This window comes from Blautia sp. AM42-2, from assembly GCF_003480245.1.
GTDB lineage: Bacteria > Bacillota > Clostridia > Lachnospirales > Lachnospiraceae > Fusicatenibacter > Fusicatenibacter saccharivorans.
Genome location: NZ_QUIM01000003.1, coordinates 1 through 57,671, shown reverse-complemented (window position 1 = coordinate 57,671; position 57,671 = coordinate 1). Strand labels below are relative to the sequence as shown.

At 46.9% G+C, this 57,671-nt stretch carries 47 protein-coding genes and 1 riboswitch (1 of these 48 running past the window's edge); of the genes, 10 read left to right on the top strand and 37 right to left on the bottom strand.

What is annotated here, in order from left to right; translation table 11 throughout:
- From DW915_RS05550 to DW915_RS05520, 7 genes are all read right to left on the bottom strand, one after another.
- On the bottom strand, positions 1–77 hold the beginning of the coding sequence (locus DW915_RS05550; RefSeq protein WP_022462808.1) for a hypothetical protein. It extends 340 nt beyond the left edge of the window; the window shows 77 of its 417 coding nt (coding positions 1–77); its start codon is at positions 75–77; the stop codon falls past the left edge of the window.
- A 13-nt stretch (positions 78–90) separates the two neighbouring features.
- The gene (locus tag DW915_RS05545; RefSeq protein WP_022462807.1) at positions 91–312 is read right to left on the bottom strand and encodes a hypothetical protein; all 222 of its coding nucleotides are present in this window, start codon (positions 310–312) and stop codon (positions 91–93) included.
- A gap of 37 nt (positions 313–349) precedes the next feature.
- A complete protein-coding gene (locus DW915_RS05540) occupies positions 350–748 on the bottom strand; it encodes a hypothetical protein (RefSeq protein WP_118741743.1) in 399 nt (132 codons plus the stop codon).
- Positions 749–871: 123 nt separating this feature from the next.
- The gene (locus DW915_RS05535) at positions 872–3,838 is read right to left on the bottom strand and encodes a YfhO family protein (RefSeq protein ID WP_118741742.1); all 2,967 of its coding nucleotides are present in this window, start codon (positions 3,836–3,838) and stop codon (positions 872–874) included.
- Positions 3,835–4,926 carry a glycosyltransferase family 2 protein gene (locus DW915_RS05530; RefSeq protein ID WP_118741741.1) on the bottom strand — a complete coding sequence of 364 codons (1,092 nt, stop codon included), beginning with the start codon at positions 4,924–4,926 and terminating at the stop codon, positions 3,835–3,837. The genes DW915_RS05535 and DW915_RS05530 overlap by 4 nt, the downstream gene beginning before the upstream one ends.
- A 90-nt stretch (positions 4,927–5,016) precedes the next feature.
- Positions 5,017–6,777 carry a sensor histidine kinase gene (locus DW915_RS05525; RefSeq protein ID WP_118741740.1) on the bottom strand — a complete coding sequence of 587 codons (1,761 nt, stop codon included), beginning with the start codon at positions 6,775–6,777 and terminating at the stop codon, positions 5,017–5,019.
- Positions 6,743–7,456, bottom strand: a complete 714-nt coding sequence (locus DW915_RS05520) for a response regulator transcription factor (protein WP_118741739.1) — start codon at positions 7,454–7,456, stop codon at positions 6,743–6,745. Before DW915_RS05520 ends, DW915_RS05525 begins: the two co-directional genes overlap by 35 nt.
- A gap of 362 nt (positions 7,457–7,818) precedes the next feature.
- On the opposite strand from DW915_RS05520, the gene DW915_RS05515 reads away from it, so the two are divergent.
- The 5 genes from DW915_RS05515 (at position 7,819) to DW915_RS05495 (ending at position 15,671) form a co-directional block, all read left to right on the top strand.
- Positions 7,819–8,754, top strand: a complete 936-nt coding sequence (locus tag DW915_RS05515) for an ABC transporter permease (protein WP_055221943.1) — start codon at positions 7,819–7,821, stop codon at positions 8,752–8,754.
- A gap of 12 nt (positions 8,755–8,766) precedes the next feature.
- Complete coding sequence (locus tag DW915_RS05510; RefSeq protein ID WP_055221945.1) at positions 8,767–9,630, top strand: carbohydrate ABC transporter permease; 864 nt, start codon at positions 8,767–8,769, stop codon at positions 9,628–9,630.
- A 102-nt stretch (positions 9,631–9,732) separates the two neighbouring features.
- Positions 9,733–11,451, top strand: coding sequence for an extracellular solute-binding protein (locus DW915_RS05505; protein WP_055227815.1), 1,719 nt, complete (start codon positions 9,733–9,735; stop codon positions 11,449–11,451).
- 195 nt (positions 11,452–11,646) lie between these two features.
- Positions 11,647–14,610 (top strand): beta-glucosidase, encoded by a 2,964-nt coding sequence (locus DW915_RS05500; RefSeq protein ID WP_118741738.1) that lies wholly within the window; start codon positions 11,647–11,649, stop codon positions 14,608–14,610.
- Positions 14,611–14,688: 78 nt separating this feature from the next.
- Positions 14,689–14,817, top strand: a riboswitch (FMN riboswitch).
- 212 nt (positions 14,818–15,029) lie between these two features.
- Positions 15,030–15,671: an ECF transporter S component gene (locus DW915_RS05495; protein ID WP_022461231.1), complete on the top strand. Its 642-nt coding sequence runs from the start codon at positions 15,030–15,032 to the stop codon at positions 15,669–15,671.
- Positions 15,672–15,959: 288 nt separating this feature from the next.
- On the opposite strand, the gene DW915_RS05485 is transcribed toward DW915_RS05495, so the two are convergent.
- From DW915_RS05485 to DW915_RS05420, 14 genes are all read right to left on the bottom strand, one after another.
- Positions 15,960–17,681: a putative ABC transporter permease subunit gene (locus tag DW915_RS05485; protein WP_055227821.1), complete on the bottom strand. Its 1,722-nt coding sequence runs from the start codon at positions 17,679–17,681 to the stop codon at positions 15,960–15,962.
- Positions 17,674–18,399 (bottom strand): ABC transporter ATP-binding protein, encoded by a 726-nt coding sequence (locus DW915_RS05480; RefSeq protein WP_055221955.1) that lies wholly within the window; start codon positions 18,397–18,399, stop codon positions 17,674–17,676. Before DW915_RS05480 ends, DW915_RS05485 begins: the two co-directional genes overlap by 8 nt.
- A gap of 380 nt (positions 18,400–18,779) precedes the next feature.
- Positions 18,780–20,087 carry an alpha-L-fucosidase gene (locus DW915_RS05475; protein WP_117801282.1) on the bottom strand — a complete coding sequence of 436 codons (1,308 nt, stop codon included), beginning with the start codon at positions 20,085–20,087 and terminating at the stop codon, positions 18,780–18,782.
- Between the two features lie 117 nt (positions 20,088–20,204).
- Positions 20,205–21,575: an MATE family efflux transporter gene (locus tag DW915_RS05470; RefSeq protein WP_117804651.1), complete on the bottom strand. Its 1,371-nt coding sequence runs from the start codon at positions 21,573–21,575 to the stop codon at positions 20,205–20,207.
- A gap of 200 nt (positions 21,576–21,775) precedes the next feature.
- Positions 21,776–23,995: a beta-glucosidase BglX gene (bglX, locus tag DW915_RS05465; protein WP_117804652.1), complete on the bottom strand. Its 2,220-nt coding sequence runs from the start codon at positions 23,993–23,995 to the stop codon at positions 21,776–21,778.
- Between the two features lie 247 nt (positions 23,996–24,242).
- Positions 24,243–25,838, bottom strand: coding sequence for a response regulator transcription factor (locus DW915_RS05460; RefSeq protein WP_117804653.1), 1,596 nt, complete (start codon positions 25,836–25,838; stop codon positions 24,243–24,245).
- Positions 25,816–27,558: a cache domain-containing sensor histidine kinase gene (locus DW915_RS05455; RefSeq protein ID WP_117804673.1), complete on the bottom strand. Its 1,743-nt coding sequence runs from the start codon at positions 27,556–27,558 to the stop codon at positions 25,816–25,818. Before DW915_RS05455 ends, DW915_RS05460 begins: the two co-directional genes overlap by 23 nt.
- Positions 27,559–27,749: 191 nt before the next feature.
- Entirely contained in the window at positions 27,750–28,652 is a 903-nt protein-coding gene (locus DW915_RS05450; RefSeq protein ID WP_117804654.1) for a carbohydrate ABC transporter permease, read from the bottom strand.
- A gap of 12 nt (positions 28,653–28,664) precedes the next feature.
- Positions 28,665–29,603: an ABC transporter permease gene (locus tag DW915_RS05445; protein ID WP_117804655.1), complete on the bottom strand. Its 939-nt coding sequence runs from the start codon at positions 29,601–29,603 to the stop codon at positions 28,665–28,667.
- Between the two features lie 151 nt (positions 29,604–29,754).
- Complete coding sequence (locus tag DW915_RS05440) at positions 29,755–31,278, bottom strand: ABC transporter substrate-binding protein (protein WP_117804656.1); 1,524 nt, start codon at positions 31,276–31,278, stop codon at positions 29,755–29,757.
- Positions 31,279–31,487: 209 nt separating this feature from the next.
- The gene (locus tag DW915_RS05435; protein ID WP_118741737.1) at positions 31,488–33,278 is read right to left on the bottom strand and encodes an ABC transporter ATP-binding protein; all 1,791 of its coding nucleotides are present in this window, start codon (positions 33,276–33,278) and stop codon (positions 31,488–31,490) included.
- Complete coding sequence (locus DW915_RS05430) at positions 33,250–34,566, bottom strand: nucleotidyltransferase domain-containing protein (protein WP_118741736.1); 1,317 nt, start codon at positions 34,564–34,566, stop codon at positions 33,250–33,252. The genes DW915_RS05435 and DW915_RS05430 overlap by 29 nt, the downstream gene beginning before the upstream one ends.
- Complete coding sequence (locus DW915_RS05425) at positions 34,563–35,054, bottom strand: S24/S26 family peptidase (protein WP_055266871.1); 492 nt, start codon at positions 35,052–35,054, stop codon at positions 34,563–34,565. Before DW915_RS05425 ends, DW915_RS05430 begins: the two co-directional genes overlap by 4 nt.
- On the bottom strand, positions 35,051–35,974 hold the full coding sequence (locus tag DW915_RS05420; RefSeq protein ID WP_055266869.1) for a hypothetical protein: 924 nt from the start codon (positions 35,972–35,974) through the stop codon (positions 35,051–35,053). The genes DW915_RS05425 and DW915_RS05420 overlap by 4 nt, the downstream gene beginning before the upstream one ends.
- Positions 35,975–36,376: 402 nt before the next feature.
- Here DW915_RS05420 and DW915_RS05410 point away from each other — a divergent pair, with 402 nt between their 5' ends.
- The 3 genes from DW915_RS05410 to DW915_RS05400 all read left to right on the top strand — a co-directional run bounded on the left by DW915_RS05410 (position 36,377) and on the right by DW915_RS05400 (position 38,355).
- Positions 36,377–36,691 (top strand): PqqD family protein, encoded by a 315-nt coding sequence (locus DW915_RS05410; protein WP_158581023.1) that lies wholly within the window; start codon positions 36,377–36,379, stop codon positions 36,689–36,691.
- A gap of 2 nt (positions 36,692–36,693) precedes the next feature.
- Complete coding sequence (locus tag DW915_RS05405; protein ID WP_118741733.1) at positions 36,694–37,137, top strand: hypothetical protein; 444 nt, start codon at positions 36,694–36,696, stop codon at positions 37,135–37,137.
- 111 nt (positions 37,138–37,248) lie between these two features.
- A complete protein-coding gene (locus tag DW915_RS05400) occupies positions 37,249–38,355 on the top strand; it encodes a radical SAM protein (RefSeq protein WP_118741732.1) in 1,107 nt (368 codons plus the stop codon).
- A 209-nt stretch (positions 38,356–38,564) separates the two neighbouring features.
- Here the strand turns inward: DW915_RS05400 and DW915_RS05395 are convergent, their stop codons facing one another.
- The 16 genes from DW915_RS05395 to DW915_RS05320 form a co-directional block, all read right to left on the bottom strand.
- Positions 38,565–40,709: a glycoside hydrolase family 3 C-terminal domain-containing protein gene (locus DW915_RS05395; protein ID WP_055268352.1), complete on the bottom strand. Its 2,145-nt coding sequence runs from the start codon at positions 40,707–40,709 to the stop codon at positions 38,565–38,567.
- Between the two features lie 232 nt (positions 40,710–40,941).
- Entirely contained in the window at positions 40,942–41,547 is a 606-nt protein-coding gene (locus DW915_RS05390; RefSeq protein WP_022462444.1) for a type IV toxin-antitoxin system AbiEi family antitoxin domain-containing protein, read from the bottom strand.
- 315 nt (positions 41,548–41,862) lie between these two features.
- Positions 41,863–43,542: an aminotransferase class I/II-fold pyridoxal phosphate-dependent enzyme gene (locus tag DW915_RS16330; RefSeq protein ID WP_158581022.1), complete on the bottom strand. Its 1,680-nt coding sequence runs from the start codon at positions 43,540–43,542 to the stop codon at positions 41,863–41,865.
- Positions 43,543–43,547: 5 nt separating this feature from the next.
- Positions 43,548–43,928 carry an ABC transporter permease gene (locus tag DW915_RS05380; RefSeq protein WP_082424743.1) on the bottom strand — a complete coding sequence of 127 codons (381 nt, stop codon included), beginning with the start codon at positions 43,926–43,928 and terminating at the stop codon, positions 43,548–43,550.
- Positions 43,913–44,266 (bottom strand): ABC transporter permease, encoded by a 354-nt coding sequence (locus DW915_RS05375; protein ID WP_117804665.1) that lies wholly within the window; start codon positions 44,264–44,266, stop codon positions 43,913–43,915. The genes DW915_RS05380 and DW915_RS05375 overlap by 16 nt, the downstream gene beginning before the upstream one ends.
- A gap of 96 nt (positions 44,267–44,362) precedes the next feature.
- On the bottom strand, positions 44,363–44,701 hold the full coding sequence (locus DW915_RS05370; protein ID WP_022462439.1) for a P-II family nitrogen regulator: 339 nt from the start codon (positions 44,699–44,701) through the stop codon (positions 44,363–44,365).
- Between the two features lie 30 nt (positions 44,702–44,731).
- Positions 44,732–45,946 (bottom strand): ammonium transporter, encoded by a 1,215-nt coding sequence (locus tag DW915_RS05365; RefSeq protein ID WP_117804666.1) that lies wholly within the window; start codon positions 45,944–45,946, stop codon positions 44,732–44,734.
- Positions 45,947–46,019: 73 nt separating this feature from the next.
- Positions 46,020–46,358, bottom strand: a complete 339-nt coding sequence (locus tag DW915_RS05360) for a P-II family nitrogen regulator (protein WP_055221847.1) — start codon at positions 46,356–46,358, stop codon at positions 46,020–46,022.
- A gap of 249 nt (positions 46,359–46,607) precedes the next feature.
- Complete coding sequence (locus DW915_RS05355) at positions 46,608–47,963, bottom strand: NAD(P)-dependent oxidoreductase (protein WP_117804667.1); 1,356 nt, start codon at positions 47,961–47,963, stop codon at positions 46,608–46,610.
- A gap of 612 nt (positions 47,964–48,575) precedes the next feature.
- Positions 48,576–48,845, bottom strand: coding sequence for a hypothetical protein (locus tag DW915_RS05350; protein ID WP_055221876.1), 270 nt, complete (start codon positions 48,843–48,845; stop codon positions 48,576–48,578).
- A gap of 16 nt (positions 48,846–48,861) precedes the next feature.
- Entirely contained in the window at positions 48,862–49,110 is a 249-nt protein-coding gene (locus DW915_RS05345) for a hypothetical protein (protein WP_147341985.1), read from the bottom strand.
- 25 nt (positions 49,111–49,135) lie between these two features.
- Complete coding sequence (locus DW915_RS05340) at positions 49,136–49,852, bottom strand: metallophosphoesterase (protein ID WP_118741731.1); 717 nt, start codon at positions 49,850–49,852, stop codon at positions 49,136–49,138.
- A gap of 206 nt (positions 49,853–50,058) precedes the next feature.
- Positions 50,059–50,145, bottom strand: a complete 87-nt coding sequence (locus DW915_RS16540) for a helix-turn-helix domain-containing protein (protein ID WP_117762139.1) — start codon at positions 50,143–50,145, stop codon at positions 50,059–50,061.
- 171 nt (positions 50,146–50,316) lie between these two features.
- Complete coding sequence (locus DW915_RS05330) at positions 50,317–51,117, bottom strand: helix-turn-helix transcriptional regulator (RefSeq protein WP_019163021.1); 801 nt, start codon at positions 51,115–51,117, stop codon at positions 50,317–50,319.
- Positions 51,118–51,468: 351 nt separating this feature from the next.
- Positions 51,469–52,866, bottom strand: a complete 1,398-nt coding sequence (locus DW915_RS05325; protein WP_055221854.1) for an MFS transporter — start codon at positions 52,864–52,866, stop codon at positions 51,469–51,471.
- 167 nt (positions 52,867–53,033) lie between these two features.
- Complete coding sequence (locus DW915_RS05320; protein ID WP_055221856.1) at positions 53,034–56,072, bottom strand: glycoside hydrolase family 2 TIM barrel-domain containing protein; 3,039 nt, start codon at positions 56,070–56,072, stop codon at positions 53,034–53,036.
- A 200-nt stretch (positions 56,073–56,272) separates the two neighbouring features.
- On the opposite strand from DW915_RS05320, the gene DW915_RS05315 reads away from it, so the two are divergent.
- Together DW915_RS05315 and DW915_RS05310 are read left to right on the top strand one after the other, a co-directional pair.
- A complete protein-coding gene (locus DW915_RS05315) occupies positions 56,273–57,136 on the top strand; it encodes an AraC family transcriptional regulator (protein WP_055221858.1) in 864 nt (287 codons plus the stop codon).
- Between the two features lie 83 nt (positions 57,137–57,219).
- Positions 57,220–57,671, top strand: a 452-nt coding sequence (locus DW915_RS05310; RefSeq protein ID WP_199676777.1) for a transposase, incomplete at its 3' end; no start/stop codon positions are given.

Sequence of the window (57,671 nt, the reverse complement as noted above, 5' to 3'; positions counted from 1 at the left end):
GCTGTCTCCAGGCTCGAGATTGCTTTTCTTCCTGCGTCAATGGCTTCTCTTTTTTCTTTCTGGATATCATATGTCATATGTTTGTCCTCCTTATCTTGAGGAATGTGATGCTGCAAGTGCGATCACGCCGCCGATCAGTAATAATGGAAATGCGATGTGGATTAGTCCGCCGAGCACCATTCCGATTAAGATGACCGGTAAGAAAACAACTGTGCAAAGCAGTTTCAGGATTCCCCAGGATGCTCTGAGTCCAAATATAAAAAACTTTCCAACAAAACCAATCATACAAATAGTAAATAATAATGATAACATAACGTTCTCCTTCTGGCTTTATTCTATCATAAGCCGTTCACTTTTTCTGTTGTTTTTTTACAAATCCGGATGTATTTTTCACGCCAATCTTATTACTGAAATTGGGATACTTTTCTATTTTTTCAATCATCCGGATCCGCCTGATTCTCTGTGCTGGCTCCATCTGCTCACCTCGTGTTTCATGTAATATCCTGTCGTTGAGATGTAGTATAACTGAATGGATCTGTGAAATATAGACCGAATGCAAGGAATTGCAGCTGTTTATTTCCCGGATTTCGAGAAATACCGCCGCTGTCGACAGCCCTCTTCTGTCCTTCATCACAAGTGGCATCGTACGAAGAATCGGCTCTTCTACCGGAAGTACGGCAACGTCATAGGCAGTTTTCTGAATCACCAGTTTTGCCAGAAGCGAATATCCAAGTCCCTGCTCCACCATCGATCAGCCCCTGCAGTTCTTCTTCCTTCTGCCGCAGTTCTTCGTACCGCCGGACCGTTTTCTGTATCACCGGAAAAAGTTTTTCTCCTTCTGGGTTGAAGATTTTGACCAGTATGCCATGGATCACGTCGAAGATCTGATTGCTGACGGCGCGATGGCTTTCTTTGCCCTGGACGAACAGGGTGGCAAGCTTTTTTCACAGATCACAACCGCCAGTGCCAGCAAAACCCCCAGCAGACTGCACAAAATTCCTGCCGTCCGTCCCGGCGCATGGTATTCGAGAACGATCTGGTGCTCACCCGCCGGAATTCTGGCACCGAGGAAGGATGTGTTGACGCGGAACAGGTTTGTTTTCCGTCCGTCCACTTTCAGTACAAAATTTTCATCGTATGGAATGCTGGTGATGAGATATCCGTCTTTTTCCACGGAAACTACACCCGAGATGCCGTCACCGCCGTATGTCTTTGTTGTTCCTCCAATTAACGTAAGTTTCTGCTGATACAGCCGTTCCACCTTTTCCAGCGGCTGCGCTGTGCCGGTCCAGGCCCCCAGATTTTTCAATATATAATGGCCTTTTCCCAGCCGAAGGGATGCCGTTCCGTCTTCCCGCATCGTGACAAGATAATGGAACTCTGTATTCTCATTCGCATACGTATGGTTGATGCCGGTCAGGCGGTTGGTCTGGCCGTTGATGCGGACGAACATGTCATGGCTGGCTTTTTGATTATCGACATCGAAGGAAACAGCAAGCAGCGTTGCCCCTTCCGCTGCATCTGGTAACTGCGCTGAAACGGTTACGGATTTTTTCGTTTCAATCTCATAGCCATCCGATGTTTTCTGAATACACAGGCCTTCCTGATCGGTCTCCGGAATTTCAAGTTCTGCCTTCTGGAAGCGGCTGTGAAACAGAGATTTTATAGAATCACTGTTTGTATCTGAATCGGCGTTTTCTCTGGATCCGTCCAAAGATTCTGCCCATCTTTCCCGATCCGGGATCACCGCGGTTGTCTCCAGGAGTTCCTGATTCTGCGGATAGCCAAGAGACTTGTATTCCGACTCTGAAACCACCTGATCTGCCACGCAGGCAATCGGCGCGGCAGAGACGGCGCGGTAAACCTGAAATGTTCCATAATTGCGATACAGTTCATACCCTTCCGGCTGTGTGTCTGCCAGAATATATTTCACACCCATGAGCTGCCAGAACAGCGGATCATCCGAAACGGTCTGCATCATGCGGTTGCGGAATGCTTCGTTGATGCCGTATGTCTCGTCCCGGAACTTCTTGTATTCTGTATTGTATGCCGAGGAATAGATCGTTGAAATGTTCTGCCCGATATCCCAGATCCGGTTGACGTTTGCGATGTTCTGTCCTCCGTCTCCATACTGCTCGATGCGATACCAGCCGGGATCTTCCGCACGGATTTCGCGGATCGCCTCAGCAATTTTTTCATCTGTCAGGGAATCATACGTTTCGTATGGAATCATCACATTTTTTTCCTGATTGATCACTTTTCCGGTGAATAAAAGAATCACTGTGCTGAAGATAAGCGGCAGAAATGGAAGCGCCCTTCCCCGAAGCAGTTTTTTTGCCGGAAACCAGCGCCACACCAGATAGCATACTGCTGCACAAATCACATCCAGCATGCCAAGATGCCAGTATTTATCAAAATAGGTTTCCTGCTTTGCGTTCCACATCAGAAACAGCACGATGAGATACGGCAGGAATTCCCGCAGCTCTGCCATGGCTTTCCACGCAAACCTTCCGGCAGACCAATTTTTTCCACACTCCCGTTTCCTGATAAACTGGTTTTCCACATAAAGACCGACTTCTGCACAGAGAACCGGGAGAAACGGGATAAATACTTTATCTTTGCTGTACAGTCCGCCGTTCAGCAGGTAGCCAAAGATGGGAATACAGAAAAAGCCAAGCAGAAACAGCGACAGCTGTTTTTCCCGGAACCAGCTTTTTCCAAGTATCCGTCCAAAGAGAGCTATTGCTGCAAAGGAAGAAAGACCGATGCCGTACGGCGTATAGCAGAGACGCAGGATCAGAAACTGCGGTTTCCACATCGCCGGGTCGGTAAAGAGTCCTGCGATCCCGCCCTCTGCGCTGCCGCGTCCGCCGCTGCTGCCGCCGAACAGTGCAGCAGCCGATGGAATCAGTAAAATGCCGGAAAGCAGGATTCCCGCAAGAACTGGAAGTGCAAACCGGATTGCTGCGCGGAAAAAATCTCGAACCGCCATTGCCGTTTCACTGTATCCGGCAGCTTTTTCACATGCCTTCTGATTTTTCCCTGCTGCACCATTTTTCTCCCGCGGCTCATTTCGCTTTTCTTCTTTTGCTGCATCTGAAGCATTTCCCACATAGTATTTAAAATACTCCGTCACCGCATACGCCGTGAGCGCAAGCAGCCCGCCGACGGCAAAATAAAAGCTGGTCAGGATCATGGCGACAATGGCGAGGATCAGAAGACCTCTTTTTTTCTTCTGAAAATGGCGGTCCACGCCCAGCAGAGCCAGCAGCAGAAACGGCATATAATTGACAAACATAAGCTGATTATAGGAATGATATAAAAGTGCGGTAGAACACGTAAAGAAAAGTGATGTAAAAAGACAGTTGCCGTAATGCAGACCCTTTTTGCTGATCCAGCGATAAAAAAGCACTGCATCCGCCGCATACAGCAGCGCGGAGGAACCCATCACCCACAGGTCCATCGGGATGAACGGGAAAAGGTAGGATAACAGCACGGTCGGACTCAGCAGTCCGTAGTAGGCAAAATGGTAAATATTCTGACCTCCTCCCAGATTCCATGCGAAATCCGGGAAGAGGTTTCCGGTCGCGTAAAACCGCTTTCGAAAGTAATCGGCAAGGGTGCTGTGCTGGCTGATCCAGTCAATCGAGGAGCCGAATACGCCGTATTGCAGGACGAACAGCCGGCACAAAAGCAAAGAAAAGAAAAACAGACCAGCCGCCGTAAAATCCTTTCCGGTAAGACCTTCCAAAAAGCCGTTCCGTCGTCCTTTCGGCTGACCTTTCTTTTTCCGTGATTTCCCCGGCTCTCTTATTTCCTTTAAGATTTCCTTTTTCATGCCCGGATTTCTCCTCTTTCAGAAGCATGGCGTTTGTCGGCATACTCTGGAAAATACACGTTTTTCTTTTCTGCCGTATGGGCATCTTTTCTTCTCTTTGCAGCACTCTCCTGCTTTTTCACCGGCTGCACACTGTGCATCTTGACCGTCTCTTCACTCGTCTCCTTTAAGAGATAGATCGGACGGTGCTTTGTTTCAAGATATGTCTTGGAAAGATAAATGCCTACAATGCCCGTGCAGAAAAGCTGTACACCGCTCACCAGAAAAAGGATGCATGCCATCGACGGCCAGCCCGCAACGGGATCGCCAAACAGCAGCGTTCTTCCGATGATGAACACAATCAGAATCATAGAAATCAGGAAAAAAAGCACGCCCATGACAGATGCAAATGACAGCGGAGCTACGGAAAAACCTGTGATGCCGTCGACCGAGTACGCGAGGAGCTTTCGAAGCGGCCACTTCGACGTTCCGGCGCAGCGGTCCTCGTGCTCAAATTCCAGCCATTCTGTGTGAAAACCGACCCATCCGAAAATCCCTTTGGAAAAGCGGTTGTACTCACTCATTTCCAGCACGGCATCCACCATTTTGCGGCTCATCAGACGGTAGTCCCGTGCACCGCTTACAATCTCTGTTCTGGAAAGGCGGTTGATCACACCGTAGAAGGCATTTGATAAGAAGGATTTGATTTTTCCCTCGCCCTCCCGCGAGCTCCGGCGTGCCGCCACACAGTCACAGGTACCGCTCTGCAGCATCGCGTACATTTTCGGAAGAAGGGACGGCGGATCCTGAAGGTCGACATCCATCACTGTTACGTAATCGCCTCTGGCCGCCTGCAGTCCGGCGTACATGGCTGCCTCTTTTCCGAAATTTCTCGAAAACGAGAGGTAACGGCAGCGCATATCCTTCTGCGCAAGCCGGCGCATCTCAAACAGGCTGTGATCCTTCGAACCGTCGTCAACAAAGATCAGTTCGAACTGAACCTTCTGCTGTTCTTCCATCTCATCCATCTGACGTACCATCGTCTCGTAGTAAACCGGAATTGCTTCCTCTTCGTTGTAGCATGGTATGATAATACTGATTGTCTCCATTTTTTTCCTCCCGGGGATTACATACTCTCTCAGAATCCTTCTGCAGATCCTTCCTGCTGCAATCCCGCTTCTGTCTCATTCTTATGCAAGTCAGGTTTTTGTGGCTGTTTCTCCCGCTGCAGAATCCTCGCCTGCCTCCGGGAAACGCAGGATGACTTTAAACAGATCGCCGTCTGCCGCAAGCTCCATGCGGCCGCCCATGTTGGCCGTGTAGCTTGATGCAATCGCAAGGCCAAGGCCGTGCCCCTCGCTCGTCCGTGATTCGTCGCCGCGCACAAAGCGTTCCATCATTTCCTCCGCTTCAAAATTCATCTCATAGGCGGAAATGTTTTTCATCGTCACGAAAATCCCCCCGTTTTCCTTCCCTGCGTCAATGTAAACTCTCGTTCCGCCCAGGCTGTATTTCAGGATATTTTCCACGAGATTCTGTATCACGCGGTACATTTTCCCATTATCCCCAAGGAACGGCAGTGGCTCATCTCCGAGCGCCGTGCGGAATATCAGACTGCTCTGTGCAATCGCATCGTCCATATCGGCGAGAGTCTGCTCGATCAACCGTTTCATATCCATTTTTTCCATCTGGAATTTTTCGGTTCCGCTTGTCGATTTGGAGAGCTCGAAGAGGCTTTGGATCATCTCCTTTAGCTGTTCCTGTTTCACAGAAATCACTTCGACGTAGTCCTGTGCCGCCGGTGTCAGATCCTCTTTTTTCAGAAGATCCGTATAGCCGACCATCGAGGTGAGCGGTGTTTTCAGATCGTGCGATACATTGGTAATCAGATCAATTTTGAGACGCTCCGCCTGCATCTGTTTTTCTACGCTCTTCTGCATAGCGCTCTCAATATTTTCCAGCTCTGCAAACGCCGGATACAGCAGGGATTTTTCGGATATTTCATGGATCCGGCTTTCCATGCTGCCTTCTGCCATCGTATGGATCTGTTCCATCAAAAGGCCCATCTCCCGGTTCAGGCGACTGCGGTATGTTTTCCAGGCAAACAGAATTAAAATCAGCGTGGTCAGTCCAAGAAGAATGACAGACAGTACCTCGCCATCCATTCCGTTTATCAGTCCGGTGATCATGGTAATCACGATTAGAAGTTCCGCAATCAGTGCCACACGGAACGGCCATTTACTCTGACCGGCAAGCTGCCGTTCCAGGCTGGTCCGATCTCTGTAACGCTTCCTTTCTCTGCAAAAAAAGGACATTTCTCTCAGTTGTTTCTTTTCATAGCGACAGACAAGAATGCCGGCACTGAGAAGGAAAACGCCACAAATTCCAAAAAACAGAAGACCTGTCTGCACACACTCTATTACAGTACCCCATTCGGCAACAATGCGGTATCTGGCATAGCTGTGCCGGAGCGGCTGAAGCCATCCGAAAAAAGCAAATCCTCCGACAAGAACCAGAAGCTCATTTGGCACCTTTTCGGATTTTTTCAGAAACAGCTGCTCTTTCTCTGCTTCCGTAGCGGCTCTTGCCTCAAACTGCATCTGCCGGGATTTTTCTATTTCATCTGTCTCGGACTTATCTGCGGCTGCTCCTTCGCTGCTTTTTGCTGTTTTTCCCGCTTTTTCCGGTTCGCTGCCGGCAAAAGCAGTCATTTTCGGGTTCCCGGTATTTTTTCGGAATTTCCATACCAGATACAAGGCTGCGGCTATGCCCAAAACGCCGACTACCGTCACTCCGATGCCGATACCCCATTCGATGTTGCGCCACATTCCCCATTCGAATTCACTGGCCCATTTCCGCAGAAGCTTTCCGCACAAAATCAGTACCATAGAAAGATCGGTAAGCATCCACAGCAGGATGCGTTTTTCAGTTTCCGTCAATTTTTTCAATTTTGTATCCAATTCCCCACACCACCTTTAAATATTTTGGATTTTTCGGCGTAATTTCGATTTTCTCACGAATGCGCCGGATATGAACCATGACGGTATTTTCTACGCTGTAAGCATCCTCCTGCCAGACCTGGCTGTAGATTTCTTCGGCTGAGAATACATAGCCGGGATGCTCCATCAGAAGCTCCATAATTTTGTACTCGGTTGCGGTCAGGCGGATAGGTTCACCGTCCACCAGGAGTTCTTTGGTGTTTCGGTTCAGCAGCAGACCGCCGTTTTTCAGGATATCCTGGCTTTGTGTGGTTCCGTTTGCGGCGCCTAAGGAGAAGTAACGGCGGAGCTGGGATTTGACACGGGCCATGAGTTCGGCGGTGTTGTATGGTTTTGTCACGTAATCATCGGCGCCCATCGAAAGTCCGATGACTTTGTCGCTCTCTTCGGTTTTCGCGGAAAGCATGATAATCGGGATGTTATTTTTTTCTCTTATTTTCATCAGGGCGGAAAGGCCGTTCATTTTGGGCATCATGACATCGAGCAGGATCAGATGGATCTGTTCGGTCATGAGGATGTCGAGTGCCTCCATGCCGTTGTAGGCTTTTTTTACCCTGTAGCCTTCCAGTTCTAATAGTTTGCCGAGAGATCTTACGATTTCCCGGTCGTCGTCTACGACTAATATGTTGTATTGGCTCATCTCGTTTTTCCCCTCTTGGTTCTATGGTGTTTATCATAGCAGAGAAAACGGAGATTATTTGGATAAAAAACTGACATTTTTCTTAAAATGTAATCCCCCATTACGTTTTCCTGCTTTTTTTACAAAAAAACACTGATTGGTAGAGTTGTAAGCTGGTGTAAAAAATAAAAACAAACGCATATAAATTAGTAAAAATGCCTGCCATAGCACCTGAAAATGTGGAAAAAGATAAAAAAAGTCAATATAAATGGACAAAATACACAATATCAAACGGGGATTTTATTTGATATAGTGTAAACATCACAAATAATCAAAGAAAATGCGTAATAAAAACGCACAAAACAACGGAAAGGATGGGGAGTATGGCGAAGGAAAAAATGAAAAAGAAAAAAGGGCAGAAAATCGCCCCCGCAATTTTATGGAAACAGCGCTGGCTGCTTGTGATGTCAGTACCATTTGTAATCTGGCTGATTATCTTCAAGTACATTCCGCTGTGGGGATGGACCATGGCATTTCAGGAGGTAAAACCGGCAACGTTCGCACTTCCGATCTGGGAGAGAACCTGGGTTGGATTTAAGAACTTTACAGATGCATTTAAAGACCGTCTGTTCACACAGACATTAATCAACACATTGGGAGTAAGCTTCCTTGACATCGCGGTTGGAACGATCGCAGCAATCGCATTTGCGGTTCTTCTGAACGAGATGTTCTTTATGAAGTTCAAAAAAGTAACGCAGACCATTTCTTATCTGCCGCACTTTGTATCCTGGGTTATCATTGCAAGTATTGCAAAGAATATTTTCAACGACGGCGGTGTTGTTGACAGTATCTTCGGCAAGAACCTGCACCTGATGAGTTCCAACTCACCGCTTATCTGGGTAACCATTATCCTGATTAACTGCTGGAAAGAGGTTGGCTGGAACGCAATTATTTATCTGTCCGCCATGGCAGGTATTGATCCTGGTCTTTACGAGGCCGCTGATATGGACGGTGCAAGCCGTCTGCAGAAGATCTGGCACATCACTCTGCCGGGTATCCGACCGACCATCATCGTACTGCTGATTATGAGCATCGGTGGCGCCCTGAACGTAGGTATGGAGCGTCAGATGCTTCTTAGTAACCCGCTGGTTGAGGATCACACGATGGTACTTTCCTGGTTCTCTTATAAGAGAGGTATCGGAAACAGCAACTACGGTCTTGGTACCGCAATCGGTGTATTCCAGTCTGCAGTCAGCGTTACCCTGCTGCTGATCGCCAATAAGATTGCCGGTCTGGTAGGCGAAGATAAACTTATGTAGGAGGACGCGAATATGAACAAGAAAGCAAAAAAATTTGACTACGTACTGGCGGTAATCTTCGTATTCCTCGTCATCATCACCATTTATCCGTTCCTGAACGTACTGGCGATTTCGTTCAACGATTCTACGGATACCATTAAGAATGTAAACTTCATCATTCCGAGAAAGTTTACATTAAGCAACTATAAATATGTATTTAAAGACGGCGGCATTGCAATGCCGGCTGTGATTTCTGTAACAAGAACCATCATCGGAACAATCGTAGGTATTGTATGTACCTCGATGGTTGCTTACACATTAAGCCGCAGAGACTTCGTACTCCGCAAACCATTCCAGCTTCTGTTCGTTATTACCATGTATGTCAGTGGCGGAATGATTCCGGAATACCTTCTGATTATCCGTACCTTAAAGCTGGGCAATAACTTCATGGTATACATTCTGCCTGGTCTGATGTGGGTTTATAATATGATTCTGGTTCGCTCTTATATCGACGGACTGCCGATGGCTCTGCAGGAGGCAGCAAAGCTCGACGGAGCAAACGATTTTCAGATCTGGTATAAAGTCGTTATGCCGCTTTGTAAACCGGTTATCGCAACCGTAGGCCTGTACTATGCAGTAGGACAGTGGAACTCCTTCATGGATACTTACCTGTATGCGAAAAAACTCCCGACTCTGCAGTACAAACTGTATGAGATTATGAACCAGGCGACCATGAAAATGGACGTTCATGCAGGAACCAATGTACAGACGGCCGTAACACCAATGTCCGTACGTATGGCCGTAACGATTGTAGCAACTGTGCCGATCGTTATTGTATATCCGTTCCTTCAGAAATACTTTATCGGCGGTATGACACTTGGTTCTGTTAAAGACTGATAAAAAACAGTATTAAAAAATTTTTAGAAAAAGATGATGTTTATTCCTGCCAGGCGAAAGAAAGAGTGCAGGATGACATAAACCATTTTAAGGAGGGCTTTTATGAAAAGAAAAGTAGTATCACTCATGTTAGTATCTGCTATGGTGGCCGGAATGCTCGCAGGATGCGGTTCCGACAGTGGCAGCAGCAAGGGAGGGTCCAGCACAGAGACTGGATCAGCGGCAGAGGCAAGTTCTTCAGGCGAGACAGCAGATGATGCAGATGACAAATCTCCGATTACCTTTGAGTATTTTAACGCTGATGGTAAAAACGGCAACTGGGATAACCCGGTAGCAAAAGCAATCACAGAGGCAACAGGTGTTACACTTGATGTTTCCTATCCGGTAGCATCCCAGGGTGATGCAAAAGAAGATGTTGCGCTGATGATCGCAAATGATGAGTATCCGGACATGATTTATGCAAAAGGCTCAGCAACGGATTTGTATCAGGCAGGCGCGCTGATTGATATGACAGACCTGATTGAAAAATATGGTCCAAACATCAAAAAAATGTACGGAGCAGAGATGGAAAAACTGAAATGGAGCCAGGATGATCCTGGAATCTATCAGCTTTCCTACGCAGGTGTAAACCAGAAAACCCTGACAACAGGCGGAAGCTGCCAGATTCAGTGGGCTGCATTAAAAGAAAACGATTATAAATATCCGAAGACACTGGATGAGTATGAAAAAATGATCAAGAGCTATCTTGCAGCACATCCAAAAACAGAAGATGGTCTGGATATGATCGGTATCACCATGAGTGCTTCTGACTGGCACTGGATGATTACCCTTGGAAACCCGGCAGGACTGATCGCTGATGCATCCCCGGATAATGGACAGTGGATCATTGACGACGAGTACAACGTACATTACAAACATGTAACAGATGAAGAGAAAGAATACTTCAAATGGCTGTGCCGTATGTACAACGAAGGTATCCTGGATCCGAACTTTGCAACGCAGACAGATGATGACTATATTGCAAAAGTTGCCAGCGGCCGTGTTGTTGCCATCACCGATGCTGAGTGGCATTACAGCCAGTGCGAAGCTACTCTGGTAGCAGACGGAAAAGTAGATCAGACTTATGTTGGACTTCCTGTAACCTTAAGAGAAGATCAGGTAGAAAAAGCCCTTCTGTATCAGGGAACTACCGTTGGCTGGGGTATTGGAATTACCAAGAGCTGTGAAGATCCGGTTCGTGCCATCAAATTCCTTGACTATCTGTGCTCCGATGAAGGACAGATCCTGTATCACTGGGGTATTGAAGGCGAGAACTACTTCCTCGATGATAACGGACAGCCATATCGTACCGATGAAGAAGTTGCAAAAGCTCAGTCTGATCCGGATTATGCAAAGAATACCGGTATTGACAACTACACTGGATTCCCGATCTACGGAACAGGTTCCTACTCTGAAGACGGATTCCCATACACTCCAACTACCAAAGAGTCTGTTATTGCAAACTACAATACAGCAGAAAAAGAAGGATGCGAAGCGATGGGATTTGAGATGCTGACCGACATGTTTGCACAGCCGGAAGAGTTCGATCTTCTTCCATACTCTGCACTGTGGGCATATCAGCAGCCACAGGAACTTGCTGAGAAACAGACAATTCTGGACGAAATTGCTTGGCCGGGACTTGTTAAATGCGTAACTGGTACCGAAGATGAGTTTGATGGAAACTGGGAGAGCATGGTACAGGAGCTGACAGACAATGGTCTGGCAGATGCAGAAGAAGCTATGACAGAGTTCCTTGCTACCAAACTTGTTGATGTAGAGTAAGTAAAGCAAAAACATAAGGTTTTGCCGTTGAACGGAAGGCGGCACAAAAACATGGTCTGATATTATTAAATGTCAGGCCATGTTTTAAAATACAGCGACAGTAATGGGAAATGTGAAACATTGTAAAAAGATAACAGTATATGGAAAATCTGCAAACAATTTCATGAGACAAAATCATCGGGAGGTTTTTGAAAAATGACAGAAAAGAGGGAGTTTCAGGTAAACAAAAACACACCGTTCTGGGATGCATCACTGACGGATCAGGAAAGAATCGACTGGCTGTTAAAAGAAATGACGGTCGAAGAAAAACTGGGATACCTCGCCAGCTCTTCCCCGGATCTGCCGCGCCTTGGCATTCCGGGCGTCTCTGTGGGCGGTGAGGCGGCACACGGCGTTGAGGGCAGAAACGATCAGAACGGTCTTGGAAAACCGGATGTGACAACATCCTTCCCACAGCCGATCGGTATGAGTGCATCCTGGGATCCGGAGCTGATCAGACAGGCCGGTGAAATAACAGGAACCGAGGCGCGCGTCGTATGGCACCGCCATGAGAGCCATGGACTCAGCAGATGGGCTCCGACCGTTGATCTTGAGCGCGATCCGAGATGGGGAAGAAACGAAGAAGGTTACGGAGAGGATCCTGTGCTGACCGGAAAAATGGCCGGTGCTTATATCCGGGGAATGCAGGGCGATGATCCGAAGTATCTGCGCTGTGCAGCGACCTTAAAGCATTTCTATGGAAACAACACGGAGGTCGGCCGCGGATGGAAAAATTCTTCCATTGACCCGCGGAACAAATATGAGCTGTATCTGGAGCCATTTCGCAGATGTATTGAGGATGGCGGCGCAGAGGGCATTATGACGGCATATAACAAGATCAACGGAACGATCGGTATCCTGAATCCGGAAGTGACCGATATTCTGAAAAAACAGTACGGTCTCCGTCACGTTGTCAGTGACGGCGGTGCGATGGGTCTTGTCGTGACGCTGCATCACTATTTCGGACAGCATGCGGAGACGATCGCAACGGCGCTGAAAGCCGGTGTGGATGCCATGTCTGACGATCCGCGTATGGTAGAGCAGGCGGCACGCGAGGCATATGAGCTTGGCATTCTGAAAGAAGAGGATATGGACCGCTCTATTCGCTGTATGATGGAGACGAAGCTTCGTCTCGGCGTTTATGATCGGGAAAATCTGAATCCGTATGACCGTGTGACCGAGGACGATATCGATTCCCCGAAGGCACGTGAAATCTGTAAAGAGCTGAGCCGCGAATCGATCGTACTTCTGAAAAATGAGAACGGAGCGCTGCCACTTGACAAAGCCCTGAAAGCAGAAGATATTGCCATTGTCGGACCGCTTGGTGATGCATGGTATCAGGACTGGTACGGCGGAACGGCACCATACCGCACAACCTTCCTGCAGGGGATGGAAGTACTGAAGCAGGAGAACATTACATTCGCGGATGGTCTGGATCGCGTTGTTTTCCGCTGTGATGGAAAAGGTCTTGCCGTAGCAGAAGACGGAACACTTCAGATGGCAGATGAGCCGGATGTGTTTATCAAGGAATACTGGGGTGAGGGAAGCTATACGTTCAAGAGTGTCCGTACCGGAAAATACCTCGGCGCAAGACTCTCAGAGTCGCAGGGAGAAAAGCCGAAAATGGGACAGATCGCGGCAGACCGCGAGGAAGCCTTCGACTGGTTTGTGATGGAGATTTTCCACGTGGAGCCGCAGGAGGATGGCAGCGTTGTGCTGACCAACCGTTTCCATTACCCGGTTTATAAGGATGCAGAGGGATTTTTCTCCTTCGAGCAGACGGAGGGAATTCCGATTACGATGGAGGTTGTCGAAAACGGAATTGAAAAAGCAGTTGCTGCAGTCCGGGGCAAAAAGCAGGTTTTACTTGCGCTCGGCTGTAACTCCGTGATCAATGCGAAAGAGGAGATCGACCGCAACACACTGGAGCTGCCAGAGGAGCAGGGGATGCTGCTTGACCGGATCGCAGAGGTCAATCCGAATACCGTTCTGGTGCTGTTTACGAATTATCCGTACACACTTCAGAAAGCGATGGAAAAACTGCCGGCGATCATCATGTCTGCAACGGGAAGCCAGGATATGGGAAGCGCAATGGCAGAGGCTGTGCTTGGAATCTATGCACCGGCCGGCCGTCTGAATATGACCTGGTATGAGAGTATCGATCAGCTGCCGGACATTGACGATTACGACATCATCAAAGGAAAAAGAACGTACCGCTATTTCGACGGGAAGGTATTGTATCCATTCGGCTATGGCCTGACGTATACCACATTTGCGTATGAGAACTATAAGGTTTCCTTAAAAGACGACCGTCTGCTGCAGATCTCTCTCGATGTGAGAAATACGGGCGATACCGCAAGCGACGAGGTCGTCCAGATCTACGGTTCCGCTCTGGAATCCTGCGTAAAGAAACCAATCTGCCAGCTGCTTGATTTTGTCCGTGTGAAAAACATTGCCCCGGGCGAGACGAGACACATCGCACTGGAAATCCCGGTGGAGGAGCTTCGCTTCTACGATGTCATCAGCCGCAGACTGATGGTAGAAGAAGGAACGTATGAAATCTATGCGGGCGCATCCTGCAAGGATAAAGCCGTTTCCGCAGAAATCTTTATTCCGGGCGGAAAAAGGGGAGTACGCGATCTGAGTGCATTTACCGCGGCAGACCACTACGATGATTACGAGAACATGTATCTGACGGAAGGCCACTTCAATTTCAAGGCAGTCCGCGTGCAGGATGAGACGAAAGAAGGTGTTCTCGTTTACCGTGACTGTGATCTTTCCGATGCTGCTGTTCTGGCGCTTCATGTGAAGAGCGAACGCGGCGGCAGTGTGGAAGCCTTTGTGGATGGTGTTTCGATGGGAAGCTTTACCGGTGACACAAGAACCTGTGAGTTCCGCAGCGCCCCGAAACTGGACCGCTATGCGGAGGAAGAAGTAAAAGAGCGCAACCGGTACCGCGAGCCGGTTTATGAGGATGTTGAAATTTCCCTCGCAGACAGACCGCAGACTGACGGCGCATCTGAGATCCGTCTCGTCCTGAAGGGAGATATGCGGATCTGCTATCTGCGTGTGCTGAAAAATAAGAGCACAGGAAAAATTCAGATGGGCGTAGCAAACTAACCAGATAATGTATTGTCTGAAAAAAGTATTGACAAATTGTGTGAATATGAATAAAATGTTCCTGTAAAAACAAAATACGGAGATCTTCAGGGCAGGGTGTGATTCCCTACTGGCGGTATAGTCCGCGACCCGCTGCGATATCAAACAGCGGCTGACTCGGTGCAACTCCGGGACCAACAGTTAAAGTCTGGATGAAAGAAGACGAAATAAAGTTTATTTGCATGGAAATATTTTTTGGTGCCCTGAATTCAAGAAAAGGAATTCAGGGCACTTTTTTCGCGGGCAACGAGCCAAAGTCCGTGCTTGCACGAGACCTTGGCGACTGCCGCGAAAACGAGTTCAAATTCGTGGAGCGTATTTGGACTCGTTACTTCCGGCAGAACCGGTCAAGATCTCCAGAAAAAAGGAGAAATGCACTTATGAATGCACAGACAACAGCAAAACAGACATCAAAGATGTCGCAAATCGGAAAAACCCGTTACATGGTACAGGTGGCAATGCTCGGCGCCGCCGCAGTCGTATTGATGTTTTTTGACATCCCGCTTCCGTTTGCCCCGAGTTTCTACAAGATTGATTTAAGCGAAGTTCCGGTGCTGATCGGAGCCTTTGCGATGGGACCTCTTGCCGGAGCTGCGATTGAGCTGATTAAGATTCTGCTGAACCTTGTTATGAAAGGAAGTACCACCGCAGGTGTTGGCGAAGTAGCAAACTTCCTGATCGGCTGCGCGTATGTTATGCCGGCCGCATGGATCTACAAAACACAGAAAACAAAGAAAAATGCCATGATCGGTATGGCAGTCGGAACTGTATTTCTGGCAGCAGCCGGCGGTCTTCTGAACGCTTTTGTACTGCTTCCGGCTTATGCAGCAGCCTTTGGAATGCCGATGGATGCCCTTGTGGGAATGGGATCCGCAGTCAACAAAGCAATTACAAGCCTTCCGACCTTTGTTCTGTTTGCCGTTGTACCGTTTAATATCATCAAAGGTGTTGTGGTATCACTGGTAACCATGCTTCTGTACAAGCACATCAGCAGACTGCTGAAGGGTGAGGCGATGAATTAGTTCATCATTTCCGAAATCATTTTTGTAAACGGAGAATCCAATAAATACATTGTAGAGAGACGGACAAAATGCAGAGAGAAATCCTCTGTTTTTTGTCCGTCTTTTAAAATTTTCGGGGAATGGCGGCAATGGATTGCCCACACAGGTCTTTTAGTAGTACAATGAAGCATAATCGATAAAAGAAAATACACAGCGAAATTGGAAAGGAGCGCAAAAAAAAGAGATCCGCACATTGGCTGAAATCTCTTTTCTATCACATTTTAATATTGTTATTATGTCTCGAAACTGTTAAGCGCTTTCCAGATGTTCCATCACTTGAACGCCCCATTTAAAAAGGGCGGTTCGCATGGCGAAGGTCAGGACTGCGGTAAGCAGAATCATCACGCTCGTGGTGATGTGGATGTTGAGGTGAAGTTTTCCGTACAGCAGGTAGCCGGCTCCGATCAGGATTGCGCCGACGGTGAGGTCGATGAGGACGGAGATCAGGGAGCGGTTGTTGGATTTTATGGCGGCGGTTTCGTTTTCCCAGTTTAATTTCGGAAATGCAAGGTCAAAAAGGAGCTGTTCATAGTTGACGAACAGGGTAAATAAAACCGTGATCGCCGTGGTGTAAAGAAGGGTCGCCGGGTGCAGACCGAAGACGACAGCAATCATGTTGAGGACCAGAGCGTACGGCAAGGTGCCAAGGAGACTGATCAGGATGCCGCTTACCAGCATGGCACGAATCTGGTCGTGATAGCTCATCGGAATGCATTTCATATAGATGTATTCGCTGCCCTTTCGGGACATCGCTGTGGCGGAGATCACGCAGAACATGGACGTCATGACGGCGATTCCGGCGGCGGTAAGGACGGCAACTGCGACGGGCAGTTCCCCTTTCAGGAGGCGGAATATGGTGCCATCGGCAACAAGCCGGTTCCAAAGGCCAGTGGTTTTAGCCATGCCAAGGCTGGAAATGATTGAAATGAGGGCAATACCAAGCATGAAGACCGGCCAGATGAGAGGCATCAGAACACAATTCATGAACCAGGCCGGTGTGCGGTACAGTTTTTTCCATTCAATCATCGCGTAGGTGCGGACCGGATTTTTGCTTTTGACGGTTCGGGTCACTTCTTCTTTGGATAAAATGCGTTTTTCGCTGGTGGTCTCGCTCATGCCGAGGACAGCCGGGAGGTAGATTTTCCAGGCGAGGGCGAAAAAGACAGCAAGGATGACGGCGGTTGTAGCGATGTAGAGTATCATTTTGAGAAAGGATGCATCTGCAAGGCTTCCGGTCATCAGGGGCAGGTTCGGAAAAATGGTCCGGAAGGCGCGCAGAGTGCCCTTCTGGCTTTCCATCAGGTTCATGATATCCTGCATTTCAAAATTTCCGATACTGCGCGAAAATACGTTGATGCCAATCGCAAAAATCAGGGATGCGGCGAATCCGAGGTAGCTTAAGAAATCCTTGTTTCGGATATTTTTGAAAAGACGCATCACGAGCATCGTCAAAACTGCGGCGTAGACGAGCGGCACAACCGGGAAAATAAGGCAGGCGAGGATCATATTGATCCAGTAAAAAATGCCCATTTTGGCGCTGATCCCGTACCCTAACAGAAACGGAAAGAACAGCAGTACAATAAGATAGTATTCGTTCAGCAGACAGCAGAAGCCTTTCGCACCGACAATCTGCGCCGGGGTAAACGGCAGCGGCAAAAGCTTTACGAGGTCAGAGTCCATGTAATACTCGCTCAGAAACAGCGGCAGGCCATAGAAGAAAATGACCATCATGCCAATGGCACAGACGAACTCGATCAGCAGGGTTTCCAGCCCGAGCGGCTGCAGGAAGGTATAGCCGGAATATCCCAGAAGAAACAGTAAGACCGACACGGGAAGGAGGCAGACACCAAGCAGAAGGTATACAACGATACGTCCTCCGTCCGAAAATGCTTTCTTTTTTCCGCTCTTCTGATTGCTTTTTCCTGGTCCGCTTTTCAGAAGGAAACGGGTGAGAATCCATAAGTTACGCATGTTCGGTGATCTCCAGAAAGATATTTTCAAGTGTCTGATCCGGATAGGCCGCTTTTAATTCTTCCAGGGTACCCAGGTATACCTGGCGGCCGTGATGGATAATGGCGATGCGGTCGCAGAGTTTTTCCGCTACTTCCAGCACATGGGTGGAAAACAGCACGGCGTTTCCGGCATCGGCGTGTTCACGCATCATCTGTTTGAGCTCGTGCGCGGAGCGCGGGTCAAGGCCGGTCAGCGGCTCATCGAGAATCCAGACCGGCGGCTTGTGGATCAGTGCGCCCATCACCATGATTTTCTGACGCATGCCATGCGAGTAGCTCATGATACGGCTCGAAAGGTTCTCTTCCATCTCAAAGCGTTTTGCGGTTTCTTCGATAAAACGCTGACGTTCTTCCGTTCCGACACCGTAGATATCTGCCATGAAATTCAGGTATTCAATTCCCCTGACGCGAAGAAACGCATCCGGGTCATCGGGCACAAAGCCGAACTGGCGCTTGGCTTCGAGCGGATCCTTCTGAATATCTTTTCCATTGATTTCAATCGTTCCTTCGGACGGCGCAAGGATACCGGTGATCATTTTTAATGTTGTCGTTTTCCCGGCTCCGTTTGGGCCGATAAATCCGGTGATCTTTCCATCTTCGATATCCCAGGAAAGATCATCGACGGCTTTTTTGCTTCCATCGCCGTAAATTTTGCTGACGTGGTTCAGACGAATCATGTTTTATTCCCCCTCTTTTTTTCTTGTAAAACGAAACTGTGATTCTCTTGCTTCGTTTCTAAAAACAGACTGCCCTTTTCTCACTCCGAAAGCTCTTATCCTTCCCTGCGCAGGAAAAGGAGTCAGGCGGATCTTCGCAATCCGCTTCGCTACTTGCTTGATTCAGTTAAATTTCGAAGCACGGGCTGTGATCTTGTGTTTTTTTCAGTATGCATTCTTCTGCCAGAACTGTCAATCAGCGGAACGAAAAATACAGAATTTTGTAAGAACTTGTAAGACTTTTAGAGCGTGTCTGAAAAAAAAGATACCGCAAAGTGAAACCTGCAGATTGCGGAAATGCTTTTTCAGACACGCTCCAGAATCAAATCCGATTTTACCCTCTACTTTTTCAGAATCACATCGATGACTGTATCGACTCCATCCGGCAATACCGGGTCTTCGCCGAGATCGGCGAATGCCATGGTCGGATAATCGCTGTGTACCCAGCTTGTGGAAACCGGGATTTCCGCGCCGGTTGCGACGTAGCGGATCGCCTGGATTTCTTCTTTTTTCACGCCGGGCAGCGGCAGCGGCCCAACGGTATTTTCATAGACATGAAAATACAGATGGTTTCCGTGGCGCGTCACACGGCCAAAGTCCGGTTTCTCAATACCGGCTTTTCCGCAGCCGTAAATGCTCTCTCCGTTTTTCTTCATCCACTTTCCAATCTCAGCCAGCCGTTCGATCGACTCCTCCGGGATATTTCCCCTGGCGTCCGGGCCGACATTCAAAAGCAGGTTTCCACCCTTCGATACGCATTCGACCAGCTTTTTGATCAGCATCGGTGCCGGTTTGAAGAAGTGGTCGTTGGCACAATAGCCCCAGTGATTGTTCATCGTAACGCAGGATTCCCAGGCGATATCGTTTCCATTTACATCCTGGATGCCATTCGGCGGAATCATCTGCTCCGGGCTCACAAAGTCGCCGTGGTATGGGGTCGGATTTCCGGCCGCCAGAGAACCGTAGCCCTCTCCGCTCACCTCGAGACGGTTGTCGATGATGACATCCGGCTGGAGCTTCCGCACCATATTGATCAGCTCCGTCGCTTTCCATGCTTCGCCGCGCAGCGTATCGTAGGAAAAGTCAAACCACAGCACATCGAGCTTTCCGTAGTTTGTGCAGATCTCGCGTACCTGATTGTGCATGTAGGTCAGGTAGCGGTCGAAATCGCGGTCATCGTTTTTGTATGCCGGGTTGTTCCGCATCGGGTGGTTCCGGTCGCCGTAATGTGGGAAATCGTCGTGGAACCAGTCGAGCAGGGAGAAATACAAACCGACCTTCAGTCCTTCTGCGCGGACGGCATCAACGTACTCTGCAACGAGGTCGCGGCCGCATTTCGTGTTGGTGGATTTGAAATCGGTATACTGGCTGTCGAAGAGGCAGAAACCGTCGTGATGCTTGGCAGTCAGAACCATGTATTTCATGCCGGCCTCTTTCGCCGCTTTTGCCCATTTCCGCGGCTCGAAATCAACGGGGTTGAACTCCTCGAAATATTTCATGTAATCTTCTTTTGGAATCTGCTCGGTACTCCGCACCCATTCTCCGCGCGCCGGGATGGCATAAAGTCCCCAGTGGATAAACATGCCGAAACGGGCGTCGCGGTACCACTCCATCCGCCTGTCATAAGCTTCTCTGTCAAATTTGTACATCGTTTTGCTTCCTCCTGTTTTAGTTTTATATTGGTAATGATTCAGAGTACCATTTCGCATGGCTCTGAATCGTTACGTCAAGCGGATATTCGCAATCTGCTTCGCTACTTGATTCGGTTAAATCTTAATTTTCACCCATTTTCCCTGTTTGAATCGGATCGTCGCAAAGATAAACCGTGACATCTGATCCGCCAGCACGCCGAACCAGATTCCGACGATGCCAAGCCCCAGCGTGTAACCGCCAAGATACGAAACGATCGTACGAATAAATGTAACGCTGATCATAGATGCAACTGCCGTATAGAGCGTATCTCCCGCACCGCGCAGGCATCCCATGTAAATAACCTGACAGATCTGGAAAATGACGACGAAGATAATGACATGGATGATGCTGACACCGATTTCAATGATATGCTGTTCTTCGAAAAACAGGCTGTACAGCCATCTTCCGCCGAAGAGATAAATCGCAACGAGGCATACTGCGATGCCCGCGCCGATCAGACGGCACGTTCTGCCGTACTCTTTCGCAAGATCCGGCTTTTTTGCGCCGAGGCTCCGGCCGATCAGTGCAACCGCTGCGGACTGGAGGCCATCGCCGAACGCAAACGAAAGCGACATAATATTCATGCCGACCTGGTGTGCCGCCATCGCATCGGTTCCCTGCTTGGCCGCCATGATCGCCGTCATCATAAAGCCGATCCGCATGAAAACCTGCTCGAAAAACACACTGTACCCGACCCTGACCAGGCTGATGAACGCTGCAATCGTCGGTTTAATTTTGTTCTTCAGAATATAGCCAAGATTCAGGAATCCGTCTTGCTTTGTGATGGAAAGGATGCTCATCACACATCCGACAACCGTTCCTGTGACGGTTGCCAGTGCCGCACCCTGAATGCCGAGTGCCGGGAACCCGAAATGGCCGTTGATCAGAAGATAATTCAGGATAATATTAATCGTATTTGATGTTACATTTGTGCGCATCGTGATTTTTGTATTGCCCGCACCGCGCTGTGCCGAGTTGATCCCCATCTGGATACAGTTAAAAATCATACCGCCCATGATGATACGGAAATATGTTACTGCGCCGTTATGCGTCTCCGCCGTTGAGCCGCACAGATGGATGATCGGACTTGCAAACGCCACAAATCCAACACTGAATGCAGCTGCCGCAAGGATAATAAATACAAGCGCAGTTACCAGAGTCTCATTCGCCGCACCCTGTCTTTGTTCCCCTCGCCGCCGCGCAACAAGGGCGGAAATCGACACATTCAGCGCAAAGAAAAACGCCAGGCCAAGCAGCTTCGGCTGTGTCGTCAGACCGACCGCGGCAACTGCGTAGGAGCCAAGCGAACTTACCATCAGCGAATCTACAAGACCCGCAAATGCAATGAAAAACGACTCCACGATCGCCGGCCACGCCATGTTGACGGCGGTCTGGAATGTGTCTTTGTGGTATTTCCCCTTTAACTTGTTTCCTAAGTACCCCATTTCTTTTCCTCTCTTTCGTCCCAATACCAATTTCTATTTTACTTTGTTTTAACAGAAGGGTCAATACGGTACCGGCAGAAAAAAGCCAGCCGCAAAAGCAAAATTCTTTTCGCTTTTTGTGGCTGGCTTTTCTTTTATCTTTCCGTAGCGATTCAGACCCCCATCTTGATTCCGCTTACGCTACATCCCAGTATTGCTTCTTATTTTTTCAGCACAAATTCTGCCTTATTCTCTGTCGTGCTGTCGCTTCCGATGAATACTTCGAAAGCACCGTTTTCACTTTCTACACGCTCATTTTCTGTCAGGAAGCGAAGCTCTTCTTCTGTGATTTTGAAGATGACTTCGGTTTCTTCTCCCGGCTGAAGGGTTACCTTGCAGAAATCTTTCAGCTCTTTCACCGGGCGTACCACGGATGCGGCTACGTCGTGGATGTAAAGCTGTACGGTCTCGGTTCCCTTTGTATCGCCGGTGTTTTTCACGGTTACGGAGGCTTTAATCTCATCTTCCATGCCAAGCTCTGCCTTGTCCAGTTTCACATCTGAAATTGCAAAGCTGGTGTAGCCAAGGCCATATCCGAACGGGAACAGTGGTGCGTTCGGGATGTCGAGGTATTTGGAGCGGAAGCGGTCTTTGTCCTTGCCCGGCACATGCGGTCTTCCGGTAGAATACTCGTTGTAGTGAACCGGCACCTGGCCTACAGAGTATGGGAAGCTCATGGTCAGCTTGCCGCTTGGAGCGTATGCACCAAAAACAACGTCTGCGATTGCATTGGCACCTTCGGTACCCGGCATCCATACTTCAAGAACGGCTTTTGCTTTCGATACGACATCGCGCAGGTCGAGCGGACGGCCGTTGAAGAGGACAACGACAACGTTTTCATTGACTTTTGAAACGCGCTCAAGCAGTCTCTGCTGGATTTCCGGGATGCGGATGTTCGCGTTGCTGGTTGCCTCGCCGGACTGCAGACGATCCTCACCGATCGCAAGAACGACAACATCGGCCTCTTTTGCTGCGTTTACAGCCTCAAGAAGCATTGCTTCTTCCTCTTCTGGCGTGGTGGACTGCTCCATCGCCTCGCCGAAGCCCTCCAGACGGATGTCGGAGCCGAGCATCGGGGAACCTGCATGGAAGCTCATGTTTGTCGTATCTGCCTGCGCTTTTACGGCCTCTTCCAGATTTGTCACATCCTTTGCATCTCCGATAAAGGACCAGGCGCCCATCAGGTTTCTGCTGTGGACATACGGTCCGACCCAGGCAATTTTTTTCTCCTTGCCAAGCGGCAGGATTTTCTCTTCGTTTTTCAGCAGGACAAACGATTTTCTTGCGGCTTCTCTTGCCAGGGCGCGGTGCTCTTTGCAGAGAATGACCTCTTTTTCTTTCGTCTCATCTGCGTCTTTATACGGATTTTCAAACAGTCCCAGTTTGTTTTTCAGTTCCAGGATACGCATGCAGGACTCATCGATCAGATCCTCGGAAATCTTGCCCTCTCTTACAAGGCGGCACAGGTTTTCGCAGTAAATACCGGTCATCATATCAATGTCAACACCTGCCTCGGCAGAGCGGACAGCTGCCTCCTCACGGTCTGCGCAGTAGCCGTGGTAAATAATCTCCTCGATTGCCGCCCAGTCGGAAATCAGAACGCCGTCAAATCCCATCTCGTCACGCAGGATGCCGCGCATCAGTTTCTTGTTTCCGGTTGCCGGAACACCGTTTACCGTGTTGAAGGAAGTCATTACCATCGCTGCGCCTGCATCGATGCCGGCTTTGTAGGACGGCAGATAGAAGTCACGGAAGGTATGCTCGGAAAGCTCTACGGTGTTGTAGTCTCTTCCCGCTGTCGGAGCGCCATAGCCTGCAAAATGTTTCACGCAGGAAGCAATTTTGTACGGCTCCTTCAGATCGTCTCCCTGGAATCCGCGCACCATTCCGGCACAGAACAGACCGTTCAGATACGGATCCTCACCGGTAGACTCCATGACACGGCCCCATCTTGCATCGCGGACCAGGTCGGTCATCGGTGCGAAGGTTACGTGAAGGCCGGAAACGGCTGCCTCTTTTGCAGCAACTGCCGCACACTTTTCGGAGAGCTCCGGTTCAAACGTTGCGCCCTGTCCCAGCGGAATCGGGAAAATGGTCTTGAAGCCGTTGATGACATCCAGCATGAACAGCATCGGGATGTGATGCGGGTGCTGCTCCACAAAATCCTTCTGGATTTTCTTTAACATTTCTGCGCCCATGCTGCCCAGGATGGAACCGGAAAGCGCTACATTTTCCGGTGTAAAGCCTTTATCCGCCATCGGTCCCATGGCTGTGATGTCCATATCTTTATTGAAGAAGGCACCCACCACCTGGCTCATCTGGTTCACTTTTTCTTCCAGCGTCATGTCGGCCAGAAGCTCTTTTAATTTCTGCTCGGTCATTTTTTCTCCTCCATACCTCGTTTTTGCTGTATCTGCTTCTTCAGAAACCCCTAAAATGTCAGAAAAATATCGTTTTTCCGTTTTTTCTGAATCTTATACTGAAATTTTACCACATCTGATCTGAAAAAAATATCCCCTGATCCGACCTTTTTCTTTCACTATTCCGACCTGTTTGCTGTTGTTCCGGTGCGTAAGAAAGTGATAAAATCCTCTGTTATTTCCCGGACATGTGAAGGGTGGCTTTCCGCTATTTTTCACTAAAGCTTCTTCGGTATTCCAGCGGTGCGTATCCCGTATTATCCTTAAACATCTTCGTAAAGTATGAGAAATTGCTGTACCCCACATACAGCGACACCGTATTAATCGGCAGCGTGCTCTGTGTCAGAAGCTTTTTTGCCTCCTCCACCCGCTTTTGGATGATATAATTACTGATCGAAATACCCTTTTCTTTTTTAAAAATCCGGGACAGATAATCCGTATTCAAAAAGACAAGCTCCCCAAGCTCCTCCCGGTGAATCTCCTCCCGGTAATGTGCATCGATATAAGCGCATACCTGACTCGTAACCGAATCTGATTTGTTGATGTACTGTCTGTACTGAACTGCTTTCCGAACCAGTACCCCGGCATATTCCATCATCTCTTCTCTGCCATAAAGGGAATTCCGATGCAGGTTTTCCATATCCGCATCTGCAAACAGTGCATACGCCTTGATCTCCCGTTCCGAAAGCCATGCATACACCACCTGCGTCAGATCGGTACGGAGTGCTACCAGAAGCTCCCTGGTAATCATTCCTTCCCGCTCCGTCCGGTCAAGGTATTTCTGCAGCCGCTCCAGCAGCTCCTCCGGTTTTTCCTCCGAAAGCAGAGCTTTCCACACATCCAGCTCCTTATTTTCGTAGCTGGTCTGCGGAGCCTGAAATTCGTTCAGAAACAGCACCTCGTTCCGCACGGAAAGGCTTCCCTCCCGCATTTTCTGAAGATTCCGGCTCTGCTTTTGCATCCCCAGTACAGATTCCCACTGTCCAACACCGCACCACAGCTCCAGATAGATTTTTTCATTCATCCACGCAACAAACTGCCGCAGAATTTCACAGTCCCGCTCACCGTCCTGCGGGAATGCTTTTTCCTTTGACTGTGTAACAATCCAGTAGATGCCCGGTTCCTGGTAAAAAACAGTATCTACCGCAATATCCGTTTCCTCATACAGTTCCGACAGCACATTATCGATCACAAATTCCATGGTCGCGGTATCCCACATCTCCCGCTTATTGCTCTTTATTTCCGGCATCAGACAAATCAGCCGGAAATAGTGTCCCGGTCCGTATGAAAGCTGGCGCTGTGCTGCCGTTTCGCAGAATTTTTCCTCGGAGAAGCCGCTTTTCAGCACATTTTTCCAGATATCCTGCTGCAGAATTTTTCTGTTCTGATTCCACTTGATGCTTTCCTGCCTGAGATCCTGTATTTTCTTTTCTTTCGCAACAGATTCCGCCGCACGCTGCACGGCCGCCTTCAGCTTTTCAAAATCAATGGGCTTCAGCAGATAATCGACACTGTTCAGCTGTATCGCTCTTCTGGCATAGTCAAACTCCGCATAGCTTGTCAGGAAGATGACCTGGACCTTCAGCTCCTCTTTCCTGACCCACTCCACAAAATCGAATCCCGTTCCGCCCGGCATCACGATATCGCTGATTACAATATCAATATCCACCATTCCCATGATGTTCTTCGCCTGCTGTACGGAAAACGCAGTGTACACCTCGCTCACCCCGGTCGCTGTAAGATCGAGATTTCTTTTGATACTTTCAATCACGTACTCTTCATCATCCACGAGCAATAGTTTCATGTTCTTCTCCCCCTGTCTTGTATGGAATATGGATATCTACAATCGCTCCGCCGAGCGGGCTGTTATCGAAATGAATCTCTCCTGTATCACCATAATAATAACGGAATCGTTTCAGGCAGTTTTCAATCCCGATATGCTTTCCATGCTCGGAAATATCTTCCCCTGCTTTCAGCCTTTGCAACGTCTCCTCCGGGAAGCCGTTTCCGGTGTCCGAAATATAAATGTTGACATACTTTTCTTCGCCGCGGTCCTCCGGGTAAACCGTCACGGAAATCAGCGGAACCGTCTCCAGCGTCAGGGCATGTTTTGCCGCATTCTCTACAAACACCTGAATCAGAAACGGGAAGATTACCGCGTCTTTCACTTCTTCATGGACTTCAAAATAATAGGTGAATTTTTCCGGATAGCGCAGCAGCAGAATTTTGAGGTAATTTTCGCAGTGATTCGTCTCCGCCGTCACCGGCACCATCTCGCTTGTATTGCGGAAAATATAGGCGAGATAATCGGACGTAATACGGCTCATCGACTTTGCATGGTCGTACTGTCCGAAGTCAATCATGCTGTAAATAAAGTTCAGACAGTTCATGTAAAAATGCGGACGAATCTGGATTTTCAGGTAATCCATCTCGATTTTCTGTTTTTCCAGCTCCTGCTCATACAGCGTGATCTTCAGACGTCGGATCTGATGAATCATGTTTCGGAATTTATCGTCAATCTGCTCCAGCTCTACCAGATTTCCTTCCGACATCTGATAGGTGAGATCCCCATTGTCATATTTTTGAAGATTTTCCGTAAACATAGCGACCGGCTTCAAGATTTTTGTTTTCAGATGGAACAGCAGCACGGAACCGGCAATCACCATCAGAAATGCAACGCCGAGAAGAGCAAACACACTTCCCGTCATCAGATTCAAAACACCGGTCCAGGAGATTTTAATCCGTATTTCAAACGGCGCCTGCGAAAGTTCCTGCCGGAAGGTGTAATTGTCGGTATTAATTTTCGAATTGTCCGTTACAATTCCTTTTTCCGTCAGTGTTCCGATGCTTTTCCCGTTCTGGTCAACGAGACTGACATAGCCGCTCTTTCCAAGAGACAGTTCAGAGAACGGTTCCAGAATTGTCTTCAGATTGACGTAGCAGCCGAGTCCAATGCCCTGACTCTGCGCTACCTTGAGCATATAAACATCGTCTCCCTGGCACATCACGGTCCATTTTTTCTTAACTGCATACGTCTGCTGCGACAGGCTTTTGATCCTACGCTTCAGCGCTTCCTGCAAATAGGGATCAACGGCGTAAAGCCCGTCGGAGGAAATGCTCAGCTGATATAAGCTGTCATCCTTCTGCGTATAGAGAAAAACATTGTAATCCGTTCCAAAATCCCACGCTGCAGATACATAATTCCTTCGCAGCTGCGTAATGACATATTCCTCATACTGATCCTTCTCCATCAGATCCATATATTTCCAGAACGCAGAATCCGGGTTGGAGCTGTCCATTACAGTCGAGAACAGGTTTCGGCTGATTCGAAAAAAACGGTTATCCAGCTCATCCGTATACAGCTTTGAAATCTCTTCCAGCTGCTCATATACCTGCCGCTGCGTCCGGTTCAGAATAAGCACGCTCCCAGCCAGAAAAAGCAGCAGCATACTCAGCAGGCAGATCAAAAGATAACGCCCCTGCTGCGCCAGTGTTGTTTTTTTCGTCTGTTTTGAAATACGCATGATATTTCCTCCTTTTTTCTGTTCCGGTACGCTCGAAATTTTTCCGTGTTTGATTTTACGAACTGATCTTTTTTTCTGAATATAATACAGCAGAAAAACAGTACACCTCATGTTTCCATGAGTCTGTACTGTTTTTCTGATTTATGTCGGAAACACCGAAATGTTTCTCTTTTTTATTCCTGCATGGAAAATCATCCCTTTACCGCGCCAAGTGTGATACCTTCTGCGAAGTATTTCTGAAGGAACGGATAGATGATAAACAGCGGCAGCATGGCGATAAATGCGATTGCCATACGGATCGAGGTTGTCGGCAGCTTTGCCACCTCCGCGCCGATATTTCCGGTTACTTTTCCACTTGCCAGGTACTGAATATCGGTGATCATCTGATTCAGCAGGTTCTGGATGCTGTAAAGCTTCTGGCCTTCATTTCCTGATAAATAGTATAAACCATTTGTCCAGTCATTCCAATAGCCAAGTGCGGAAAACAGTCCCATTGTTACCAGAATCGGTTTTCCAAGCGGCAGTGTGATGCTGGTGAAAATCTTCATGTGTCCGGCGCCATCGATTTTGGCTGCCTCGAACAGCGCGTCCGGGATACTGGTGTTAAAGTAGCTTCGGATCATCAGCACGTTGTTTGCGCTTAACAGGAAGCCTGGAACAATCAATGCCCAGATCGTGTTTTTGATGTGAAAATACTTTACATACATCAAGTAGGTCGGCACCAGTCCGCCGTTGAACAGCATCGTGAAGAATACGAAAAAGGTAATTGCTCTGCGGTACGGCAGCTTTTTAATCGAAAGCGGATATGCCAACAGAGCGGACATCGCAAGGTTTGCAGCGGTACCGACGATGGTTACAAAAATGGTAATTCCGTATGCTCTCAGGATTTTCTCGCCCTGGCGGATGATATAGGAGTAAGCATAGAAGCTGAATTTCTCCGGGAAGAACGAATATCCGTTGCGGATCAGTGTGTTTTCATCGGTCAGTGAGGAAATAAATACGAGTACAAACGGCAGTATAATGGATAACGTAATCAGAATGAGTACTACATTAATCCAGAACTGGAAACGTTTTGCTTTTTTTGAATTTGTCATACTTCCATCCTCCTAGAATAATGCCTGGTCTTTGTCTACTTTGCGGACAATCCAGTTGCTCAACATTACGACACAGAAGCCTACCAGAGACTGGTATACACCGGCTGCAGATGACATACTGATATTTCCTTGTTCAATCAGGGCACGGTATACGTAGGTATCGATAACGTTTGTGGTCGGGAACAGAACACCGGAGTTCATCGGCACCTGATAGAACAGACCGAAATCGGAATAGAAAATTCTTCCGATGCTGAGGAGCAGCAGGGTGATGATGGTCGGAACGAGGCTCGGCAGTGTGATTTTCGTAATCTCCTGCCATTTGCTTGCACCGTCCAGTCTTGCAGCCTCATAGAAGGAAGGATCGATACCGATCAGGGATGCGATGTAAATCAGGCATCCGTATCCTACGCCCTTCCAGCAGTTCGCGATAATCAGGATCGCCGGCCAGTATTTCGGTTTCTGGTACCACTGAATCGGGTCAATGTGGAACAACGGAAGGATGGAGTTGTTGACAAGACCATTTTCTGCACTCAGAAGCGCATATACGATGTAGCTTAAGATAACCATGGACATCAGGAACGGAAGAAGAATCGCACTCTGATATATCTTTTTGAGCTTTGTGTTTCTTATCTCCGTAATCAGAATCGCAATGGCAATTCCGACTACCATGTTTACAAGAATAAATGCAATGTTATACAACAGCGTATTTCTTGTAATAATCCATGCATCCTTGGAAGCAAACAGGAATTTGAAATTTTTAAGTCCTGCCCACGGGCTTGCCCAGATACCTTTTGCAAAGTTCAGTTTTTTAAACGCAATCACCATACCTGCCATTGGGATATAGTTGTTAATCAGCAGATACAGAAGTGCCGGAAGCATCATCAGATAAAGCGGCCAGTATTCCTTCAGCGCGTTTTTCTTTTTTCCTTTTTTAACCTCTGCTTTTTTCATAAAGCGTCTCTCCTTTTATGAGGGCTGTTTTTTTCAGGTTCTTTCACAGAGAAAGCTCCACATCTTTTCTGGTAAGAGTGGAGCCTTCGGTTACTGTATCACACCGGATTTTTTTCCGCCCCGGTCGTGCTCTTTTTACAAATTATGGTGCCTATTTCTCTGCAAGAAATGCATCCAGCTGCTCCTGCTTTGCAGCAATGACATCGTCGATTCCCGCATCGTCCAGCGCCTCAAGGAACTGTGGAAGCAGTTCTTCCGGATCTCCGGAGCCGCTGCTAAGTGCGCCGTTGTACTGGCTGATTACGTTGTTCAGGGCTGATACCTGATCCGCATATTCGCTGTTATCAAAGACAAATCCCAGTGCTTTCGACTCGATACCGGAAGCGTTGAACTCCTGCATTTTGTCCCAGAGCTGCGGGTCAGATCCATCCCATTTGTATGCGATGAACTGGTTCGGAAGCTCCCATCCACAGTTAAAGCTGTAGCCTGCATTGTCTGCTGTTACACCGTCCGGGTAGTTGATGATTCCGTTTTCTTCATCTTCTACTACGTAGTCGGTTCCCTCTTCGCCCCAGTTCAGAAGGTTCATGACCTCCGGGCTGCCATAGATATAATCGAGAACCTGCATTGCTTTTTCCGGATTTTCGGAGTTCTGTGCTACAGAGAAGATAATTCCGCCGTAAGAGGATGAGTTGATGATCGGCTGATCATAGAACGGTACGATTTCAAACTCATATCCTGTGGAGCTCTGGAACTCAACCGGGGTACCTGGATGATAAGCAAAGAACAAGGAGAAGAGATTTCCTGCTTTGCATACGGTTCTCCAGTTTTCTGTGTTTGTTCCGGCATCCTTGCTGATGTAGCCTTTCTGATACCAGTCATGCAGCATAGTTGCAGTCTCCTTGTACCAGTCGCTTGCAAAGTAGTTTTCTACGGTTGTGCTGTTGGTCTGATCCATCAGAGCGCCCGTGTTGGCATCGCCAAGTCCATCAGCGCGGGACAGACGGCTCAGAGGCGTATCACTGTTGTTGCTGGAGAACAGCATTGTCATATCAGGCTCGCCGGCCTGTACGGTCTCAAATACTTTCTCCATATCCTTCGGCTCTTTGATTTCATCGGTATTGATATTATACTTTTCTACCAGGTCTTTTCTCATGAAGATGGCTGGAATGCTGCCTCGTTCGATCTGGTTCGGAACGCCATAGACAAACCCATCAATCTGATTTGTTTTTGCAATATCCTCGCCATAGATATCTTTCAGGTTTGTGCCGTATTTGTCAATCAGTTCAGACATATCCATGATCTGGCCGGAATGCATATACTGTACAGCTGTTGTTGCATTTGTGTACAGAAGATCGATTTTCTCATCGCCGGAAAGCATCAGCTGTAACTGCTGAGATGCGCTTGCCCACGGAAGAACAACGATATCGAGCTTTGCATTCAGCTCCGGCTCCAGAATCTCGTTGATTTTTTCTTCGATTCTCTCTTCATCCTGCTGCTGGCTGCCCTGCAGTACCATAGTTACAGTGTACGGCTCGCCTTTTTCCTCTGTCTTTGCTGTGCTTCCGGAAGCTGCGGAGGAACCGGAATCAGAACTGGATCCTGTGCTTCCGCATGCTGCCATGGAAAATGCCATAGTTGCTGCAAGAATGCCTGCTAACACTTTTTTCTTCATACTTTTTCTCCTTTTCACGTATCGTGTTGTGTGACCTTTGATGGTTGTATTATAGCAGGATTTTGACTTGCAACTCTATAACTGATTTGACTTTGAAGTATCACTCTTCCGACCTTTGTGTCTTTTTTGTGTCTTTTTTCTGTCATTCCCATCCAACGAAAAAAATGGCTCCTCCTCCACCTGTTTTATGAAGGAAAAGCCATTTTCTGTCAAAAATCTTCCACCATCTTTGCCCCTTCTGCCTCATCGAGCTCGGTCACGGTTCCATTCATGACACGGTAAACTCTCTGGCAGAGGCCGAGGACACTCGGGCGGTGCGTCGTAACGATGCAGGTTTTGTTGGGACGCTGGCGGATGATGTTTCGGAGAACGTTTCGTTCCGTCGTAACGTCCAGTGCCGAGGTGGCTTCATCCAGAAGCAGCACCGGGGCATCGCGAAGGACGGCACGGGCGATGGCAAGCCGCTGGGACTGGCCTTCGGAGAAACCGCGGCCACGTTCCCCGACGCGGCTGTTAATGGTATCCGGCAGATGCTGAACAAAATCCCAGGCGCAGGAGATTTTGAGCGCTTCGATGATCTCCTCGTCGGTCGCATCCTCTTTTACCATGCGCATATTTTCGGCGATTGTGCCGGAAAGGATCGTATTTCCCTGCGGCACATAGGCGAAGAGATGACGCGTTTCGGCGTTCATGGGAACCGTTTTTCCGTTTGAGGCAATGATCACGGTTTCCCCCTCCTGCGGGCGGATAAGGCCGAGAATCAGGCGGATCATCGTTGTTTTTCCCTCGCCGGACGGGCCAACCAGCGCTACAATCTCGCCGGGGGCGGCCTGAAACTCCGATCTGGTGATTACTTTATTTCCTTCTATATAAGAAAATTCTACCCCATGCATCTGTACCCGGAATCCATCCTTTGCCAGCGGATCAAGCGCGGCGCTCTCCGGGATATGGACTTCTTTTGGCAGCTCTACGAGCTCACGGATCCGGTGCGCCGAGACGGAGCTGTTGAGGAAGGACGGAATAATTGAAATTACGTTTCCAAACGCGCCGGAAAGGTTACTCCGCTGCTGCAGGAACAGCGTCATGGTTCCATAGGTAATGTCGTGCGTCCACAGGCGGAACAGGCAGTATCCGAACGCCGTAAACTCCACCGCACTCCCGAGAATAGACATTACGATATTGGTTTTAATCGTAAACAGATTATATTTCAGGCTGATATCCTTGAAAAGTCCCTGCCACCAACGCATCTTTTTGCTGTAATACGGTGCGATGCCAAACGACTTGATCGTATCAAAATTGTAGAACGCTTCTACCTCAAAGCTCATCAGATTACTGCTCATCTCGCGTACTTCTTTGCTGTATTCCCGCTGACGGCGGATCATAAACCGCGACATCAGAAGCAGGAACGGTGCGCTTAAAAAAGCAATCAGTGCCATGACCCAGTCATAATGCAGAATCACGAAAAAGGTGGCAATAAACCGATACACAGCAATGATAATCGTCGGGAGCCAGCTGATTGCGTTGCCGCTGACCGTTCCAATGTCGCCGTTGAAACGATTGAGTACGTCACCGTTTGCGTATTTGCTGATTTCCAGCCAGTCCGCATCAACGATTTTGTCAAAAATATCCGCCTGGATGTCGTTGTTGATGGCGATACCAAGCTTCGTTGAAATGCGGTTAATGACACTCTCAAACCCAAGGCTGAACACGGTGCTTCCGATCATGATGCAAAGCAGTAGCGGGAGCTTCTGTATCTGGTATCCGGTGATGATATCGATCAGGTATTTTCCTGCCACGCTGCCGACAAGCCCAAGCGAAGTGCTTAAGATACCGAGAATCGTATAAAAAACAATCGCACCCTTATAGCGCGCGCTGTAGCCAAAAATCCATTTCCAGTCATCGATGATTTCCGAGAACGTTCCGTTTTTCCATCGCTCCGACAGGATGCGGAGAGACTCGAAGGGAGCGTCTTTACTTTTCTCTTTGGATTCTTCCTGCATGCGCGTCCCCTCTCTTTTTCCCGTCTACGGTACGGATCATATCGTATTTTTTCAGCAGCTCGACACGTCCCGCACCCACTTCAATGCTCGATTTCTGTCCTTTTTCTCCCTGCCCCAGCCATTTCAGGATTCGCTCCACGTATGCAGCCGGGAGCAAAAACGGATACCTCGCCGCATAGGGATACTTGTTTTTCATATAGGAAGCTTCCGGAACCAGCGATTTCCAGATTCCCCCGGCTGTGTGCTTTTCCGTTCCGGTTTCTGCCGCATACAGGGTAATGTTTGCACTGTGGATCCTTCCCACACTCGATTTCCCGAACGAACCGGCATCGAGAATATCGATCAGAAGCGCTTCGGAATCCGGGTGAAGCTTATTTGCGGCACGGACTGCCCCACTTGCTTCATAGGAAAAGCCCAGATACCGCTCGCCGATATCCAGCAGATTGATACAGAAGCACGTCATATGATACTCTTCGCACAGCTGCCAGAACATTTCCCAGTCTATTTTTCTTCCATATATACGAATCATCTGTACCATATCACAGATCTGACGGATCCCAACGCCGCCGTGAAGAAAGTGCTTGAAGCTGTGGCAGAGAAGATAGAAAAGATGATGCGTTTCTTCTAAGGTAAAGATGCTCTGCCCCTGCACTTCCACTTTGGATGGATGCGCAAAAACATCGGAAAATGCACGGTTCAGATAACCATAGGCAGAGGATTCTGTGCTGAACAGCCTGGTATGTATTTCATAGAAGACCCCTGTTTTCGGATGAATGTAGCCCATCTCTTCCGGGGCATCACCGTCTTTGGCACCATTTGGCATTGCGGTTTCTTTGTCCCGCACAAAGCCCTTCCTCATAAAACAGGCATCTACTGTTGCAAAATCCTTTGCCGAAATCAGAAGATCCTCATCCCCGGACGGGCGCAGATCTGGTTTCGGATAGAGACTTCTGCACACAATTCCTTTCATCACCAGCGGCTGCACGCCCAAATGCTCCAGCTCCTTTTCATCGGAAAGAAACAGCGCTGTACGCGAAACCTGCTGCAAAACACTCTGCATTGCCTGCGTTTTTACCTGTCTGCGAAGCTCGTCCGGAAGCTCTGCAAATTCCGGTGTTTTTCCCACAACATCGTAGACCGCTGACAGCAGCGAATGCTGTGCCGCGAGGACAAACAGATGATTCCATTGTTTTTCTGTCAGCCCCTGAATTTCTGCCGGCGATGCTTTTTCTTCTGTCAAAAACGCACGAATCACCGCAAGGAATGCGGTTTCTGTTTCTGTAATCATCTTCTTTTCCTTTCATTTTCTCTGCACGCATCATTTTTCTTTTTATCCACACCGAATAACCGGGCATATCCATGCATCAGAATCGGACGAAGCGGGATAATGCGAATCCAGACCTGTGCAAAAAACTCCCACCAGAACGTTCCCGGTACAAGTATTTTTCCTTTTCGTTCCACTTTTGTCACCCGTGCAAAGATCTGCTTCCGTTGCACATGATGCTCGATTTCCGTCTGTGCATCCCCGATTATGTCATAACCGTCTGCATGAACGCGGCAGATCCGATGCACGACAAACTGTCCGCCCGGCCGCTCGTAAAATACGATATCACCTTTCCGAAGTTCCCGCTCCGGCGCTCGGAAGAAAATACTGTCGCGTCCATGAATCAGAAACGGCGCCATGCTGCTCCCGGAAATCACCATACGCACTTCTCTGTCCTGCTCTACAAGTTCTTTCAGCATTCCGACATAGGCACGTGTATCCATCATTTTCATGCATGTTTCTCCCTTTTCTGAATCATGTTTTTGTGCAGTGCAGCTGCATATGTTTCACTTTCGAACGAACCGGTCCCGATCTCCTGCTCCAGCGTTTTCACCGCATCTTCTGAAATGTCGCACGCAAGATGATACACCGGAACTTTTCCAGCAAGCTGTTCGAGAAGGTCGAGACTGTGCACCAGTCCCTCCCTGTCCCAGCGGTTCATGGTGATCTGTCCGTACAGACTCGTAAATGCCTCTGCCGGACGCAGCCGCCACGCCTGATTCGTCTTTGCCTGGCTCAGCATTACAATGCATCCGACCGGGAGCTTTTTGTTTTCGCAGACTCCTGATGTTCCGCAGACCGGCCAGCCGTTTGCTGTCCACGCTGTGCCGTCATATTCCAGCAATGCCTTATCCCCATTTACGGTACGGCTTCCCCGGTACTGTTCCCAGAGTCCCGCCTGTGTGGTTTTGCCCGTTCCCGATGGTGCAGAAAAGAGCATTGCTTTCCCCTGATACTCCGTGTATGCACAGTGCAGAATCAGGCACGGCTGCTCTGCCAGACGGCGCTCCAGGGCAAGGAGGGAAAGAAAAACAACTTCATACTTTTCAACTTCTGCCAGATACCACCTGCCGACGAAAACCTCCGCACGATTTTGCGCAGTCTCACGGTAGAATGCATAAGGACGCGCTTCTCCTTTCACACCGATCCGGCGGCTCTCCAATCCTTCTTTTGTATGAAACACCTGCAGATCGACCCGATCCACAATCAGCTCTCCCTCCGCTTCCGGCAATATGTCGACGGCCGTAATGATATATGTATAATCCGCAGAATCCGTTTCCACCAAAAATTTTTCCATATCCACCGGAAGTACCAGCTCTTCCGGAAACTTCAGCCGGAAGGAAAAACTCCCTGTCTGAAATGTTTTTTCCATCAAAAACTCCTCTTTCTCCCCATGATCTTCCCTTCTCTCCGCCACGTATCACGATCCCTTTTTCCGCATTTATGATAACAAAAAAAAGAGACTCCGTCAATCTTTGTGTCCTTTTTTGTAATTAAATACGTAATTTTATTTTTGACTGATCTGCAGCGTTTTATAGTCATGCCGGAAATACAATTTGTTTTTTCTATCAGACCGCTTTTGTCCACAAAAATCTGCGACCGAAGCGCCATCTCATCCATACAAAAGTGCATATTGCAAAGCGTGTTTTTTGCCAAAGTTTCCCTTGACAATTACTGTCTATTTCTCTATAATTCTATATGTAATAAAAACTGTAATATTTTATTTTTACTTGTTTTTCTGGCATTGTACTTTTGAAAGAGGGCTGGGATGTTGATGGAGAATGTAATGGAACGTGCTTTATCAGAGGAAAAGCACTATTGTGCCAATGAAGATTACATAGTAAGAGAAATTGCAGGGGAGACAATTCTTGTGCCGACGGGGGCGAGTGCGGAACATTTTAATGGAATGCTGACACTGAATGAGACTTCGCGGTTTTTGTGGGAATTGTTTCGGATGCCGCATACGTTTGAGGAAACGGTGGCAGCCGCGCAGGAACGATATGAGGACGATAACCAGTCTCTGGAATCGGATATTTATGATTTTATGAAGGAAAGTGTAATGCTCGGATTTCTGAAGGAGGAGGAGTGAATATGGAAAAAATGAAGTGGACACGACCGGAAACTACCGGGGAGATGTTTGAGGCGAATGAGTATGTGGCAGCCTGCATCACAGGTTTAATTCAATGTGCTTACCCAGGTGATGGACAAACCAATGGACAGATAGACAAATTTGATGATTATAACGGGAAAAAAAGTGGCTATTGGACAGACAACAAAGGCATGCTGCATGGTCTTTGTGGCTACGATGCGAAAATTTCTTTCAGTGAAGATACCGGAAGTGGTTTTGAATATATTGGTGATAAGATTCAGCGAAACCGTCCTATTTACAGTATCAAAAATTATAGCCCAGCCGTCGGTACGTATTACAATGTAACCTGGAACAGTGACGATGGTGACAATCACAGCGGTACGTATTCTCATACTGGTCGTCTTAAAATCACTAATATTGACAGTAACCACCCTAACCATTCCTAATTAACCATAAATTCAAAAAAAATAGAAATTTCCCAATCACCCGAAATGCGGTCAGCTCCCCAGAAGTTGGCCGTATTTCCATATCTGCATATCTATACAGAAAGGACCCCCATGGACAATCTCACCTACGAAAAACATCTGATCTCCAAAGCCGCCCGCTCCCACACCCCGATTAACGGCAGTCTCGAGCTTCTCCCCTTATGCAACATGAACTGTGGCATGTGCTACGTCCGGCTCTCGCGTCCGGAGATGGAGCGCCAGGGGCATCTGCATTCTGCTGCGGAATGGATTTCGCTTGCGCGCCAGATGCAGAAATCCGGCACGCTTTTCCTTCTTCTGACCGGCGGCGAGCCGCTCCTCTTTCCAGATTTTAAAACGTTGTATCTGGAGCTTCGCAGCATGGGTATGATTCTGACGATCAATACGAACGGGACTCTGATTGATGAAACCTGGGCGGACTTTTTTGCACAACATCCGCCGCGGCGCATCAATATCACGCTGTATGGAACTTCGAAGGAAACCTACCGCGATCTCTGTCATTACAAAGACGGGTTTGAAAAGGCGCTGCGCGGGATTCGTCTTCTGCGGGAACGGAATGTTGATGTGAAAATCAACGGCAGTCTCGTGCGAAGCAACAGCACGGATGTGGACTCCCTAGTGGCACTCGCCCGCTCTCTCGACGCTCCGATCAACATCGACACCTACATGTATCCTGCCCGGCGCGAGCGATCCGCTGCGTTTTGTGAACAGTCCCGGCTTCTGCCAGAGGACGCTGCACGTGGAAAAGTGCAGTTTGAAAAAGCTTCCCTCGATTCCAAAACCTATCTTCAAATGGCTCAGACCATCATAACCCGCGTCTCCGAAACGCCGGATACTCCCGAACCTGATTTCCAGCGCATGCGCTGTCAGGCGGGCCGCACTTCCTTTACAATCAACTGGCAGGGAAAGATGCGCCCCTGTGTGATGCTCTCGCAGCCGGAAATCAACGTTTTTGAAACAGGATTTGATAACGCATGGAAGCAGCTTCAGTGCGAAATCGAAACCATCACCTTAAATCCCCGCTGCTCCTCCTGCTCCCTCCGTCGCATCTGCCAGACCTGCGCTGCCTGCGCAAAACTGGAAACCGGCGCTTACGACGGCATCCCCGGCTACATGTGCCGCTATACAAAAGAACTCCTGCATCTCTATTCTGCGGATCTCGCTGCCTCACGCGCCTGAGCCATGAGAAAAACACTTTGTAAATTTCTCAGGTTCCCCTTCATACGCCTGATCCGCCGTTGGCAATGCGCACACGCAGTGTCTCTGCAGCCGCTACGGCTGGTTTTGTATACCATAATGTACTCATATCCTGTCTCCCCATTCTGTCACCAAAAGAGGGAGGCAGACGATTCCACCTCCCTCTTCGTTTTTCAATTTCTATCTAATACTTAATACTCGACGTTCTCTTCATTTCCTTCTTTTCTGACCGTCAGAATCTCTGTCTCACGTCCTGTCAGCGCGCGGCTTCTTTCGCCCGGCTGCTGTCCGCCGATGGAGATTTCATACTCGCCCGGCCGTACGACACATCCGCCGTCCTCTGTGATAACAGCAAAATCTCTTGCATGCAGTGTCACGGAAACCTCTTTTTCTTCTCCTGCCTGCAGTTCCACGCACGCGATGCCTTTTAACTGGAAACCTGGCTCACCCGGCTGTGCGTTTTTGTATTTCACATAAACCTCTACGCTCTCATGCAGCGGATATGCACTCTCATTCTTCACCTTCGTGCACACGGTCACATCGTCGAGCACCGCGCTCGTCTCCTGCTCCGTTTTTGCGCCGCTGTAGGAAATTGTTCCATACGTCAGTCCATATCCAAATGGATACAGAATATTTTTATCAGTATAGCGGTAGGTTCGTCCTGCCATGCTGTAATCGGTGAACTCCGGCAGATTTTCTGTTCCCTGATAGAAAGTCACCGGCAGTTTTCCGTTCGGTGCATAATCGCCGAACAGCGCCTCGGCCACGGCTTTTCCGCCGCGCGCACCCGGATACCAGCTGTCAAGGATAGCCGGTACATGCTCCTCGGCCCAGGACAGGTCGATGGCACTTCCTGCCGAGAGAACGAGGACTACCGGTTTTCCAACCGCTGTGATTGTCTCAAGCAGTTCCTCCTGTAAGCCCGGCAGATTGAGGCCCAGCTTATCGCCGCTCGCGTATTCGTTTCCGGCATCGCCTTCCTCGCCCTCAACAGTTGCATCAAGTCCAAGGCACAGAACGACAACGTCTGCGTGCTCAGCGGCAATGACAGCCTCTTTGAAACGGTCTTTGTCCTCGCCGAGTCCTTCGACTTTATTTTTATACAGATGGCAGCCCTCTGCGTATGTCACTCTCACATCATCACCGACATACTGCTGAATTCCTTCCAGCGGTGTGATGTATCTGGACGATGTTCCCTGATAGTTTCCAACCAGCGCTGCTCTCGAGTTCGCGTTCGGTCCGATCACGGCGATACTGCGGATCTTCTTCACATCGAGCGGCAGCATATTGTTTTCATTTTTCAGCAGAACCATACTTCTTCTCGCTGCCTCGACGGACAGATCAACATGCTCTTTGCACTCGACTAGATCGTAGGACAGATCTTCGTACGGTGACGGATAGTCTTTCATCATACCGAGGCGGATGCGGATTTCCATCAGGCGCTCAACTGCCGCGGTGATTGCCTCTTCGGATACCAGGCCATCCTCGTATGCTTTCGGCAGATGCAGGAAAGCAACGCCGCAGTTCAGGTCACAGCCGTTGTTGACGGCACGCGCTGCGGACTCCTCTACATTTTTGGTCACTCTGTGGTGCTCATGGAAATCTATGATTGCCCAGCAGTCGGAGACAACATGGCCTTCAAAGCCGAACTCATCGCGCAGGATGTCCTTTAACAATGTCTTGCTTCCGCATGCCGGTTCACCGTTGACACGGTTATACGCGCCCATGACTGCCTCGACTTTTGCATCCTTGACACAGCGTTTGAAGGCATACAGATAGGTGTCATACAGATCATGTTTGCTGACTCTTGCGTCAAACTCATGGCGGATCGCCTCTGGGCCGCTGTGGACGGCGAAATGTTTGGCACACGCCGCTGCCTTCGGGTGATCCGGGTCCGGTCCCTGTAATCCGCGGATGTAGGCGCATCCGAGCTCACCAGTCAGATACGGGTCCTCACCATATGTCTCATGGCCACGGCCCCATCTCGGATCACGGAAAATGTTGACGTTCGGTGCCCAGAAGGTCAGGCCTTTGTAGATGCCGCGGTCGCCTTTTCTCGAAAACTCGTTGAATTTTGCACGTCCCTCGGTAGAAACAACATCACCGATCTCCTGCAGCAGCTCTTTATCAAACGTTGCTGCAAGGCCAATAGCCTGCGGAAATACCGTTGCCACACCAGCTCTTGCCACGCCGTGCAGCGCTTCATTCCACCAGTTGTATGCCGGAATGCCAAGACGCTCGATCGCCGGTGACTGATAGACCATCTGGCTCATTTTTTCTTCCAGCGTCATCTGGGAAACCAGCTGTTTTGCATACTCTCTCGTCTCTTTACTCATAGGTAAAATCCTCCCGAAATTTGTTGCCTCTATTGTATCGCCGCGTTTCCCGTTCGGCTAGTCAAGTATTGCTCTTTGCTTCTCATTTTATGCGATTTTTGCGAATGACACAGGAGAACATACGAGGAAATCGTGTATGCGTAACCATCCGATATACACGCAGAAACTCCCGGCAGAATTTCTCGTATAAGATCTTCCGTCGGGAGTTTCCCTTATCTATTCCTGTGAAATTTTATTTCTGATACTCTTCCTCGATATTTTTTACCGCACGGAGCTTGTTCGCGTATTCCAGAATCTCTTCTTTGGAATATTTCTGTTTCCGGCACCAGGTGAGGATTTCTTCTTTTACTTCCTCCGGCATCTTGTTGTTCATGCGCAGACAGTCACAGAAGGTTCTCTTCGGAGAATAATATTTGTAGGAACCAAACTCTGTCTTTTTCTCACAGATTTCGCCCGGGACATCGGCATTCTGGAAATAAAAACGTCTGATTTCAAAATTTTCCAGATCCATTTTTTTTCGGTCTGTCCGTGCTGTTGCAACTGCAATCGTAGCCGGCTCTTCTTTCAGCATTCCGGCAAGCCATGCAGCACTGTCCATGCAGATGACTGCGCGTGGGTTTACTTTCGCAATTTCAATATATTGATAGTCTTCCGGTTTTTCATAACCACAGTCCTTGCACCAGTACCAGCCGCGTGCAAATCGTTCCAGACTTCCTTCCTCTTCCATTTCTGCCAGCTGCAGTACGGTCACCTGATGATCTCTGAGGTCTGCGAAGCTCATATATCCATGATGTTCTTTAAATAACGTCGTGATCTTCTGGTATGTTTTAAAAAGCATATTTTCTTTCCCCTTTCAGGATGTGATACATCTTTTTTCATCTATAGGCGTTTGCACATATAATATTCCAATTTTCATGGAATGGCAAGCACTAATTTGCAAAAACCATGTTTTTTCTCTGTTTTTTTCTTATTAGCTGCTGCTAACATATTTCTCTTTTTATCACTTATAAGTATACCTTTTTTACCTGAAATATGCAACCTGCTGATCCGCTTTTTCTGTTCTCATACCAGCAGAAAAAGACCGGATTTTTTACTTCTCATCCGGTCTTTTTCTCTTTCATTCTATCTTTTAACGTTTACCGTAAAACCTTTTTCACTCTGCCGCTTTCTGGGCGCAGACATTCAGGTTCCAGGAAGCGGAACATTTCCGCATGATTCCAATCAGCTCTTCGGAGCCCAGCGCATAGCCGACACGAAGGCCTGCCATCGCATAATATTTGGAAAAGGTGCGGAGAACCAGAATCGGTTTTTCCGGATGTGCTTTCATATAATCGACCATACTGCAGCAGTCCGGCTCGGTGGCAAACTCCATGTATGCCTCATCCATCACCAGCAGCACGTCCTCCGGAAGGGTATCTGCGAATGCTTCCAGCTCCCCGATCGGCACATACGTTCCGGTCGGGTTATTCGGATTGCAGATCACCACGATTTTTGTTTTTTCACCAATTTTTTCTTTCATGGCAGGGAGATTAAATTTCTGCTCTTCGGTTACCGGTACGGAGACCGGCACACCGCCATTTAAATACGCCATGTCGGCAAATGCCCCGTAGGTCGGCGCGGAAAACAGCACCTCATCTCCATCGTCCAGAAAGGTCAGTCCGATCATATCGATCATCGCACTCGATCCGGCGCCTGTCAGTACATTTTCTGCTTTTAATCCGTACTGCTCCGCTACCTTCTGTTTCAGCAGTACTGCTGCAAAATCAGGATAAAAATGGCTACCCGCCCTAGAGTCCTCCAGCGCCGCCTCCTCCCCGGAAACTGTGATTTTTGTTTCATCCATACATTCCAGCCAGCATCTGCAGCAGTGCGTCTCGCTGTAGGTTGTCACCGGAGAGGCCTGTACCTCACAGATCTTCATAGTGTAAGGACAGCGGCTCATAAATGCGCAGCCCTTCGGAAGCTTTAAGAGGTCCGGCGGTGTTCCCGGAATCGGAACGAGCGGTTCGTCGTTATCCTTTGCCGAATTGTTGATACTGTTCAGAAGACCTTTCGTGTACGGATGATGCGGTTCGTAGAAAATCTCATCGACGGTTCCCTCTTCTACGATCTGTCCTGCGTACATAATGGCAATCCGGTCACACATAGAAGCGACAACGCCGAGGTCGTGGGTAATCATAATAACGGAGGTTCCTTTTTCCTTCGTCAGCTTTTTCAAAAGCTCCAGAATCTGTGCCTGTACGGTCACATCCAGTGCGGTTGTCGGCTCATCTGCGATAATCAGCTTCGGATCACACGCCAGCGCCGTCGCAATAATGATTCTCTGCCGCATGCCGCCGGAAAATTCAAATGGATACTGATCGAGCCGTTTTTCCGGACTTGGAATTCCGACCTGCCGCATCAGCTCAATGGCTTTCGCTTCCGCTTCTTTTTTAGAGCAATTCTGATGCTTTCGAATTCCCTCTGTCATCTGAATTCCGATTTTCAGGATCGGATTCAGAAATGTCATCGGATCCTGGAAAATCATGCCGATGCGGTTTCCGCGGATCTGCTGCATTTTCTTTTCATAAGCCCGTTTTTCTTTCCGGTCCTTCGTGTGCGGCGGAGAAATGTTTTCTCCGTCGAAAAGGATCTCTCCTTCTTCCACTCTGCCGTTCGATGCCAGAAGCCCCATCAGGGTCAGCATGCCGACACTTTTTCCGGAACCGGACTCGCCGACAATACCAAGTACCTCGCCCTCTTCCAGATGGTAGGAAACATCGCGGACTGCGCTGACGGTTCCCTGCTGCGTTTCAAATTTTGTTGTGAGATGGCTGATTTCGAGTAAACTCATACGCTTCACCCCCTGGTTTTCTTTGGATTAAAGGCATCGCCGATTCCCTCACCGAGGAAGTTCAGGGAGAAAATGGTGATACAAATGCAGATGGTCGGCAAAAGCAGCTGTCCCGGGTGCATGGTGAGCACCTGTCGGGCATCCTGCGCCATGGAACCCCAGCTTGCCATCGGAGCGGAAATGCCGATTCCGATGAAGCTTAAGAAGGCTTCGGTAAAAATGGCATTCGGAACAAGGAAGGTAATCTGTACAATGATCGGTCCGATGGCATTGATCAAAAGGTGACGGAAGAGAATTCTCGCATCACTTGCTCCGATGACGAGTGCTGCCATGGAAAACTCCTGCTCCTTTAAGGCAATCAGCTGGCCTCTTACCTGACGAGCCATGCCGATCCAGCCCGGAATGCAGATACCGCAATAGAGAGAAGTCCGATGCTTAGCGTGTACGGAAATCCTCTTGCGATCAGTGTATTAACAGAAACGTTCTTTTTATAGGAAATGCCGAGATCTCCGTGCATCAGATTTTCCATGTAAAGAATATACTGTTTCCACATGGGTTCATCCAGTCCGTAGGTCGATTCGAGCTGTTCAATCGCGCTCCGGGAAAGATTATCCGCCTCGAACGGGCTGCCCGGCATAATCCGAATCAGGAAAAAGGTAATGGTGATCAGTGCCCAGATTGTCACCACTCCGATGAATAAACGTTTTATGATGTATCTTACCATGCAGCATTCCTCCCGTTCCGGCTTTTTTAGCTCAGAAGAGGCAGCCGAACGATCTGCTCTGGCTGCCTCTTTGCACCTTTTTACTGTCTTTTGTTTTTATAATGCTTCCTCGCCGCGCTGGCCGGTACGAACCCGGATGACGTCTGCCACTTTCTCGACAAAAATCTTTCCGTCTCCGATATTTCCGGTACACAGCTTCTTTTCCAGAAAGCCTTTTAATACTTCAATTGTCTTATCGTCACCGACGGTCTCGAATTTGCATTTCATCAGTACATTCGGTCCGCTCATGGTTCCACGGTACATCACCCGGTAACCCTTCTGGTTTCCATATCCGGTGATATCCGTTTCCATCACGCCGTACACGGCACACGATTCCATGATGTCGATGACATCCTCCCGGTTCGCGGGTTTGACAATAACTGTCAGCTTTTTCATATCCGCACCACCTTTTTTATTGATCCTTTTTTATTTATCATTATGGAAGTGGAAGTTTGCATAAGCGCTGCATCCGTGCTCGTGCATATCCAATCCGTCGATCTCTTCCTTCTCGGTTACGCGAAGTCCGATGGTCTTTTTCAGGACGAAGAACAGAATGAACGCCAGGATCAGGGTATATGCTGCAACTGCTACAAAACCGATCATCTGGGTGATAAAGCTGCATCCCTCGCCGAAAATACCGGTGAATAAGGTTCCGAGTGCTCCACAGACACCGTGTACACTGATTGCACCAACCGGGTCATCGATTTTTACGACTTTATCAAAGAATTCAACTGCGAATACAACGACAACACCTGCAACTGCTCCAATGAACAGTGCCTCGTAATCATTGACTACATCACAGCTTGCTGTAATAGCTACCAGTCCGGCCAGTGCGCCGTTCATTGTCATACTGATATCCGGTTTTCCATAACGTACCCAGGTAACAATCAGGGTAACAAGTGTTGCTGCTGCTGCCGCAAGGTTTGTAGTCATGGCAATGTCGCCAAGATTATAGGTTGCTGCTGTGGTAGATCCACAGTTAAATCCGAACCAGCAGAACCAGAGGATAAAGACACCAAGTGCTCCAAGCGGAAGGTTATGACCAGGAATAGCAACCGGTTTTCCCTCTTTTGTGTATTTTCCGATACGAGGTCCGACCATTTTTGCACCGGCAAGGGCACACAGACCGCCGACCATATGAACTGCGGTAGATCCTGCAAAATCATGGAACCCGATCTGGCTTAACCAGCCGCCTCCCCAGATCCAGTGTCCGGTGATCGGATAAATGAAAACGCTGATCGCTGCGGAGTAAATCAGATAAGAGATAAATTTGGTTCTCTCTGCCATAGCTCCTGATACAATCGTTGCCGATGTTGCACAGAACACGGTCTGGAAAATCATGAATACGCCGATCGGCAGTCCGTTGAACATGCCGTCTGCATCTGCCAGCGATTTCGGATTAAAAAAACCGGCGGTTCCGATAAAAGCATTGCTTCCTCCGAACATCAGCGCAAATCCGATGATAAAGAAGAAAATAGAGCCGAGCACGAAATCCATCATGTTCTTCATCAGAATGTTTCCTGAGTTTTTCGCTCTTGTAAATCCTGTCTCCACCATGGCAAATCCGGCCTGCATAAAATACACCAGAAAGGCTCCGACCATGGTCCATACGATATTGAGTAATACCTGTGTGTTTTCCATAATAAGTTCCTCCTCATTCCCATCTTACCTGTTCCCGTCTGCAGATCTTCTGAAACGGTGGCTTTCAGATTTTTTAAAGTGCCTGTTCGCCGTGCTCACCTGTCCGGATCCGCACTGCATCTTCGACATCGTAAACGAAAATTTTTCCATCGCCGTAGTTTCCGGTTGACAGGTTTTTCACAACAAAATCAACGATTTTCGGAACCTTGTCGTCCTCCACAACGGTCTCCACTTTAACCTTCGGAAGCATTTTGGCCACGATTTCCGCTCCACGGTACATCTGACGATATCCCTTCTGATTTCCATATCCAAGGATATTTGTGATCATCATACCGTTTGCCTTCTGCTCCTCGAGGAGTAGCTCCAGGTTTTCGAGGCTCTCCGGACGAATTACAATTTCCAGCTTTTTCATGATTTTCCCTCCCTTTCCGAACCGGTCCCTGTACAGCTTCTGATTTTTCCGGCTGCGGATTTCTTTTTTATCCGCCTTCCCGGTTTTCTCTTCCATTCATTTACCGGCTCTGCTGCTTCTATATAGAAATCTGTTTTCTGACAGATTTTCTAACCTCTTCTTTCATGCCTGGACTGTTCCGCAGCTCTGCTGTTTTTACAGTTGTTTTTACAGTCGTTTTTTTGCATCTGCTTTCACAATCCGCTGTTTTTAATTAATCACACTTGTCGGCATTCCCTCCAGGTACGACCGGAAGTTTTTCACCGCCAGATCTACTGCACGGAGTCTTGCTGCCTTCGGCTGCCAGGCGATATGGGAAGTAATAAAGGTGTACGGCGACTGCATCAGCGGAATCTGATACTGCGGCGGCTCATTTGCGACAACATCGAGTCCTGCCATATAAACCTTTCTCGATTCCAGCGCCTCAAGAAGCGCCTCCTCATCGATGATGATTCCCCGCGCGGTGTTGATAATGATGACACCGTCCTTCATTTTGGCAAATGCTTCACGGTTCAGCAGGTTTTCTGTTTCCTTCGTATGCGGACAGTGAATGGAGATCACATCCGACCGTTCGAAAATTTCTTCCATGCTGACCTGCTCGATGCCGTCATACTGCGGCCCCGTCTTTTTGTGACGGCTGTTTGCGATGACCTTCATGCCAAAGCCCTTTGCCATTCTTGCCGTCCAGAGGCCGATCGCGCCAAGTCCGATGATTCCCATCGTTTTCTGGTAGAGCTCAATCTGCGGCACGAACAGTTGATTGTAGCTTGCCTGCGGATTCGTTTCTTTTTCTTTCCAGTACCCTGTTTTGGTGTAATCGCTCTGTACCGTCACGTTATGACAGATGTTCATGAGCAGTGCCATCGCATACTGGGCAATGGTGACATCACCGTAAATCGTATTCGTTATGGTCACGCCCCGGCGTCTTGTCATTTCCACATCGAAGTCTTCAAATCCATGTCCCAGCGTTGCGATATATTTCAGATTCGGATGCGCTTCAAAAAGCTTTTCGTTGATCACTCCTTTGTGGACCCAGATACCAAGTGCTGCGTCGGCGTTCCCGATCTGACTGCTGTAATCTTCGAAGATGTACCTCTTTTTCCCCTGATGGATGATACGGAACTTTCCGATCTGTGGTACGGTCTGCAGCATTTTGTTCCACTCTGCTTCTATTTCTTCGTACGTCAGATCGATGGTTCCCGGGTCTCCCTGAAAAACGACTACCTCATAGTTTTCTTCTTTCATACGCCTCGCCTCCTGTTGTGCAATCAGTCCGCAGATCATAACGAGCTGTTCGGCTGCGTGACACGCTGTTTTCTTATCCCCGCTTCCGAGGAACTGTGCTCCGACAACGGAACCGCCGCTTGCCATCGATGTGAAAATCACGATCAGCAGTACACAGATCGTATTGACAAGTGAGATTCCGGAAACAGCCGTTTCACCGGCCCCGGATACCATTACCATGTCTGCCATACCGACGGTAACGGCCAGCACCTGTTCCACAATCAATGGTACGATCAGCCGGACCAGACGCTTTCTGTCAAATAAGACGTTTGTGTTTTCCATCGGACTTTCTCCTTTCCGGTAAAATCAAAAAGCGATCTGGAAATCTTCCTTCCAGATCGCCCCGTTGCGAACTCTTTACTGACGTTTCTCCTTGGGATTGAAAAACGCGGCACGAAGCTTTCCCTTCGTACCGCGCCTTTGCGAATCCACTACTTATATGGAGTTTATCTTGAAAAACAGACAGAGCGTTTTCCGGTTTTCTGAGAGTGTTTTTTGGGAGAAATAAAACCTTGGAGAAAGGGAGAAAATTACAAACGGAGCGATTCTATTCCCAGAACCGCTCCGTTGCGTTATCTTTACTCTATTCTTTTTCTCTGCTGTTTTTCAACATAGGCACATTCTAGCGGAATTCCCGCTTTTTGTCAATCCTTAAATTTTTCGATGATTTCCGGTCTTTTTCATCAGTTCTGTCAATTTTACACAATTTCACCGATGTTTTTTCGGTTGTTTCTGAACATTTTTCTCATGAACCTTTGAAATTTCTTTGTTTTCTTTTAAAATCGCGGAAAAACTCCGGCAAAATTCTGTGAAAATTCAGAGCGGACGCCAGACTTGGCATTCATCAAATATCCGCTACCTGTCTGGAGCGTGTTTGAAAAAAGCTCTGTTATGTCAGATCCAGTCAAAATCTCCGCCGGTAATCGCAAGACTTAAGAGTGCATCCATCTTTTCCACTTCCTCTTCGCCCTCGATTTTTTGCAGCAGCACTGCGGTGTCCAGCACATCCTCCAAAGATTCGCCAGGTCCGATTTCATAATCCACCTCCGCCTCGCAGTCCGGGCATGGGATTTTTTCCATCGTCTGAAGGGATAAAAAGCGGTTGCCGCATTTCTTGCATTCATAATAACCACATGTTTTGGTTCCGTCTGGTACGTAATACATTTTTTCATACTCCTTTTTATTTTTCATACTTCTCAATGATACACTGATGTTCTTTTACCGCATCCGTGAACTCGCTGCGGATTTCTTCATTTGGAATGTACGCCATCTGTTCTCTTCGATCGTATGCCAGATAGCCTAAGTGAATCAGTGCAGTTAAAACGTCATCTTTATTTTTAAATGTCACCATATCATTCTGATACGATTTCGTTTTTACTTTCACTCGTTCCCCGGACATCATCGTAATAATGTCTGTTATAATATGCATCCAATTACGTATCGGATTCTACATCTTAATTCATCTTAATTCCGCAGTATTCCCATGTCACTGTATCGAGCAGGAGGAACTCCTCCGTTCCAATCGGCTTTCCATCTCTGTAAGTTGAAAACACATCCGTGCTAATCAGATTTCCCTCTTTCGTAATTGCATCCATAGGTGTATGACCTACAACCTGCAACAACTTACGTGGCTTATATAATCTCATTTTTGAATGCTGTGGTCTCAGCCAGATCGGCGATGCATCATTCCACATCTCGATTCTTCCGAGCTGATTAATCGTCTCTAGCACAGCATCCACATCATTATATTTTGCTCGCGGAACATATTCCTCTACAAAGAAATTCAGTACGCCTCCATGAGAAAAGAGAACATTGTCTATTCTCTGAACATATTTAATGGGATTATCTTCTGGAACAGCCTCTCGCAAATCCAACAACTTTCTTTGCACTGTCATTGAAGCCATGGAGCTATAACCGCTCTCCAGACAATGCCACAGATAACTCAAATCGTGATTCCCGTAGCACCAGGCTGTTTCCGGAAATGCTTTTGCAAACCGAATAGCCTCATCATAAGTTTCTTCATAAAGTCCGACATTATATTGCTTGTCCCAATCATCAGGGATGTCCATCAGACATACCGCTCGATCAGCAATTCCCTGATGCATAAGAGCTGTAGCCTGTTTAAACATCTGCGGTTTAAGATGAACATCAGGAATTACTAATATCTTCATACCATCATACCTTCTTATACTATTCTACTGGATATATCACCCTTTGTCCGGATATCTTCCAACTGATACCGCATTTGCAATGTCTTAATCCAATGAACTGCTGTTTCATAGCACCACCACAGACAGGACATCGTTTTGCTTTTGATCTCATCGCTTACCATGCTCAAGTTAAGCTTCTCTTCTCCATTTACCTGAGGTACAGCTGATCAAGATGCCGAAGCGATGACACAGCCGAACGTTCTGGCAAACAAAACTTTCTGCACATCATCGGGGTAGAATTTGACCCAAAACATTACAAAGGAAAGTGACCCTGTACGACAAAAACATTATACAACAAAAAACACTGATTGGTAGACTTCATCAATATTTTTTTCTACAAATATTTTTATATTATATCATCCACACATGAAATCAAATACATAGCACTGTAAAATCAAAGTAAATATTTCGATCAACAGAACCTTTTATGACAACATCTCTTTCACACAAGTACTTCGATAATCACTTGGTGATATTTTATATCTTTCTTTAAATACTCGGTTAAACGTTCTCTGACTTTCAAATCCACTATCCAGACAAATATTTGTAATAGAATCACTCGTATTTTCCAAACGATGGCATGCATAGTTCAGCCTTGCATCGTTAAGATATTGATTAAAGTTTCTATGGAATGTCTTGGAAAAGAGTCTGGATAAAACATATTTGCTCACGCCCAGGTCTTTTGCCATCTCTTCCAACGAAAACTTCTTCTTGAAATTTGCTGATATATAGGAAACTGTCTGGTAAATAAGATCGTTGCTCCCCACACTGCTCTTTTCTACCAAATTTAATTTTCCTATGCAGCGTGCCAACACAATTTGAAGATATGCCTGTGCAACAGTAATATCCGACTGTTCTGTCTCTAAAATTGCATTTATAACCCTATATACCTCCGGTTCAACCTTTTCCGCTTTGATGATTGGGTATTCAGGAGCCATGGATTGCATGATATCTGCAAATTTGGCTATCGTAAATGGCGATGCGATCAGATAAGTCGCTTTATTTACACCGGGTGTCAGTACCTGATAGTGATGAATAACATCTGGAAATACAAAGCCTATATCTCCTTTTTCCATATGGTATAGTTCCTGTCCGACACCAAGTTCTAATGCTCCACTTGTTACACAAACGATCTCCAGTGCATTATGAAGATGTGGTTCAATATGTTTTGACTTCCTATTTATTGCTATAATCTCCTCTTTTGTGTCAACATATTTTAACTGCATGAAATACTCCCTTTTGCAACATTTGTCTATATCTTCTTTCAATTTGGCAAGCAATCCTTTTACACCTATCTTATAATCAACTTGTAAATAAGGAAAGGAGGAATTGCAAATGAGCAACCTAAAAAAATATCTGAATGACCTTTTAGTATTCTACACTGAATATTTTGAGCATCCTTACCATGTATAAATACTAAAAGGACTATTTTGTGAAAACTGAATATTTTCTTAAGGCCATTTCACAAAAATGAAGTGGTCCTTTTTTATTTTCAAAATACAGTTCTATCACTTTATATATAGAAAAAAGCACTGTCTCATCGAGCAACGACCAGACAACGCTTTCTCCTGTCAATTCTAATTTATGTCTAATGCATCCGTTACTTCATCTGCAGCAATTCCTTTTTCTGCTTTCAGTTTTTTATTTGCATCTTCTACATTCATTCTTGAAAGTGCAAACATAATCAATACATCAAAGATTAACGGAAGCCAAAGATACATGAACTGCATCATATCAAGTGCAGACTGTGGCTGAGTTGCATTTGTTCCGACATATCCACTGAACTCAAGCATCCATCCAACAACAGCGGTTCCAATACCTCCACCGATTTTTACACCAAGAGAAGTACAAGAGTACATCGTTCCGTCAATTCTCTTTCCCTGCGTAAGATAAGTGTATTCAGAGCAAGATGCGATAACTGCATTCATATCTCCCTGCCATGGTCCCTGACCTAAGGCTGCAAGAGCTGTAAATGCCATCATCAGCGGAACACTGCCCATATATCCGGCAACAACAACAAGTGCTCTACCGATGACTGCCAAGACGTAACCTCTTAAGTTCAGTTTATACATACCTTTCCACTTACCAACTAATGTCGGTGTGAAAATCAGGGCAATGATCAGTGGAATATTTACTGCCCATGCAAATTGTCCAAACAAATTCTTATTTTTCAGTACCCATGTCATGTAATAAATGCCAGCTCCAATCATGGCACCATATAACTGCTGTAAAATATATGTTCCACAAATCATCATGTAATATTTGTTTTTAACAAGAAGCTTGAATGCCTGTACCATTCCGTACTTTTCATTATCATTCTTTACTTCTCCTTCATTAAGTTCTTCCTCCGGAAGTTCCTTAACAGAAAGTGCTGAAATCGTATTTACGACCAGACCAATGATTGCATAGATAATAGCAACCGTTCTCCATGCCGCAGCATCTCCACCACATTTATCTACAAATTCAACTGTAATCGCCTGAATCAGAAGACTTGTTGAAAATGCAAAAATAAAACGGTAAGATCCCATCTGTACACGCTCTTTGCTGTTCTTTGTAATCAGTGACGTAAGTGCTGAATAAGCAATATTGTTTGCTGTATAAAACACACCATTTAACAGTGTATAAGAAATAAAGAACCATGCATATTTAGCCGTTGTTCCAAAGCTGACTGGTACTGCAAAGCAGCAGACCAGCGTAATGGCACAACCAATGTATCCGTATAGCATCCAGGGTTTCGCTTTTCCCATTTTACTGTGTGTTTTGTCAATCATTGATCCAAAAAATATATCCGTAAAACCATCAAATAGTTTTGATACGGCAATCAGGGTACCCACGACACCTGCAGCAAGTCCTACCGAGTCCGTCAGATAGACCATCATAAAAGATGTCAAGAACGCATAGACTACATTACCTGCAACATCACCTGATCCGTATCCAATTTTGTTATACCATTTCAAATACTTTTTTTCTTCCATCGAATTTCTTTGCTCCTCATCTTCATCGCACTTAGAATCTCAATATGTCTAACCGTATGATGTCTAATTCTAATTTTTTCTCTGTTTTTGTCTGATTGCTCTGTATATCCGGACTTTACATTGCAATCAGACTATCCTTCTTTGTTTACGGGTTACATGAAACTTTATTATCCCTTTACATACGGTATCAGCGTAAACTGGAACCGGAATAATACATCATCAAATCGGTACTGATCTAATACAACTGGACCACAACTATTAGAACCAATGCCATTTAATGCGTAGTCAACACAGAATACTACACTATCTGATTCTATTAATTCATAATTATGCGTTTTCTTCTCAAGTTCTTCCTGTGTATAATAAGAAGCATTGAATGAAAATGCCTTTTCTGCGGATGCCACAATTCCATATCGGCTGTTGTTAAGCTCTACATATTCACAATCATAATGGCTTCCATTTTCCTGTGGACGGATATAGTCCTCATGTAAATCTCCTACATCTGCCCGGTATAAACCGTGGCTCGCAGCCTGATGTTTATCACAATAACTTTCCTGTGGTCCCATTCCAAAGTATCTTACAGCTGAAAGTTTTTTATCCAGGAACATCCTCACACCAAATCTCGGAAGATCCGGGAATTCATCGTCTTTTGTTACTGCAATATCTGCATCAATCTTTCCAGCAGCTTCTATTTTCCATGTAATCGTCACATCAAGAATCTTCTGTACTGTCTCTGCCACAACGGAAGCATGGCTTGTAATCTTCACACCATGTTTTCCCTGCACAACCTCTGTCGTATAGGCTCTTGTGTAAGCCTTATCATAGTGGGCTTTCTTCCATTCAGACTTGATGTACATATCGTTATCTGTTGGAGCTCTCCAAATATTTAATTCCATCGGATGGTTCAAGTATTCCCGCCCTGCGAATTTCATCTCTGTAAAGAGTGCAGTACGTTTGTCTATGGTATAAGCAAATTCACGCCCCTTGATATGAATCTGTGTATCATTTTCATTTACCTGTAATTCAGAGTCCACTACTGTTTTTGGTATCCATTTCTCTGCAAGTTTACATTTTGTATCCTCTTTACTTACCTCAATTTCATCAAATCCAAGAATATGGTCTTCATTCAACAGTGGCAATTCTTTTTTCAGATGGTAAATAAGTTTTAAATAACATTTCCCATTCTCTGGAACATTGATCTTCAGGTTTGTTTTTCCTTCCCCGTGTGGTGCCACAGAAAACTCCGGAAGTATGCCTTTGCTGATCACAAGACCATCCTGTGTCAGCTCATAACTAATCTTCACATAATCTTTCAAGTCATCAAAATCCATGTAGTTATGAAGCACCAGTTCTCCGCTTTCTTTGTTATAGGAAATAACTCTTGCCGGGCGATAAACATTCTTGTATTCCAAAAGTCCTGTATGTACCGTTCTGTCCGGATATACTAATCCATCCATACAGAAGTTGCCATCATGAATTTCTTCGCCATGGTCGCCCCCATAAGCATATATAGTCTTTCCATTCTCAGCAGTTCCATGAGCAATCGCATGGTCACACCATTCCCAGACAAAGCCGCCGCACATTTTATCATTATCCTGAATCATCTGGAAGTAATCTTCAAAATCTCCAGGTCCGTTTCCCATGCTGTGACAGTACTCTACCAAAAGGAAGGGTTTGCTTCCATCTTTATCCAGATATTCCTGAATTTCGGAAAGCGCCGGGTACATCCGGCTGTACACATCCAGATTGCTGTAATCATATGTTTCATCATAATTACGGTATCTTGCACTCTCATATTGTGTGATGCGGTCTGGATCAAAATTCTTTGTCCATTCCAGTGCTTTTTCAAAGTTGCAGCCATAAGCACTCTCATTTCCCATTGACCACATAACAATACAGAAACGGTTTTTGTCACGTTCCACCATGAGTTTTACGCGATCAACGATTGCCTCTTCCCATACCGGATCATCTGCAATCTTCTCATTCCATCGTTTGAACCGATTGTAATCAGTGTCTTCTTTTCTGTAGATCATAAATGGACCATGAGCTTCAATATCTGCTTCATCTATTACCATGAATCCATACTTGTCACACATTTCATAGAAAAATGGTGCGTTCGGATAGTGGCTGGAACGGATCGCATTAAAATTATGCTGCTTCATTAACGTAAGATCGGTTGTGAGCTGTTCCAGACTGATTGTAAATCCAGTAACCGGATCGGAATCATGTCGATTGACACCACGGAATTTAATCTTCTGTCCATTTAGGTAAATGACCTGGTCTTTAATCTCTATCTTTCTTAATGCAATGTGATCTACAATTACTTCATTCTCTGTTTCAAGAATCAGTTTATATAGATATGGATTTTCTGTATTCCAAAGTTCCGGACTTGCAATTTCTAATACAGCTGTTCCTTCTTCAGCAATACTTCCTAGTGCTACAACTGCTCCGTTTCTATCTTCAATCGAAATTTTTACATTTAAGGGAAAGTAGAATTTCATTTCAATTTCTACTTTCGCAAGCATATCCTCAATTCTTGTTTTAATATGATAATCACTGATTGCCTGTTTTGGGCGTTTCAAAATGTACACATCCCGGAAAATACCACTCATACGGAATTTGTCCTGATCTTCCAAATAGGAACCATCACACCATTTCATTACCAACACTGCCACCGTATTCGTTCCATCCTGAAGTACATCGGTAACATCAAACTCACTGGTCATATGTGAAACCTGGCTGTATCCTATGTAAGAGCCATTGATCCATACATAAAAGCAGCTGTCTACTCCTTCAAAGTTCAAAAAAGCTTTTGATGCTTTCTCATCTCTGCTGTACTCAAAATTATGTACATAAGCTCCACACGGAATATCCTGTGGCACATATGGTGGATCAAACGGAAACGGATACCGGATGTTTGTATACTGGTGTGTATCATATCCTGCCATCTGCCATACACTTGGAACCTGAATCTCATCAAAATTTTCTGTATCATAATTCTTCTCAAAGAAAGAATCCTGAATGTCATAGATGCTGTTAAAATACTGGAATTTCCAAGTTCCATTCAATAACTGCATACGATCTGATTCTTCTCTGTGTTCCACCAAGTTATCCATTCTTTTGGATGCCGGAATATAATAGGCTCTGGCTGGCATTGTGTTTTCGTGCAGTACGCTTAGATTTTCATAATAACGTGGTACGATCATAAATAACTCTCCTCCAATACATATACTTTTTTGTTCTTTGTTTCCCTAAAGCAAACCTTATACTTTACTTTTTTGTTTACGTTCCTTAGTTATGCTATATATAGCTTATCCTAATCCGCAAAACATGTCTATAAATTGGATTAGACAAAATATGCACTAAATGATACAATGATAAAAAGTGCGAAAAGAGGTGCTGTCCTATGTATTTGAACACCGGTTATTTGAACCACTCACATATGGATTTCAAAGACAAAAGTCGTCCGCTGATTGTAGGTAGCTGTGGTACTTACCGTCTTTCCAGACATCCCAAACTTCCTACCTACCGTCCAAGGGGTCGTCTGGATTATCAGATTATATATATCACTGCTGGTTGTGGGCATTTTCATTTTGATAATGTAAATAACGAAACGATTGTTCCAGCCGGCAACATTGTACTGTACAGACCGAAAGAACTTCAGAAATATGAATATTACGGAGAAGATAAGGCAGAAGTATACTGGATTCACTTCACAGGAAGCAATGTGAAAAATATCTTACGTCAATATGGATTTCAGGATAAAGAACGTGTCTTTCAAGTGGGTACATCTAATGAATATGAACAAATTTTCAAGCGTATTATTATCGAGCTCCAACGCTGTCAAGATAATTATGAGGAAATGCTCGTCCTTTTGCTACGTCATCTTCTGATCAGTTTCCACCGGGAACTGACAAGAGAGCACATATTAAAAAATGAATATCTTGATCATGAGATGGATAATGCTGTTACCTTTTTCAGTGAAAACTACAATCAAAATATCAATATTGATGATTATGCTGCCTCACGAGGCATGAGTGTCAGCTGGTTTATCCGAAATTTCAAAAAATATACCGGTTCTACACCAATGCAATTTATTGTGGGAATCCGCATCAACAATGCTCAGATGTTACTTGAAACAACAACTTATTCCATCAATGAGATTTCTAAGATTATCGGATATGATAACCAGCTTTATTTCAGTCGGCTTTTTCACAAGTTGAAAGGATATTCGCCGAGAGAATACCGAAAGCTGAGAAACAAATTCTGAGAGAGTATGAAACTTTTTCTGTAAAATAATGTTTGGAAGGTTCTTCTATGATACAATAAATATCATTAGGAGGACCTTTTATTATGGCAAGACAAAAGAAACCGGTACATCGAGTACAAATGACCGAAGGAAAACGAAACATCATCCATCAGCTCCTGGAAGAGTATGATATCCAGTCTGCTGAAGACATCCAGGATGCGCTCAAGGATCTTTTAGGCGGTACCATTAAGGAAATGATGGAAGCGGAAATGGACGATCATCTCGGCTATGAAAAATCAGAACGTTCGGATAATGATGATTACCGCAATGGGTATAAGCGCAAACAGCTCAACAGCCGATATGGATCGATGGAAATCGAAGTGCCGCAGGACCGAAAATCAACATTTGAACCACAGGTGGTGAAAAAACGTCAGAAAGATATTTCTGATATTGATCAGAAGATCATTTCCATGTATGCCAAAGGAATGACTACCCGACAGATTTCCGAAACCATCGAAGATATTTATGGCTTTGAGACCTCGGAGAGTTTTATTTC

Coding starts and splice junctions, on each gene's coding strand:
- DW915_RS05545 (WP_022462807.1), bottom strand. CDS start 312: ATGTTATCATTATTATTTACTATTTGTATGATTGGTTTTGTTGGAAAG.
- DW915_RS05540 (WP_118741743.1), bottom strand. CDS start 748: ATGGTGGAGCAGGGACTTGGATATTCGCTTCTGGCAAAACTGGTGATT.
- DW915_RS05535 (WP_118741742.1), bottom strand. CDS start 3,838: ATGAAAAAGGAAATCTTAAAGGAAATAAGAGAGCCGGGGAAATCACGG.
- DW915_RS05530 (WP_118741741.1), bottom strand. CDS start 4,926: ATGGAGACAATCAGTATTATCATACCATGCTACAACGAAGAGGAAGCA.
- DW915_RS05520 (WP_118741739.1), bottom strand. CDS start 7,456: ATGAGCCAATACAACATATTAGTCGTAGACGACGACCGGGAAATCGTA.
- DW915_RS05515 (WP_055221943.1), top strand. CDS start 7,819: ATGGCGAAGGAAAAAATGAAAAAGAAAAAAGGGCAGAAAATCGCCCCC.
- DW915_RS05510 (WP_055221945.1), top strand. CDS start 8,767: ATGAACAAGAAAGCAAAAAAATTTGACTACGTACTGGCGGTAATCTTC.
- DW915_RS05505 (WP_055227815.1), top strand. CDS start 9,733: ATGAAAAGAAAAGTAGTATCACTCATGTTAGTATCTGCTATGGTGGCC.
- DW915_RS05500 (WP_118741738.1), top strand. CDS start 11,647: ATGACAGAAAAGAGGGAGTTTCAGGTAAACAAAAACACACCGTTCTGG.
- DW915_RS05495 (WP_022461231.1), top strand. CDS start 15,030: ATGAATGCACAGACAACAGCAAAACAGACATCAAAGATGTCGCAAATC.
- DW915_RS05485 (WP_055227821.1), bottom strand. CDS start 17,681: ATGCGTAACTTATGGATTCTCACCCGTTTCCTTCTGAAAAGCGGACCA.
- DW915_RS05480 (WP_055221955.1), bottom strand. CDS start 18,399: ATGATTCGTCTGAACCACGTCAGCAAAATTTACGGCGATGGAAGCAAA.
- DW915_RS05475 (WP_117801282.1), bottom strand. CDS start 20,087: ATGTACAAATTTGACAGAGAAGCTTATGACAGGCGGATGGAGTGGTAC.
- DW915_RS05470 (WP_117804651.1), bottom strand. CDS start 21,575: ATGGGGTACTTAGGAAACAAGTTAAAGGGGAAATACCACAAAGACACA.
- bglX (WP_117804652.1), bottom strand. CDS start 23,995: ATGACCGAGCAGAAATTAAAAGAGCTTCTGGCCGACATGACGCTGGAA.
- DW915_RS05460 (WP_117804653.1), bottom strand. CDS start 25,838: ATGAAACTATTGCTCGTGGATGATGAAGAGTACGTGATTGAAAGTATC.
- DW915_RS05455 (WP_117804673.1), bottom strand. CDS start 27,558: ATGCGTATTTCAAAACAGACGAAAAAAACAACACTGGCGCAGCAGGGG.
- DW915_RS05450 (WP_117804654.1), bottom strand. CDS start 28,652: ATGACAAATTCAAAAAAAGCAAAACGTTTCCAGTTCTGGATTAATGTA.
- DW915_RS05445 (WP_117804655.1), bottom strand. CDS start 29,603: ATGAAAAAAGCAGAGGTTAAAAAAGGAAAAAAGAAAAACGCGCTGAAG.
- DW915_RS05440 (WP_117804656.1), bottom strand. CDS start 31,278: ATGAAGAAAAAAGTGTTAGCAGGCATTCTTGCAGCAACTATGGCATTT.
- DW915_RS05435 (WP_118741737.1), bottom strand. CDS start 33,278: ATGCAGGAAGAATCCAAAGAGAAAAGTAAAGACGCTCCCTTCGAGTCT.
- DW915_RS05430 (WP_118741736.1), bottom strand. CDS start 34,566: ATGATTACAGAAACAGAAACCGCATTCCTTGCGGTGATTCGTGCGTTT.
- DW915_RS05425 (WP_055266871.1), bottom strand. CDS start 35,054: ATGAAAATGATGGATACACGTGCCTATGTCGGAATGCTGAAAGAACTT.
- DW915_RS05420 (WP_055266869.1), bottom strand. CDS start 35,974: ATGGAAAAAACATTTCAGACAGGGAGTTTTTCCTTCCGGCTGAAGTTT.
- DW915_RS05410 (WP_158581023.1), top strand. CDS start 36,377: ATGGAGAATGTAATGGAACGTGCTTTATCAGAGGAAAAGCACTATTGT.
- DW915_RS05405 (WP_118741733.1), top strand. CDS start 36,694: ATGGAAAAAATGAAGTGGACACGACCGGAAACTACCGGGGAGATGTTT.
- DW915_RS05400 (WP_118741732.1), top strand. CDS start 37,249: ATGGACAATCTCACCTACGAAAAACATCTGATCTCCAAAGCCGCCCGC.
- DW915_RS05395 (WP_055268352.1), bottom strand. CDS start 40,709: ATGAGTAAAGAGACGAGAGAGTATGCAAAACAGCTGGTTTCCCAGATG.
- DW915_RS05390 (WP_022462444.1), bottom strand. CDS start 41,547: ATGCTTTTTAAAACATACCAGAAGATCACGACGTTATTTAAAGAACAT.
- DW915_RS16330 (WP_158581022.1), bottom strand. CDS start 43,542: ATGAGTTTACTCGAAATCAGCCATCTCACAACAAAATTTGAAACGCAG.
- DW915_RS05380 (WP_082424743.1), bottom strand. CDS start 43,928: ATGGCTCGTCAGGTAAGAGGCCAGCTGATTGCCTTAAAGGAGCAGGAG.
- DW915_RS05375 (WP_117804665.1), bottom strand. CDS start 44,266: ATGGTAAGATACATCATAAAACGTTTATTCATCGGAGTGGTGACAATC.
- DW915_RS05370 (WP_022462439.1), bottom strand. CDS start 44,701: ATGAAAAAGCTGACAGTTATTGTCAAACCCGCGAACCGGGAGGATGTC.
- DW915_RS05365 (WP_117804666.1), bottom strand. CDS start 45,946: ATGGAAAACACACAGGTATTACTCAATATCGTATGGACCATGGTCGGA.
- DW915_RS05360 (WP_055221847.1), bottom strand. CDS start 46,358: ATGAAAAAGCTGGAAATTGTAATTCGTCCGGAGAGCCTCGAAAACCTG.
- DW915_RS05355 (WP_117804667.1), bottom strand. CDS start 47,963: ATGGAAAACACAAACGTCTTATTTGACAGAAAGCGTCTGGTCCGGCTG.
- DW915_RS05350 (WP_055221876.1), bottom strand. CDS start 48,845: ATGTATTACGTACCAGACGGAACCAAAACATGTGGTTATTATGAATGC.
- DW915_RS05345 (WP_147341985.1), bottom strand. CDS start 49,110: ATGCATATTATAACAGACATTATTACGATGATGTCCGGGGAACGAGTG.
- DW915_RS05340 (WP_118741731.1), bottom strand. CDS start 49,852: ATGAAGATATTAGTAATTCCTGATGTTCATCTTAAACCGCAGATGTTT.
- DW915_RS16540 (WP_117762139.1), bottom strand. CDS start 50,145: ATGTTTTGGGTCAAATTCTACCCCGATGATGTGCAGAAAGTTTTGTTT.
- DW915_RS05330 (WP_019163021.1), bottom strand. CDS start 51,117: ATGCAGTTAAAATATGTTGACACAAAAGAGGAGATTATAGCAATAAAT.
- DW915_RS05325 (WP_055221854.1), bottom strand. CDS start 52,866: ATGGAAGAAAAAAAGTATTTGAAATGGTATAACAAAATTGGATACGGA.
- DW915_RS05320 (WP_055221856.1), bottom strand. CDS start 56,072: ATGATCGTACCACGTTATTATGAAAATCTAAGCGTACTGCACGAAAAC.
- DW915_RS05315 (WP_055221858.1), top strand. CDS start 56,273: ATGTATTTGAACACCGGTTATTTGAACCACTCACATATGGATTTCAAA.